The following is a 54987-nucleotide window of genomic DNA, read 5'->3' on the forward strand; positions in this document are numbered from 1 at the left end:
GGTGCAGGGGGCGCCGCAGGGGTGCACCGCACGGACGAGGACGAACGAAGGGGAGGCGGACTCGCGGCCGGGGACACCGGCCGCGGGTCCGCCGCCCGCGTATCAGGCGACACCGCCGCGACCCGCCCCGGGAGCGGCACGACGGACGGGGACAGCACAGTGACCGCGCCGGAGACAGCACCCCACACCCCCCGCACCCCCGCACCGGACGGGGCGCCCGCCGACCACGGCGCCGCCCGGCAGCGGCTCCTCGCCGACCCGGGACTGGCCGGCGTCCGCCGCCGCGCGGCCCTCGCCCGCCTCACCGACCACTGGCTCACCGGCCTGCTCGCCGACGCCGCCGCGGCCGTGCGCAGCCCCTCGGCGGCCGGCGAGCGGCCCGCCCCGGTCGGCGTCGCCCTGGTCGCCGTCGGCGGCTACGGCCGCGGCGAGCTCTCCCCCCGCAGCGACCTCGACGTCCTGCTGCTGCACGACGGCACCACCTGGGGCGGCGGGATCTCCTCCCTCGCCGAGCAGCTCTGGTACCCCGTGTGGGACAGCGGCGTCGCCCTCGACCACTCGGTGCGCGACCTCGCCGCCGCCCGCGAGGTGGCCGCCGACGACCTCAAGGCCCAGCTGGGCCTGCTCGACGCCCGCCACGTCGCGGGCGACCCCTCGCTCACCGCCGCCCTGCGCTCCGCCGTCCTCGCCGACTGGCGCGCCGGGGCCGCCCGGCGGCTGCCCGAGCTGCAGGAGATGTGCCGGGAGCGGGCCGAGCGCCACGGCGAGCTGTCCTTCCTCCTGGAACCGGACCTCAAGGAGGCCCGCGGCGGCCTGCGCGACCTGGTCGCCCTGGACGCCGTCGCCGCCTCCTGGCTCGCCGACGCCCCCCGCGACGGCCTCGGGGAGGCCGCGCAGCGCCTCGCCGACGTCCGCGACGCCCTGCACCTGGTCACCGGACGCGCCACCGAGCGGCTCAGCCTCCAGGAGCAGGACCAGGTGGCGGCGCGGCTCGGCCTGCTCGACGCCGACACGCTGCTGCGCCAGGTCTACCGGTCCGCCCGCACCGTCGCCTACGCCTCCGACGTCACCTGGCGCGAGGTGGGGCGGGTGCTGCGGTCCCGGTCCCGCCGCGGCCGCCGGACCCCGCGCCTCGCCTTCCCGTTCAGCGGCACGGGCCGCACCTCGGGAGCCGTCGCCCGCGGCGCGGTGGAGCGCCGCCCGCTCGCCGAGGGCGTGGTGGAGCAGGACGGCGAGGCCGTGCTCGCCCAGGCGGCCCGCCCGCTCCAGGACCCGGTCCTGCCGCTGCGCGCCGCCGCGGCGGCGGCCCAGGCCGGCATCGCCGTCGCCCACGCCACGGTGCGCCGCCTGGCGGCCGAGTCCCGTCCGCTGCCGGTGCCGTGGCCCGACGAGGCCCGCGACCGGCTGGTGGCGCTGCTGGGCGCGGGCGCCGCCTGCCTGCCGGTGTGGGAGGCGCTGGAGGCCGAGGGCCTGGTGACCCGGCTGATGCCCGACTGGGAGCGGGTGCGCTGCCGTCCGCAGCGCAACGCGGTGCACCGCTGGACCGTGGACCGCCACCTGGTGGAGACCGCCGTCCGCGCCGCCGCCCTCACCCGCCGGGTGGCCCGGCCCGACCTGCTGCTGGTGGCCGCGCTGCTGCACGACATCGGCAAGGGCTGGCCCGGCGACCACTCGGAGGCGGGCGAGGTCATCGCCCGCGACCTCGCCGTGCGGATGGGCTTCGACGCGGACGACGTGGAGGTGCTGGCCCTGCTGGTCCGCCACCACCTGCTGCTCGTCGACACCGCCACCCGCCGCGACCCCGACGACCCGGCGACCGTGGAGGCCGTCACCAAGGTCGTCGGCAGCCCCCAGAACCTGGAGCTGCTGCACGCCCTCACCGAGGCCGACGCGCTCGCCACCGGCCCGGCCGCGTGGAGCGCGTGGCGGGCCTCCCTGGTGAACGACCTGGTCGGGCGGGCCGCGGCCCTGCTGGCCGGCGGGCCGCCCCCGGCGCCGCCCGCCGCCGAGCCCGGCGCGGAGGAGGAGCGCCTCGCGGTCGAGGCCGGCCGTACCGGCGGTCCTGTGCTCTCCGTACGGGCCCAGCTGCACCGCCCCGAGGAGGAGGCGGGCGGTCCCGCGGGGGAGCCCCTGGGGGTGGAGCTGGCCCTGGCCGTCCCCGACCGGCCGGGCCTGCTCGGCACCGTCGCCGGGGTGCTCGCCCTGCACCGCCTCACCGTGCGGGCGGCCTCCGTCCGGGAGCTCGACCCGGTGGGGGCCGGCCCGGTGCTGCTGCTGTCGTGGACGGTGGCGGCCGAGTACGGCGACCTGCCGGAGGCGGCGCGGCTGCGGGCCGACGTCCGCCGGGCGCTGGACGGCGGCCTGGACGTCGCCCGGCGGCTGGCCGAGCGCGACGCGGCGGCCCCCCGCCGCAGGGGCGCCCCCGCGCCGCCGCCGCGGGTCACGGTCGCGCCGGGCGGCTCGTCGGTGTCGGCCACCGTGATCGAGGTCCGCGCCCAGGACGCGCCGGGCCTGCTGCACCGCATCGGCCGGGCCCTGGAGGACACCGGCGTGCGGGTGCGGACGGCGCGGATCAGCACCCTGGGCGCGAACGCGGTGGACGCCTTCTACGTCACCGACGCCGAGGGCCGCCCCCTGGACGGCGCCCGCGCCGCCGGGGTCGCCGCCGCCGTGCAGCGCGCCCTGGCCTGACCCGGACACGGCTGCGCCCCCGCCCGGTGGCTCCGGACGGGGGCGCGGTCGCGCGGGGGCGGGGTCAGCCCAGGATCGCGGACGAGCCGAAGCTGCTGGTGCCCATCTGGACCTTGGCGCCGAAGGAGCCGTCGCCCTTGCCCGGGTACAGGTACAGCGATCCGGTGGTGAAGCGGATCAGCAGGTCGGCGTGGCCGTCGCCGTTCACGTCGCCCACCGCGGCCAGCGCGTTGGCCGAGGCGAAGCCGCTGCTGCTCAGGGTCCTGCGGGCGCCGAACTTGCCGCCGCCCGCGCCCGGCCACAGGTAGAGCGCGCCGGCGGAGGTGCGGCCCACCAGGTCGGGCTTCCCGTCGCCGGTGACGTCGCCGTGGCCGACCAGCTGGCTCAGGCCCTGCAGGCCGGAGCCGACCTGGAAGCGGCCGCCGAAGGAGCCCGTCCCCTTGCCCGGGTACACCCAGACCACGCCGGCACTGTCCACGCTCAGCAGGTCGGGGTTGCCGTCACCGGTCAGGTCGCCGGGCGCCACGATCTGCCGGACCGTGGACCAGCCGGAGGCGAGCTTCGCGTTCGTCCAGCTGCCGCTGCCCGTCCGGTGACGCCAGTAGAGCGCGCCGTCGCTCGACCGACGCATGACGAGGTCGGAGAGGCCGTCCCGGTCGAGGTCGGTCTGCACGGCCTTGTCGTAGTACTGCCAGCCGGTGCCCGCCGACGACCGGGACGTCATGGCCGCGCCGAGGTAGGCGTAGGTCTGGCCGGTCGTCGAGGAGGTGCGGACCAGCAGGTCGGCCCTGCCGTCGCCGCTCCAGTCCGGGTCGGCGCCCACGGCCGGGACCTTGACCGCGGCGGTGGCGGAGGTGCTCACCGTCCTGTTGAGGTGCACGGCCCGGACCGCGACGCTGTGCGTGCCGGGCGTGAGGGTGAGGGCGGCGGAGCGGGCCGTGTCGGTGACGGTGGCCGCGGTCTTCCCGTCCACCAGGATTTCGAAGTGGTCCATGAGGCCGGAGGCCCAGCTCTCCGACCAGGAGACGGTGGCCTTGCCGGAGGTGTACCAGGTGGTGCCGGACGGCACGGCCCCGCTCATCCCCGTGACGACGGGCGCGGGCGCCGGACCGGTGGCGAAGCCGCGGAGCGAGCCGAGCTGGCTGTACAGGGCGTCGCCGGGGCACTGGGTGTTGAAGCCGTCCCGGTGCGCGGAGATCGCCTTGAAGGTGTAGGTCTGCCCGCTGGTGAACGAGGTGCCGAAGTAGTTCTTCTGGGTGGCCGCCGTCTTCAGCTGCACGCTGTCGCCCGGCTTCACGCCGTACATGGCGAGCTTCCAGTCGGCGAGCGTGGCGACGGCGCCGAGCACGGTGTCGGAGACCTTGGTGCTCGTGTAGGTGCCGAGCACCGCGACGCCCATCGTGTCGACGTTCCAGCCGTAGGTGTGGGCGCCGAAGACGGGCAGCCGCCCGCCGTCGTCCGCGCCGTCCCAGCGGCCCTCGAAGACGGTGCCGCACTTGTCGACCAGGTAGTTGTAGCCCAGGTCCCGCCAGCCGTTGGACGTGACGTGGTACGCGTAGTCGGCCTGGACCAGCGCGGCGGAGCCGTTCGGGTTCAGGGGGTCGGTGCTGCAGGTGTAGTCGTTGGCGTCCGTCGTGTGGTGGACGAACACGGTCCGCACGCCGCCCGAGGAGTAGCAGGGCAGCGTCTGGTCGCGCAGCGTCTCGTCTGCGCCCCACTGGGCGCGGCTGACGACGGGGGGCTGGCGGACCGGGGAGGCGACGGGCGTCGGCATCGTCGCCGTCGTCCCCTCCGAGGTGCAGTCGGAGAGGGCGGGACCGGTGCTCGTCGAGCCGGTGGGGGTGCTGCTCGCCGAGCCGCTCGCGGTGTCGGTGGGGGCGCCGGTGCCGGTGGCTGCGGCGCTGTCCGTCGCCGTGGCGGCGCCGGTCGCTGCCGCGGTGTCCGTGGCCGCGGCGGTGTCGGTGGCCGCGGCGGTGTCCGTGGCGGCGGCCGCCGTGTCCGTGGCGGCCGCGGTGTCGGTGGCTGCGGCGGTGTCCGTGGCGGTCGGGTCGGCCGCGAGCACCGCGCCCGCGGGCTCCGCGTCCCGCAGCACGGCCCCCCGGGCCTGCGCCGCGGGGGAGGAGCCCGAGCCGAGGCTGCCCGAGGCTATGGAGTCCAGCCGCAGGCCCGCCGGGAAGCGCCCTGCGCCGCCGGCGGTGACCCGCAGTTCGACGCCGTCGGACGGACCGGTCCACAGCGGCTCGGTGGCGCCGCGGGCCCCGCGGGCGTCGCCGCTGCCCGGGTCGGGCGCGGTGTCGGTGGTCCCCAGCTTCCTCCAGGCGGACCAGGTGCCTGTGCCCAGCGCCCGGGTGCGGACCTCGACGGTGCCCGCGGAGCGGACCTTCGGGTCGTCCCAGCTGACGCCGAGCATGTTGAACGGTTCGGTGGTGCGCCGGGTGAGGCCCCGGACCGGGGCGCCGCCCGCGGACCGGGCCAGCGCGGCCAGCGCGGTGCGGTGGATCTTCGGCGCGACCGGGTGGTGGACGCCCTTCGCGGCCTGCGGGGGCCGCGCGTCGGTGCCGGCGAAGGCCACGGCGGTGACGCCCGCCCCTCCCAGCAGGACGGAGCCCAGCCCCAGCCAGACCCTCCCCTTCATCCCCAGCGGTCTGTGCGCGTGTGTGGTGCGCGATGTCATGCCCGTCCTCGTGTCGGTCTGTGCGACGTACGGCGGTGCTCACTCATCGTGCGGCGGCACGACGGATGACAGATGACGGCGGAGCCTATCGGTCCGTGTACGGAGCGGCGCAAGCGGGTTCCCGCGGCGGACCTCCCGGGGCGCAGTGGGTCCGGCCGGGACGGCGGCCGGATACCCTGGGGGCGACGACCGTACCCGTACCGACGCCACGAGGGACCCGCGACCGACGTGTTCGACACCCTTTCCGACCGCCTCGCAGCGACGTTCAAGAACCTCCGGGGCAAGGGCCGCCTGACCGAGGCGGACATCGACGCCACGGCCCGTGAGATCCGCATCGCCCTGCTCGAGGCGGATGTGGCCCTCCCGGTGGTCCGGGCCTTCATCAAGCAGGTCAAGGACCGGGCGCTGGGCGCCGAGGTCTCCCAGGCGCTCAACCCGGCGCAGCAGATCGTCAAGATCGTCAACGAGGAGCTCATCGCGATCCTCGGCGGCGAGACCCGGCGGGTGCGCTTCGCCAAGCAGCCCCCGACCGTGATCATGCTCGCGGGCCTCCAGGGCGCGGGCAAGACCACCCTGGCGGGCAAGCTCGGCCACTGGCTCAAGCAGCAGAAGCACACCCCGCTGCTGGTGGCCTGCGACCTCCAGCGCCCCAACGCGGTCAACCAGCTCAAGGTCGTCGGCGAGCGCGCGGGCGTGCACGTCTTCGCGCCGGAGCCCGGCAACGGCGTCGGCGACCCGGTGCAGGTGGCCCGCGACTCCGTCGCGTACGCGCGCGGCAAGCAGTACGACGTCGTCATCGTCGACACCGCCGGCCGCCTCGGCATCGACGCCGAGCTGATGCAGCAGGCCGCGGACATCCGCGAGGCCGTCCAGCCCGACGAGGTCCTCTTCGTCGTGGACGCGATGATCGGCCAGGACGCGGTCACCACCGCTCAGGCGTTCCTCGACGGCGTCGACTTCACCGGCGTGGTGCTCTCCAAGCTCGACGGCGACGCCCGCGGCGGCGCGGCCCTGTCGGTGGCCCACGTGACCGGCCGTCAGATCATGTTCGCCTCCAACGGCGAGAAGGTCGACGACTTCGACGCCTTCCACCCCGACCGGATGGCCTCCCGCATCCTCGGCATGGGCGACGTGCTCACCCTGATCGAGCAGGCGGAGCGGACGTTCTCGCAGGCCGAGGCCGAGAAGATGGCCTCCAAGCTGCGCGGCGGCGGCAAGGAGTTCACCCTCGACGACTTCCTCGGCCAGCTCGAGCAGGTCCGCAAGATGGGCTCCATCTCCAAGCTCCTGGGGATGCTGCCGGGCATGGGCCAGATCCGCGAGCAGATCAACAACATCGACGACCGCGACGTCGACCGCGTCGGCGCCATCATCAAGTCGATGACGCCCGCCGAGCGCACCGACCCGAAGATCATCAACGGTTCCCGGCGCGCCCGTATCGCCAAGGGCTCCGGCGTGAGCGTCACCGAGGTCAACAACCTCGTCGAGCGGTTCTTCGAGGCCCGCAAGATGATGGCCCGCATGGCCGGCGGCCAGGGCATCCCCGGCATGCCCGGGATGCCCGGCATGGGCGGCGGTCCCAAGCGCCAGGCCAAGAAGCAGGGCAAGGGCAAGGGCAAGCAGCGCTCCGGCAACCCGCTCAAGCGCGCCGCCGAGGAGAAGGCCGCCGCCGAGCGGCGCGCCGCGGGCGGCGCCGCCGCCCAGCCCGGCGGGGCCTTCGGCCTCGGCGCCGGCCAGGGCCCGGCCGACTTCGAGCTGCCCAAGGAGTTCAGGGACCTGCTGCCCCCGCAGTGACGGCCCCGCGGCGGCCCGGACGGCCCGCCGCACCCCGCCGACGGCCCGCCGCACCCGTGAACCGGGTGCGGCGGGCCGCCGGCGTGTCCGATGATGGACCCGTGCGAGTGACCATCCGAGCCCCCCGGCCCTCCGACGCCGAGGCCTACGCCGCAGCCGTCCTGCGCTCCGCCGAGCACATCGGCCCCTGGAACCCGGTCGAGGCGGACCTCCCCGCCCTGCTCCAGCGGCAGGGCCCCGCGCTGCGGACCTTCCTGATCGTCGACACCGCCGACGGCGGCCTGGCCGGCAAGTGCAACGTCGCCAACATCGCCCTCGGCCGCTTCTGCAACGCCTCGCTGGGCTACGACTCCTACCTGCCCTACGCCGGCACCGGCCGGATGACCGAGGGCCTGCGGCTGGTGGTCGACCGCTGCTTCACCCCCGAGCGCGCCGGCGGCCTCGGCCTCCACCGCCTGGAGATCAACGTCCAGCCCGACAACGAGCGGTCCGCCGCCATGGCCAAGCGCCTCGGCTTCCGCCTGGAGGGCTACTCGCCCCGGATGCTGTACATCAACGGCGACTGGCGCGACCACGAGCGCTACGCCCTCACCGCCGAGGAGTGGCCGGGCCTGTCCGCCTGACGGGCCCCGGCGCCGCCCCGGCGTCCGCCGCCCGGAGCGCGTCCCGCCGTCCGGGCGCCCGCCGCCCGTCCGCCGTCCGTTCCGCCGCGCCGCCGCCCCGGCCCCCGGCCGCACGGCGCGGCCGGGGACGGCGCCGTCAGAGCGCCTGGGCGACCACGTACCGGAAGACGTTGGCCATCCGCACCGCCCCGCCGTCCCGCAGGTACGGGTGGAGCGCCTCCGTGAGCTCCTTGACCACCAGGGCCTCGCCCGAGTACTCCGCGGCCGTGTCGTAGACGCCCGTGGACAGCAGGCCCCGCACCGCGCTCTCCAGGTCAGGGTAGGCGAACGGGCACGACACCCGGCCGCTGCCGTCGGGCCGCAGTCCGGCGCCCACCACCAGCGACTCCAACTTCCCCGGGGCGCTTAGCCCGAACGGGTCGTACCGCCGCCCCCCGCGCCCCGCGGACGGGGGAGGGGCGAGCCGCCGTGCCACGTCCAGCACGCCGGCGCTCTCGCAGCGCTCGGGCGGCCCCCACGTCGCCAGGACCACGTGCCCGCCCCGCAGGGTGAGCCGGGCGGCGCTGCGCACCAGCTCCTGCGGATCGGCCGCGCAGTACAGGTTCTCGAACGCCGTGACCAGGGAGTGCGTGGTGGGCGGGGGGCCCTCCGGGGCCGCGTCGCGGTGCACGTCGGCGAGCACCCTCAGCCGCCGGTCCCGCGCCAGGGAGCGCAGTTCGCCCTCGGGCTCCAGGCCCGCGACCTCGGCCCCCCTGGCGGCGGCCAGCAGCAGCGCCAGCCCCGAGCGGCAGCCCAGGCCGAGCACGCTGGTCGCCGGGCCGACCTCCAGCCGGTGGTACACGGCCTCGTACAGGGGCACCAGCATGCGCTCCTGGATCTCCGCCCAGTCGCGCGCCCGCTGCTGCGCCCGCGTGAGCTCCGGGGCCGTGCTCCTCACCTGAGCTGACGCCATCCTGCGGCCTCCCATCCGGTCCTTCTGCCGCGGCGCACACCGCGGCACCCGTGGACCCCCGTCGTGCTCCCGAGACCCCCCGCGTGCAGACCCCCCGCATACAGACAACCCCCGTCGCGGCCCGGCGTCCAGAGGAGTGGGGGAGGCGCGCGGGCGCGGCGGTGGTGCGCCCCCGCCCGTGCATCGATTCACGGTCGGGCGCGCGGGCCCCGTACCATTCGCCCCATGGCAAAGGCTCCCGTGCTCACCCCCCAGGCGGACGACTTCCCGCGCTGGTACCAGGACCTGATCAACAAGGCCGAACTGGCCGACAACGGCCCGGTGCGCGGCACCATGGTCATCCGACCGTACGGCTACGGCCTGTGGGAGCGGATGCAGCAGGAGATGGACGCGCGCATCAAGCGCGCGGGGGCCCAGAACGCGTACTTCCCGATGTTCATCCCGCAGTCGTACCTGACCCGCGAGGCCGAGCACGTCGAGGGCTTCGCCCCCGAGTTGGCCGTGGTCACCCACGGCGGCGGCAAGGACCTGGAGGAGCCGGTCGTCGTCCGGCCCACCTCCGAGACCATCATCAACGAGTACTTCTCCAAGTGGGTGCAGAGCTACCGCGACCTGCCCCTGCTCATCAACCAGTGGGCCAACGTGGTCCGCTGGGAGCTGCGGCCCCGCGTCTTCCTGCGCACCACCGAGTTCCTCTGGCAGGAGGGCCACACCGCCCACGCCACCTACGAGGACGCGCGCGCCTACGCGTCGATGATCCACACGGACGTCTACGGCGACTTCATGGTCAACGTCCTCGGCATCGACGTGGTCCTGGGCCGCAAGACCGCCCGCGAGCGCTTCGCCGGCGCCATCAACACCCTCACCCTCGAGGGTATGATGGGCGACGGCAAGGCCCTGCAGATGGGCACCAGCCACGAGCTGGGCCAGAACTTCGCCAAGGCCTTCGGCACCCAGTACCTCTCCGGCGAGGGCCACCAGGAGCACGTCTGGCAGACCTCCTGGGGCACCTCGACCCGCATGGTCGGCGGCCTGATCATGTCCCACGGCGACGACAACGGCCTGCGGGTCCCGCCGCGCCTGGCGTCGGTCCAGGCCGTCGTCCTCGCCATCAAGGGCGACGACGCGGTGGTCGCGAAGGTCCGGGAGATCGGCGCCGCCCTGGAGGCCGCCGGTGTCCGCGTCGTCGTCGACGACCGCACGGACGTCCCGTTCGGCCGCCGCGCGGTGGACTGGGAGCTCAAGGGCGTCCCGGTCCGCATCGAGGTCGGCCCGCGCGACCTGGAGGCCGGCACCGCGATGCTGGCCCGCCGCATCCCCGGCGGCAAGGAGCCGGTCGCGGTCGACGCGCTGGCGCAGCTGGTGCCGTCGGTGCTGGAGGAGGACCAGGCGCTGCTGCTGCGCCAGTCGCGGGAGCGCCGCGAGGCCCGTACCGTCGACGTGACGTCGGTCGACGAGGCGGTCGAGGCCGCCGCCACCGGCTGGGGCCGCATCTCCTGGGCCGACCTCGGCCCGGAGGGCGAGGCCAAGCTCGCGGAGCAGGGCGTCAGCGTCCGCTGCCTGGTGGCCGCCGACGGCTCGGTGCCCGAGGCCGACGACCAGCCCGGCAACATCGCGATCGTCGCCCGCGCCTACTGACCGGACGGATATCGTGTACGGCCCGCGGTCCCTCCGTGAGGGGCCGCGGGCCCATCCCTTCACCCTCCGTGTGCGTCCGGCGGGGCGCACAGGACAGGAGTTCGACGTTGTATCAGGTGCTCGGCAGGCGCCTACGCCCAGGTCGGGGCGTACCCGCCGGTAGGCGGGAAGTGCGATCGCCGCTCCGCGGACGGAACATCCGACCCCTCTCCCTCGTTGGCATAGCGTGAGCACGACACAGCCCCTCGTCCTCGCGGCCGAACTTGCCGCCGCCTGGAGCGACATCCAGCGCCACCACCCGGACCTGCCCGACCTCGCGGCCCCCGAGTCGCTGATCGGCGAGTCCTCCTCCGCCTGCGGTACAGAGCTCAGCTTCGAGCGGCTGCTGCACGAGGCGGCGCACGGACTGGCGGCCGCCCGCGGCATCCGCGACACCTCGCGGGCCGGGCGCTACCACAACCGGCGCTTCCTCGCCATCGCCGACGAGCTGGGCCTGGCCCATCCGGTGGAACCCCACCCCAGCAGCGGCTTCTCGCTGGTGACCATGCTCCCGGAGACCCGCTCCCGGTACGCGGACACCATCGAGCGCCTCGACCTCGCCCTCGGCGCGCACTCCGAGGCCGTCAGCGGCGAGGGCCGCGGGCGTGCCTTCCGCGGCCCGGCCACCCGGCACGGCTCCTCCGGCGGCGGCGTCCGGGTCAAGGCCGTCTGCGGCTGCGGGCGGAACGTCCGGGTGGTGCCCTCGGTGCTCGCCCAGGCGTCCATCGTGTGCGGCGCCTGCCAGCAGCCGTTCCGGATCGCGGACCCGGCCCAGGAGTCCTGAGCCGGATGTTCCCGGGGCCCCGGCCCCCGGGAACATCCGGACGTGCGGGCGCCGCGGATGCGCGTTCCGCGCCGGCGCGGGGGCTCCGGGTGCCCGGCGGCACCGCGGCGGACCGGACCGCGGCGCCGCCATGACGCATGGCCCGGGCCGCCGGGTCCCCGTCCGGTCCGGAGGGCGGCCCGCGCTGTGGCACAATGGGCAGCTGAGTACTCGGCAGCCGAGCAGGACCCCTCTCTCCTCCGGCTGGCGTGTCAGTCGGGCAGCCGGCGTCCACAACCCCACGTGGCGCGCGCGGCCGCTCACCCACGTCAAGACCAGGAGACCCCACTCCAGTGGCAGTCAAGATCAAGCTGAAGCGTCTGGGCAAGATCCGTGCCCCGCACTACCGCATCGTCGTCGCCGACTCGCGCACCAAGCGCGACGGCCGCGCCATCGAGGAGATCGGCGTCTACCAGCCGACCTACGACCCCTCGAAGATCGAGGTCGACTCGGAGCGCGCCCAGTACTGGCTGAGCGTCGGCGCGCAGCCGACCGAGCCCGTGCTCGCCATCCTCAAGCTCACCGGCGACTGGCAGAAGTTCAAGGGCGAGCCGGCTCCGGCCCCCCTGAAGGTCGCCGAGCCCAAGGTCGAGGACTACAGCCACCTCTTCGCCAAGGCCGTCCAGGGCTTCGAGGACAGCACCACCGGTGCCGCCATCACCCCGAAGGCCAAGAAGTCGGACAAGAAGGACGAGGCCGCCGAGGCCGAGACCGCGTCCAGCGAGGCCTGAGGATGCTCGAGGAAGCCCTCGAGCACCTGGTGAAGGGCATCGTCGAGAACCCCGAGGACGTCCAGGTGCGCTCGCGCAACCTGCGCCGGGGCGCCACCCTCGAGGTCCGGGTGCACCCCGAGGACCTCGGCAAGGTCATCGGCCGCGGCGGCCGCACCGCGCGTGCGCTCCGCACCGTGGTCGGTGCACTGGGCGGCCGGAACGTCCGCGTCGACCTCGTCGACGTCGACGACATGCGCTGAGCCGCACGGCCTCTCCGCAGGGCCGGCCGGGACGCACCTCGTCCCGGCCGGCCCTGCGGCGTTCGCCCCTCCCTGCGCCGGGAGCCCCGCAGCAGGGCCGCCCGGCGGCCGCCCCGTAGACCCACCAGCGTGCGGACCCGCGCACGCAGACCCACCAGGAGCGCGATCACCGTGCAGCTCGTCGTCGGCAGGATCGGCCGTGCCCACGGCATCAAGGGGGACGTCACCGTCGAGGTGCGCACCGACGAGCCGGAGCTCCGGCTCGCGCCCGGAGCCGTCCTGCTCACCGACCCGCCCTCGGCCGGCCCGCTCACCGTCGAGTCCGGCCGCGTGCACAGCGGACGGCTGCTGCTGCGCTTCGAGGGCGTCGGGGACCGCAACGCCGCCGAGGCGCTGCGCAACACCCTCCTCATCGCCGAGGTCGACCCGGCCGAGCTCCCCGAGGACCCCGACGAGTACTACGACCACCAGCTCGTCGGCCTCGACGTCGTCCTCCGCGACGGCACCCCGGTCGGCGAGGTCACCGAGGTCGTCCACCTGCCCTACCAGGACCTGCTGAACGTCCGGACCGCCGAGGGCCGCGAGGTGCTGGTCCCCTTCGTGGAGCGGATCGTCCCGGAGATCGACCTGGAGGAGCAGCGGGCCGTCATCGACCCGCCGCCCGGCCTGATCGACCCCGACCGGGCCGAGGTCGCCGGCAGCCGCGAGGGCGGCCGGGACGCCGACGGCGGGACGGGTGGCGGCACCGGTACGGACGGGGCCGGCGGCGGCGCCGACGGCACCACCGGGCGGGAGTGACCGGCGCCCATGCGCATCGACGTCGTCACCATCTTCCCCGAGTACCTCGAACCGCTGAACGTGTCGCTGGTCGGCAAGGCCCGCGCCCGCGGGCAGCTCGACGTCCACCTGCACCACCTGCGGGACTGGACCACCGACGTGCACCGCACCGTCGACGACACCCCCTACGGCGGCGGCCCCGGCATGGTCATGAAGCCGGAGCCGTGGGGGGCCGCGCTCGACTCGGTCGTCGAGCAGGGTGCGAAGCAGGTCGGCGAGGGGGCCGTGCCCACCCTGGTGGTGCCCACCCCCAGCGGCCGCCCCTTCACCCAGGCGCTCGCCCAGGACCTGGCCGCCGAGCCGTGGCTCGCCTTCGCCCCCGCCCGCTACGAGGGCATCGACCGCCGCGTCATCGACGAGGCCGCCGACCGGATGCCGGTCGTCGAGGCGTCCATCGGCGACTACGTGCTGGCCGGCGGCGAGGTCGCGGTCCTCGTCATGGTCGAGGCCGTGGCCAGGCTGCTGCCCGGCGTCCTCGGCAACGCCGAGTCGCACCGCGACGACTCCTTCGCCGCCGGCGCCATGGCCGACCTGCTGGAGGGCCCCGTCTACACCAAGCCCGCCGAGTGGCGCGGCCGGACCGTCCCCGAGGTGCTGCTGAGCGGCAACCACGGCCTGATCGCCCGCTGGCGCCGCGAGCAGGCCTTCCGCCGGACCCTGCGCATGCGCCCGGACCTCGTGGGCCGCTGGGACAAGGCCGCCTTCGACAAGCACGACCGCCGGGCGCTCGACGCCCTCGGCGTGGCCTGGGACGACGCGGCCGGCCGATTTCGGCCCGGACCGGACGGTGTGGAACAATAGGCCGCTGCTGCGTGCCGTTGCCCCTGCCACGGGGGGAACACCGTCCACCGGGACCCGGTCCCGGCGAGCAGCACCCTCCCGATCCTTCCGAATTCCGTGGGTGACCCGTGGCGCCCATGATGGAGAGTCCCGATGAGCAACCTGCTCGACGTCATCGACTCCGCGTCGCTGCGCGACGACGTCCCCGCCTTCCGCCCCGGTGACACCCTCAAGGTGCACGTCCGGGTCATCGAGGGCAACCGCTCCCGTGTCCAGGTCTTCCAGGGCGTCGTCATCCGCCGCCAGGGCGCGGGCGTCCGCGAGACCTTCACCGTCCGCAAGGTCTCCTTCGGCGTCGGCGTCGAGCGCACCTTCCCGGTCCACACCCCGATCGTCGAGAAGATCGAGGTCGTGACCCGCGGTGCCGTCCGCCGCGCCAAGCTGTACTACCTGCGCGACCTGCGCGGCAAGGCCGCCAAGATCAAGGAGAAGCGCGACCGCTGAGCCGGACCGCGCACGCCCCGGCTTCGCCCGGGAGTGGGGACCACCCGTTCGAGGCCGGATAGGCTTCGCCCGATGAGCACCCACGAACCCCTCGCGGACCGCGACGGCACGCCCTCCCCCGACCGGGGCGACGGGCGGCCGCCGCGGTCCGCGGCCGTTCCCGGGGCCTCCGACGGGGACCGGACCGCGACCCGCGCCCGACGCGGCCAGGGCCGGCCGAACCGCTGGAACCGGTGGATGGCGGTCCTGGTCTGCCTGCTGCTGCTGGGCCTGGTCAACGCCTCCGTGGCCCAGCCCTACGCCATCCCCTCCCACTCGATGGAGGGCACCCTGCAGGTGGGCGACCGGGTCCTCGTCGACAAGCTCGCCTACGACTTCGGCGGACGCGTCCGCCGCGGCGACGTCGTCGTCTTCGACGGCCGCGGCTCCTTCCTCCAGGACGACGCCGCCCCCGGCGGCCTCGGTGCCGCCCTGCGCCAGCTCGGCTCCTACCTCGGCCTCACCTCCCCGTCCGAGACCGACTACGTCAAGCGCGTCGTCGGAGTGGGCGGCGACCGCGTCGTCTGCTGCGACCGGCAGGGCCGGATCACCGTCGACGGCGTGCCGCTGGACGAGTCCGGGTACCTGTTCCCGGGCGACACCGCCTCCTCGGTGCCCTTCGACGTCGAGGTCCCGGCCGGGAAGCTCTGGGTGATGGGCGACCACCGCAGCGACTCCCGGGACTCCCGGGACCACCTCGGCGAACCGGGCGGCGGATTCGTCCCCGAGGACAAGGTGATCGGTCGGGCCGACTGGGTCGTATATCCCTTCGGGCACTGGCGGCACCTCCGGCGCCCCGGGGCGTACGACGCGGTGGACGCGGCAGGGAGGAGCGGTCGGCATGGGGACCAGGGGTAGGCCGCGGGTCGCCGACCCGCCGCCCGGCGGGGGGTCCGCGCCCGACCGGACGGCCGCCGCCGCCGTCGGCTCCGGCTCCGGGGCCGACGGTCCCGGGCGCGACGGCAGGCGCCGCCGCAGCTCCGGCCTCAGCCGGGCCGAGCGCCGCCGCATCGCCCGCCGGGCGGCCCGCCGCCGCAAGCGCTCCTTCCTGCGGGAGCTCCCGGTGGTCGCGGGCGTCGCCCTCGTGATCGCCCTGCTGCTGAAGACGTTCCTGCTCCAGGTCTTCGTGATCCCGTCCGGATCCATGGAGGACACGATCAAGATCGGCGACCGGGTGCTGGTGGACAAGCTCACCCCCTGGTTCGGCAAGGAGTACCGGCGCGGCGACGTGGTGGTCTTCCGCGACCCCGGCAACTGGCTGCCGCCCGACGAGCGCAGGGCCTCCGAGGACGGGCCGGTGGTCCGCGGCGTGAAGCAGGCGTTCACGGCCGTCGGCCTGCTGCCCTCCGACAACGAGGGCGACCTGATCAAGCGGGTCATCGGCGTCGGCGGCGACACCGTGGCCTGCTGCGACCGCAGCGGCAGGCTCACCGTCAACGGCACGGCCGTGGACGAGCCGTACGTGGCGCCGGGCAACCCGGCCTCCCGCATCACCTTCAAGGTGGCCGTCCCCCACGGCAGGCTCTGGGTGATGGGCGACCACCGCGACCTGTCGGCCGACTCGCGCTTCCACATGACCGACTTCGGCAACGGCACCATCCCGCTCTCGAACGTCATCGGCCGCGCCGTCGTGGTGGCCTGGCCCGTCCCGCGCTTCCACCGGCTGCCCGAACCCGCCTCGCTCTCCGCCCTCCCCCCGCCGCCCGGCAGCGTGATCGGTGCGGCGGGACCGCTCCCGGCCGCCGTCCCGGACCCCGGCGGCCGCGCCGGCGGGTCCGCGCAGCCGGACGCCGCGAGGCCGGATCCCGGGGAACCCCCGCTCGTTATGGGTGTGGCGGGGGCGCTGCCCTTCGCCGTCCGCCGGTGGCGCAGGGGCGCCACCCCGCCCGGCTGAACGGCGGTCCCCGCCGTGCGTGGCTGACGGCGGGCCACCTCTGCGGGTGGTAGAGAGGGTGGGGTGCGCGGTGCGTGGTCGTGCCGGGTGCCTTGGAGGTTGCCGGTGTGCGGTGTGCCGTGCAGGACCGGGAGCAGGCGGTGCCGCGGGGCGGTGCCGTATTCGGCGTGGGCGCGGGTGCGCCTGCAGTGCAGGGAGGAGATGTCGTGGGGGATCCGGTGACCGGCGCCCGTTCGGGGGCCGGTGGGCCCGAGGACCCCGGCAGCCGTACCGCGGGCTCCGTGGACGACCCGGGCGGACCGCCGAGCACGGAGGACGGTACGACCATGTCCGAGCATCCGCAGCCGGACCGCGCGCCGGAGCCGGAGAAGCCGGAGCGGGCGCGGCCCGGGACGAAGCAGCGGTCCTTCTGGAAGGAGCTGCCGATCCTGGTCGGCATCGCGCTGGTGCTGGCGCTGGTGATCAAGACCTTCTTCGTGCAGGCGTTCTCGATCCCGTCGGAGTCCATGCAGAACACCCTGCAGAAGGGCGACCGGGTGCTGGTGGACAAGCTGACGCCCTGGTTCGGCGCCCAGCCGGAGCGCGGCGAGGTCGTCGTCTTCAAGGACCCCGGCAACTGGCTCGGCGACGAGCCCGTGGAGACCTCCGGCGGTCTCGCCGGCGGCCTTCAGAAGGTCCTCGGGTGGGTCGGTCTGATGCCGTCGGCGGACGAGAAGGACCTGATCAAGCGGGTCATCGGGGTCGGCGGCGACACCGTCGAGTGCCACGGCAGCGGGCCGGTGAAGGTCAACGGCAAGGCGCTGGACGAGCCGTACGTCTTCCCCGGCGCCCCTGCCTGCGACCCGGACAAGCAGTTCACCGTGAAGGTCCCGGACGGGCGGATCTGGGTGATGGGCGACCACCGCAACGACTCGTCGGACTCGCGCTTCCACATGGACGAGCCCGGGGGCGGCACGGTGCCGGTGAAGAACGTCGTCGGCCGGGCCTTCGTCGTCGCGTGGCCGCTCGCCCGCTGGGCGACGCTGCCGGTCCCCGGCACCTTCCACCAGCCCGGCCTGTCCGCCGCGGGCTCCCTCGTCCCGCCCGCCGCCGGGCTCGCCGGTGCGGTGCCGCTGACCCTGCTCCTGCGCCGCCGACGGGCCGCCGTGCCCGGGAGCGCCCCGGAGGGGGCCGGTCCGGAGGCGTAGCCGCGAGGCTCCCCGGCAGAACGGCAGAACGGCAGAACGGCAGAACGGCTTAACGGCACGGCGGCGCGGGCCGCGGTGCCGCCCGGACACCCCCGGGCGGTACCGCGGCCCGTTCCGTGCCCGGGGCCGGCCCGGCGGGCATCCGCTCCGTCCTGCCGTTCCGGGTCACCGCGCCACCGCCCCCCGGCGCCTCCTCGGAACCGGTTCCCCCGTCCCGCCCACGCCGCGGTCAAAATCTCGGTCAACCCCTCCGGCCCGGCGCCGTGAGGCCGGATCCAGCGGGACCTCCGCTCGTTGGGTGTGGCGGGGCCCCGCCGTCCGCCGCGGGCGGAGCAGCGCCCGTCCCTGCGGCCGGACGGCGGCCGCGCACGCGCGCGGGCCGGGCGGACGGTTCCCGCGGGTGGTAGAGAGGGTGGGGTGCGCGGTGCGTGGTCGTGCCGGGTGCCTTGGAGGTTGCCGGTGTGCGGTGTGCCGTGCAGGACCGGGAGCAGGCGGTGCCGCGGGGCGGTGCCGTATTCGGCGTGGGCGCGGGTGCGCCTGCAGTGCAGGGAGGAGATGTCGTGGGGGATCCGGTGACCGGCGCCCGTTCGGGGGCCGGTGGGCCCGAGGACCCCGGCAGCCGTACCGCGGGCTCCGCGGACGACCCGGGAGCCGGCGGACTCGCGGTCGAGCGGACCTCCGGTGCCGCAGCGGGAGCCGCCGCCGGGACGGACACCGCCGACCACGGAGGGCCGGACGGCCGGTCCGGTCCGGGGGAGGCCGGGCGTCCCGGGAAGGGCGCCCGGAAGCCGGGGCAGCAGCGGTCCTTCTGGAAGGAGCTGCCGATCCTGGTCGGCATCGCGCTGGTGCTGGCGCTGGTGATCAAGACCTTCTTCGTGCAGGCGTTCTCGATCCCGTCGGGGTCCATGCAGAACACCCTGCAGAAGGGCGACCGGGTGCTGGTGGACAAGCTGACGCCGTGGTTCGGCGCGGGGCCCGAGCGCGGCGAGGCCGTCGTCTTCCACGACCCGGGCGGCTGGCTGCCCGAGGAGCCCGTGCAGCGCGGCAGCGGCGCGGTGCGGGGGCTGCAGACGTTCCTCGGGTGGGTCGGTCTGATGCCGTCGGCGGACGAGAAGGACCTGATCAAGCGGGTCATCGGGGTCGGCGGCGACACCGTGGAGTGCCACGGCAGCGGGCCGGTGGAGGTCAACGGCAAGGCGCTGGACGAGCCGTACGTCTTCCCCGGGGCCACGCCGTGCGACCCGGACAAGCCGTTCACGGTGAAGGTCCCGGACGGGCGGATCTGGGTGATGGGCGACCACCGCAACGACTCGTGGGACTCGCGCTTCCACATGGACGAGCCCGGGGGCGGCACGGTGCCGGTGAAGAACGTCGTCGGCCGGGCCTTCGTCGTCGCGTGGCCGCTCGCCCGCTGGGCGACGCTGCCGGTCCCCGGCACCTTCCACCAGCCCGGCCTGTCCGCCTCCGCGGCCTACGGCCCGCCGGCCCTCGCCGCGGCCGGCGCCCTGCCGCTGACCCTGCTGGTCCGCCGCAGCCGCCGCACGCGGGCCGCGGCCTGACACCGTCCCGGGTGACCGTCCGTGACCGGAATGCTCCGCCCCGGCCCTTGCGCGGGCCGCGGTACCGGCGAGTAGTCTGCTCGGACGTGCCGCGGCCCGCCCGTCCGTGCGCCCGCCGGCCCCGGTACGGCTGTCGAGGCGGCCGCCCCGGGCGTCCGTGGGAGGACGCCGGACCCCGGGGCCCGGCCGAGCTGGGACGGTGCCCATGAGCAGGACCGCCGGTGAGACCGCGGGCGAGGCCCCCGGGACGGCCGGGCCGCAGCCCGCGACGACCCCCGGGACGGCCGGTCCGCAGCCCGGGACGGCCGGTCCGCAGCCCGCGCCCGCCCCGGCAGGGGCGCCCGGCCGCCGGCTGTCCGCCGTGCTGCAGGGCGTCGTCATCGCGCTCGGGCTGGTGCTCATGGTCGGCGGCTTCGGCGTGGTCGCCGTCGGCTACCGCCCCTACAGCGTGCCCACCGACTCCATGGAGCCCACGGTCCGTCCGGGCGACACCGTGCTGGCCCGCACGAGCGACGGCAAGGACATCGGCCGCGGTGACGTCGTGGTCTTCCGCGACTCCGGCTGGGGCGGCGCCCTGATGGTCAAGCGCGTGGTGGCCGTCGGCGGCGACACCATCGTCTGCTGCGACGCCCGGCAGCGGATCGCCGTCGACGGCACCGCGATCGACGAGCCGTACCTCGCGCACGGCTACAACGCCGGCAAGTTCTCCGTGAGGATCCCGCAGGGGCGCCTCTTCCTCATGGGCGACAACCGGCTGGGATCGCTCGACTCCCGCGTCCACCTCGACCAGGCGTCGGGCACGGTGCCCGCGAGCGACGTGGTCGGGCGGGTCGAGGGCACCGCCTGGCCGATGGCGCGGATGGGCGGCATCGACCGCACGGCCGCCTTCGACGCGGTCCGCGGGCCGGGCGCGGCCTCCGCCCACGGCCCGCTGGTCCCGGCCGCCCTCGTCTCGGCGGCCGGCGCCCTGCTCGTCCTGGTGACCGCGGCGGTCGGCCCGGCCGCGGAGCTGCTCCGCAGACTGCGCCGCCGGGCCCGGTAGGGCAGGTGGCGGCCCCGCCGCGGCCTCCGCGGACCCGCCGGTGGTCCACAATGGGAGGACGCACGACAACTAAGGGGACGTGGGGATGAGTGCCGAGGACCTCGAGAAGTACGAGACCGAGATGGAGCTCAAGCTCTACCGGGAGTACCGCGACGTCGTCGGCCTCTTCAAATTCGTCATCGAGACCGAGCGCCGCTTCTACCTCACCAACGACTACGAGCTGCAGGTCCACTCCGTGCAGGGCGAGGTCTTCTTCGAGGTCTCGATGGCCGACGCCTGGGTCTGGGACATGTACCGGCCGGCCCGGTTCGTCCGCAAGGTGAGGGTCCTGACCTTCAAGGACGTCAACGTCGAGGAGCTCGCCAAGACCGATCTGGAGCTGCCCTCCGACGAGGCCGGCTTCGGCCGCTGAGCCCCCGGGCCGGCCCCGGCCCGACCCCGTCGCGTCAACCCGGTCCCGCCGGATTCACCCCTGAGGGTGGGCGCCGTTCTCCACACCCCCGGGTTCTCCACAGGAATCCGCCCCCTCGCCCGCGTCCGCCCCGCCTCCGGCACGCTCCGTGCCGGAGGTGACCGCCGTGACCCATCCACGCACCGCCCTCGGCCGCTACGGCGAGGAGGTGGCCGCCCGCCGTCTGGCGGAGGCAGGCCTGACCGTCCTGGAGCGCAACTGGCGCTGCCGGGAGGGGGAGCTCGACATCGTCGCCCTGGAGGGCGACACCCTCGCCGTCTGCGAGGTCAAGACCCGCCGCGAGAACGGCTTCCAGCAGCCCGCGGAGGCCCTCACCGAGGCCAAGGCCGAGCGGCTGCGCAGGCTCGCCGCCCGCTGGCTCGACGAGCGGTGGCCGGTCCACCTCTCCCGCCTCGCCGCGGCACCGCCCGGACCGCCCCGCCCCGCCGCCCCGCCGCCCGGCGGCGTCCGCATCGACCTCATCGCCGTCACCGGCCGCCGCCGCGGCGCCGCCCTGGTCGAGCACCTGCGCGGGGTGGTGTGACGTGGCCTTCGCCCGCACCTGCTCGGTCGCGCTGCTCGGCGTCGACGGCGTGGTGGTCGAGGTCCAGGCCGACCTCGAACCCGGGGTCGCCGCCTTCACCCTGGTCGGCCTCCCCGACAAGGCCCTCACCGAGGCCCGCGACCGGGTGCGCGCCGCCGTCGCCAACAGCGGCGAGAGCTGGCCGCAGCGCAAGCTCACCGTCGGCCTCAGCCCCGCCTCCGTGCCCAAGAGCGGCAGCGGCTTCGACCTCGCGGTGGCGTGCGCCGTCCTCGCCGCGGCGGAGCGGCTCGACCCCGACCGCATCGCCGACCTGCTCATCGTGGGCGAGCTCGGCCTCGACGGCCGCGTCCGGCCGGTGCGGGGCGTGCTGCCCGCCGTCCTCGCCGCCGCCGACGCGGGGTACCGCGAGGTCGTCGTCCCCGAGCAGACCGCCTCCGAGGCGGCCCTCGTCCCCGGGGTCTCGGTCCTCGGGGTGCGCAGCCTGCGCCAGCTGGTCGCCGTCCTCACCGGCGAGGCCGTCCCCGACGAGCCGCCCGACCGGGACGCCCCCGGGCGCCCCGACCCCCTCCTGGCGGGGCTCGCCCTCCCAGGCACCGGCGTCCGCGGCCTCGCCGGGACACCCGCCCACCGCCGCGACATGGCGGACGTCGCAGGCCAGTACGAGGCCCGCCGCGCCCTGGAGATCGCCGCCGCCGGCGGCCACCACCTCTACCTCAAGGGGCCGCCGGGCGCGGGCAAGACCATGCTCGCCGAACGGCTCCCCGGGCTGCTGCCGCCGCTGCGGCCCGAGGAGGCGCTGGAGGTCACCGCCGTGCACTCGGTCGCCGGGCTCCTCCCGCCCGGGCGCCCGCTGATCGACACCGCCCCCTACTGCGCGCCCCACCACTCCACCACCATGCCCGCCGTCATCGGCGGCGGCAGCGGGCTGCCCCGGCCGGGTGCGGTCTCCCTCGCCCACCGGGGCGTGCTGTTCCTGGACGAGGCCCCCGAGTTCCCCGTCCGCGTGCTGGACGCCCTGCGGCAGCCGCTGGAGTCCGGCGAGGTCGTCGTGGCCCGCGCGGCCGGGTCGCTGCGGCTGCCCGCCCGCTTCCTGCTGCTCCTCGCCGCCAACCCCTGCCCCTGCGGCCGCTGGTCGCGACGGGGGGAGGGCTGCCAGTGCACCCCGGCCATGGTCGGCCGGTACCAGTCGCGCCTCTCCGGACCGCTGCTGGACCGGGTGGACCTCCAGGTCGAGGTCGAACCGGTCACCCGGGCCCAGCTCCTGGAGCGCGACACCGCGGCCGAGTCCACCGCCGCCGTCGCCGCCCGGGTCGCGGAGGCCCGGCTGCGCGCCGCGGCGCGCTTCGACGGCACCCCCTGGCGCGGCAACGCGGAGGTGCCCGGCCACGAGCTGCGCACCCGGTGGCGGACGACGCCGGGCGCGCTGGACGACGCCGAGCGCGAGATGCAGCGCGGCCTGCTCACCGCCCGCGGCCTGGACCGGGTGCTCCGGGTCGCCTGGACCGTCGCCGACCTCGCCGACCTCGCCGGCCACGGCCGGCCCGACCGCGCCGACGTGCGCACCGCACTGGTGCTCCGGACCGGCGTCCAGCGCGGCGCACCCCTCGGCGGCCCGTTCCGGTGACCGGCGGCGGGCGGTGGGAGGCGTCGGCCGCCACCTGTGCGTACGGGTTCCGCGGCCCGCCCGCGGATCCCGGTCCCAGCGGACCCGGCCCTCCCGACGAGCCGGGCCGCCCCCTCCAGGGAAGGAGTGAAACGGTGACCTCGTCCGACCAGGGCCCTTCCGACCAGGGCCCTTCCGACCAGGGCCCTTCCGACCAGGGCCCTTCCGAGCAGCGTCTTTTCGACCAGCGCCCCTCCGGCCGGCGCCCCTCCGAGCAGGGCTTGTTCGGCCCGCTCCCGTGCGGGTACGCCCCGCCCGGGCGGACCGCCGCCGGCGCCGACGCCCCCCGGCACGCCGACGCCCCCCAGCACGCCGACGCCCCCCGGCACGCCGCCGGTCCCGGGCACCCCGCCGGCCCTGGCCCGGCCGTGCCGTCCGGTGCCGCGGACGACGGCGAGCGGCTGGCCAGAGCCGCCATCACCCGCCTCGCGGAGCCCGGGGACCCCGCAGTGGGGCAGTGGATCGACGACCTCGGCGCGGCCGGGCTGCTCCGCCTCCTCCGGACGGGCGGCACACCTCCCGGCGCCGCCCCCGCCCGCATGGCCCGCTACCGGGCGCGCGCGGCCGGGATCGACCCGGCAGCGGACCTGGAGCGGATCCGTGCGGGAGGTGGCCGCTTCGTCGTCCCCGGCGACGCCGAGTGGCCGACCCAGCTGGACGACCTCGGCGCCGCCCGTCCGGTCGGCCTCTGGACGGCGGGCGCCGCCTCCCTCCGGCTGCTGGCCCTGCGGTCCGTCGCCGTCGTGGGCGCCCGCTCCTGCACCGCCTACGGCGCCCACGTCGCCGGGGAGCTCGCGGCGGGCCTGGCCGAACGCGGCTGGGTGGTGGTCTCGGGCGCCGCCTACGGCATCGACGCGGCGGCCCACCGGGGCGCCCTGGCGGCGGGAGGCCCCACCGTCTCCGTCCTCGCCTGCGGGGTCGACGTCGCCTACCCCCGGGGGCACGCCGAGCTGATCCGCCGCATCTCCCGACAGGGGCTCCTGGTCAGCGAACTGCCTCCGGGGGAACACCCCAACCGCTTCCGCTTCGTGCTGCGCAACCGGGTGATCGCCGCCCTCACCCGGGGCACCGTGGTCGTCGAGGCCGCCCTGCGGAGCGGAGCGCTGAGCACCGCCCGGCGCGCCCGGGACCTCAACCGGCTCACCTGCGGCGTCCCCGGCCCGGTGACGTCGGAGCTGTCGTCGGGCGTGCACGCCCTGCTGCGCAGCGGGGCCGCGGCGCTGGTCACCGACGCGGCCGAGGTGGCGGAGCTGGTCGGGGGCATCGGCGCCGACCTGGCCGACCCCCGGTGCGGGCCGGTGCTGCCGCACGACCTGCTGCCGCCGCAGGCGCGCCTGGTCTTCGACGCCCTGCCGGCCCGCGTCGACGGCGCGCCGGTCGAGGCCGTCGTCCGCGCCACGGGCCTGCCGCCGGACGACGTGCTGCAGCGGCTCTACGAGCTGGCGTCCCTGGGTTTCGCGGAGCGGTCGGGAGCACGCTGGCGGGCGCGCACGACCCGCGGGGACGACACGGCCGGGTGACACGGGATCCCCCGATCGGTATCGAACGCAACACCGTACGGCGTCCGGGCGGGGGTAATCCTCACGGTGCCGCCGCACCCGCGCCACAGGCCCCGTTCCACCCGTCCCACCTGCGGATACCCCGCCACCGGATCGGAGGACGCATCGGACTCGGTAGCTCTCGGCACTGGTCCGATCACGCTACGCTCACCACGACTTCCATACCGGCACACGACTCGGCAGAACGGCGCACAGGGACGCATGCCCACACACATTCCCCGGCGGAGAGCCACCGGCGGCGACAGGACCCTCACGGCCCCGGCCGCGGGGACGGGGCCCGCCTCCGAGATCCACTCGGCGGCCGGGACCGCTGCCGGCATGCGCCGCCCCGGGACCGCACGCAGCGGGCAGGGGGTCTCCGCGCCGACGCCGGCACCGGCGCCGACACCGGCATCCGCGGCCGCCGACGGGGGCGCCGGCGCCGGGCAGGCGGAACCGCCCAGACCGCCGGTGGCCCGGCGCGGGGGGAGCGAGAAGAGCGGTGAGCGTCCGGCCCTGGAGCAGCTGTGGCGCTCCTACAAGTCGACCGGTGACGGCCGGCTGCGCGAGCAGCTGATCCTGCACTACTCGCCGCTGGTGAAGTACGTGGCCGGGCGCGTGGGGGTGGGGCTCCCGGCCAACGTCGAGCAGGCGGACTTCGTCTCCTCCGGTGTCTTCGGGCTCATCGACGCCATCGAGAAGTTCGACCTGGACCGCGCGATCAAGTTCGAGACCTACGCGATCAGCCGGATCCGCGGGGCCATCATCGACGAGCTGCGGGCGCTGGACTGGATCCCCCGGTCGGTCCGCCAGAAGGCGCGGGCAGTGGAGCGCGCCTACGCCACGCTGGAGACCCGGCTGCGCCGCACGCCCCACGAGCCCGAGGTCGCGGCGGAGATGGGCATCCCCGTGGAGGACCTGCACGCCATCTTCAGCCAGCTCTCCCTGGCCAACGTCGCCGCACTGGACGAGCTCCTGCACCCGGTGGGCGGGGGCGGCGACGGGCTGAGCCTGCTGGACACCCTCGTGGACACCGCCGCCGACGACCCGGAGGAGGTCGCCGAGGGCCGTGAGCTGCGCCGTCTGCTGGCCGGGGCGGTCAACACCCTCCCCGAGCGGGAGAAGACGGTGGTCACGCTCTACTACTACGAGGGGCTCACCCTCGCCGAGATCGGACAGGTCCTCGGCGTCACCGAGAGCCGGGTCAGCCAGATCCACACGAAGGCCGTCCTGCAGCTGCGCGCCAAGCTCTCCGACGCGCGGTGACCCGCCCCGAGCCCCGGGGGACCCGGGGGGCCTGGCCGGGGTGACCCCGAGCCCGGGTCCGGATGACCGCGGGCTCCCGATGCCGCCGGGCGGAGATCCGGCTGTCCGGGGAGCCCGCAGATCCGGGAGCCGGAGGCCGCCGTCCCCCACGTCCGAACGGTCGGAGGGTGCCTGAGGCCCGGACGGCCGCCCGGCCCGTGCTGCGGGAAGCGCCGCAAGCCGCGCGCCCCGCACCACCCGGCGCTCCGCCCTCCGCCCCCGGGACGCTCGTCCAGGACCGCACGGGTGCACCCGCCCTCCGCAGTCCGGCGTCCCCGGGCGGCTCGCCACCACCGGCTCCCTCGAACCCCGTACCGCGGCCGCGGCCGCGGTGCACCGTCTCCGGTGCGGCCCGCGGACCGGTGGCGGCCGGCTCGGACGGGAGCAGCCGCACCGTGCCCAGTCCCAGCAGCGCCAGCGGGTCCAGGTAGCGCCGTCCCCGCAGCAGCCCCCAGTGCAGGCACGCCGCCGTGCAGTGGCCGTCCCCCACCTGCGGCGGTCCTCCCGACTCCAGCGGTCCTCCCGGTCTCGGCGGTCCTCCTGCCCGCGGCGGCCCTACCGGTTCGGGCCGCGGGTCCCCGGCCCGGGGACCTCCCGACCACCGGTCCGCCGCCGGACGGGCGGCCTCGAGCCGCCCGACGACCTCCCCCGCCTCGACCCGGGCGCCCACCGGCAGGACGGGCTCCACCGGGAGGTACGTCGTCCGCAGGGGCGGTTCGCCGGTGCCCGGGTGGACCACGGTGACCGCGCTCCGTCCGCCGACCCGTCCCGCGAAGGCGACCGTCCCCGCAGCGGCCGCCCGCACCTCCGAGCCCTCCGGCGCCGCCAGGTCGGCCCCGCGGTGCCCCGCCGCCCAGGGCAGCGGGGGCGGACGGAAGCCGCGCAGCACCCTGACCGGGCCCGCAACCGGCCAGGCCCGTGCGGCGTCCGCCGGGAAGCCGCCGGCCGCCGGGGAGGCAGCCCGCCCGCGACCGGCCGCCGCCCCGGCCGCGGCGTGCGGGAGCGCCGAGCAGAGGGCCAGGACCGCCAGCACGCCCAGGAGCGCCAGCAGTGCGCGGTCCGGCGCGGGAGGCCGCGGCGGCCCGCCGCAGCCGGCGAGGGCGCTCCGGCGCGGCAGGACTCCGCGTCCCGCTGCGGTCCCGCGCCGGGGCGCCGCGGTGCCGAGGGGCGGTACGGCCCTGCGGGGCGGGCCCGCACCCCGGCAGGCACCGTCACCGGGACGCACCCCCGCACCGTGGTGCGGGCGGGCGTGGTGGTGCGGGCGGGCATCGGGCCGCGGCGGGCCGCCGTTGCGGGGGAGCGGACTGCGGGGTGCGACGGTGTGCCGGACAGCGGTCATGGCGGCACGCTGCCCGCACCGGCGCGGTTCCGCCACCGCCCGCCCCGGACCTGTGGACAGGCCCCGGCCTGTGGAGAACCCCGTCCCCGCACGGATGACCCGCGCCCGCCCCCGTACGCGCCCGTCCCCGTACGCGCCCGCCCCCGTACGCGCCCGTCCCCGTACGCGCCCGTCGCTGTACGGACCGTCCCCCCCGCGGCCCCCCGGAGCCCCCACCCCGCCCCGCCTTCCGGGCCGTACACGGCTCCGGCCGTCGCCCGCCCGCCCGGCCCGCCGCGCCCGGTTCCCCGCCCGTGGCTGCCTGCGGCCGCCCGCACACCCGGCCACCGCGCCGCGCTGAGTCGCCCGGGGTGCCGCGGGTCCCGTACACTTCTGTCGCGACCCGGCGTGCCGGGTCGACTTCGCACGCCCCGCCACCGATGCGCCAGCACGCGGCTCGCAGTCCGCGTCAGCACGGTGCGAGTGCCGCTCGGTCCGATGAGCCGGGGTGCGGCATACGCCGCACCCGGTCCCCACGGCACGGCACGGCCGGGGCGTCAGGCGCGGCGGCCGTCCCGGCCGCCGCGGACAACCGAGCCCGACCCCGGCCGCCACGGCGCGCCGGGGGAGCGATCCGAGGAGTACGGCACATGGCCGTCGTCACGATGCGGGAGCTGCTGGAGAGCGGCGTCCACTTCGGTCACCAGACCCGCCGTTGGAACCCGAAGATGAAGCGCTTCATCTTCACCGAGCGCAACGGCATCTACATCATCGACCTCCTGCAGTCGCTGAACTACATCGACCGCGCCTACGAGTTCGTCAAGGAGACGGTCGCCCACGGCGGCAGCGTCCTCTTCGTCGGCACGAAGAAGCAGGCCCAGGAGGCCATCGCCGAGCAGGCCACCCGCGTGGGCATGCCCTACGTCAACCAGCGCTGGCTGGGCGGCATGCTGACCAACTTCTCGACCGTCTACAAGCGCCTGCAGCGCCTGAAGGAGCTCGAGGAGATCGACTTCACCGACGTCGCGGGCTCCGGCCTCACCAAGAAGGAGCTGCTCGTCCTGCAGCGCGAGCACGAGAAGCTCGAGCGCACCCTGGGCGGCATCCGCGACATGCAGCGCGTCCCGAGCGCGGTGTGGATCGTGGACACCAAGAAGGAGCACATCGCGGTCGGTGAGGCCCGGAAGCTCAACATCCCGGTCGTCGCCATCCTCGACACCAACTGCGACCCCGACGAGGTCGACTACAAGATCCCGGGCAACGACGACGCCATCCGCTCCGTCACCCTGCTGACCCGCGTGATCGCCGACGCCGTGGCCGAGGGCCTCATGGCCCGCTCCGGTGCCGCCGGCGGCGCCAAGGCCGAGCCGGGCGCCGACCAGCCGCTGGCCGACTGGGAGCGCGAGCTCCTCGAGGGCGAGAAGAAGGCCGACGAGGCCCCCGCCGCCGAGGCTGCCACCGAGGCCCCCGCCGAGGCCGCGACCGAGGAGGCCGCCCCCGCCGAGGCCGCCACCGAGGCCCCCGCCGAGGAGAAGCCGGCCGCCGAGGGCGAGCAGGCCTGACGTTCCGCGGTCGAGGGGTACGGCGGTCGCCGCAGCACGCTGCGGCCCGCCTGCCCCTCGCACCCGTGCCGGGGCCGGCGGCGACCCCGCCGGCGCCCGGCGCCACCCCAGCAGACACGCGAGACGCGAGAAGAGATTCACAACCATGGCGAACTTCACCGCCGCGGACGTCAAGAAGCTCCGTGAGCTCACCGGCGCCGGCATGATGGACTGCAAGAAGGCGCTGGACGAGGCCGAGGGCAACGTCGAGAAGGCCGTCGAGCTCCTCCGCATCAAGGGCCAGAAGGGCGTGGCCAAGCGCGAGGGCCGCGACGCCTCCAACGGCGCCGTCGTCTCCCTCCTCGAGGGCGGCAACGCCGGCGTGCTGGTCGAGCTGAACTGCGAGACCGACTTCGTCGCCAAGGGCGACAAGTTCGTCGAGGTCGCGAACACCATCGCCGCCCACCTCGCCAAGGCCGCCCCGGCCGACGTCGAGGCCGCCCTCGCCAGCGAGATCGAGTCCGGCAAGACCGTCCAGCAGTTCGTGGACGAGGCCAACGCGACCCTCGGCGAGAAGATCGTCTTCCGCCGTTTCGCGCAGTTCGACGGTGACGGCTACGTCGCCGCCTACATGCACCGCACCTCCCCGGACCTGCCCCCGCAGGTCGGCGTCCTCGTCGAGCTCGACAAGGAGAACGCCGAGGTCGCCAAGGACGTCGCGCAGCACATCGCCGCCTTCGCGCCGAAGTTCCTCTCCCGCGAGGACATCCCGGCCGAGGTGCTGGAGAGCGAGCGCCGCGTCGCCGAGGCCACCGCCCGCGAGGAGGGCAAGCCCGAGGCCGCCCTGCCGAAGATCATCGAGGGCCGCGTCACCGGTTTCGTCAAGGAGAACGCCGTGCTGGAGCAGGCGTTCGCCAAGGACAACAAGAAGACCGTCCAGAAGGTCCTGGACGAGGCCGGCGTCACCCTCAAGCGCTTCGCCCGCTTCCGCGTCGGTGCCTGAGGTCGTTCCGGCGGCCTGCCCCTAGGGTAGAGAGCGGAACACGTCGAACAGCCCCTCCGCGTGTCCGGAGGGGCCGGTTCGGCACCATAGAACGACGAGGAGGCCATTGCCGTGCAGGTGTGCATACCTGTCCCCGCGGCGGTGGCCTCCTCATCTGTACGTGCTCGAGGAGGAGTCGCACCATGCAGATGACCGGACAGGAGACGACCGGGGACGGCGTACGCCGCCGCGTGCTGCTCAAGCTGTCCGGCGAGGCGCTCGCCGGGGGAGGCGGCCTCGGCGTCGACCCCGACGTGGTGCACGCCATCGCCCGTGAGATCGCGGCCGTGGTCCGCGCCGGCACCCAGGTCGCCGTCGTGGTCGGCGGCGGCAACTTCTTCCGCGGCGCGGAGCTCCAGGTCCGCGGCATGGACCGGGCCCGCTCGGACTACATGGGCATGCTCGGCACGGTGATGAACTGCCTCGCCCTGCAGGACTTCCTGATCAAGGAGGGCGTGGAGACGCGGGTGCAGACCGCCATCACCATGGGCCAGGTCGCCGAGCCCTACCTCCCGCTGCGCGCCGTGCGCCACCTGGAGAAGGGCCGCGTGGTGATCTTCGGTGCCGGTATGGGCATGCCCTACTTCTCCACCGACACCACCGCTGCCCAGCGGGCCCTGGAGATCCACGCCGAGGCCCTGCTCATGGGCAAGAACGGCGTGGACGGGGTGTACGACTCCGACCCCAAGGCCAACCCGGACGCGGTCAAGTTCGACGCGCTGGAGTACTCCGAGGTGATCGCCCGCGACCTCAAGGTCGCCGACGCGACCGCGATCACCCTCTGCAGGGACAACGACCTGCCGATCCTGGTCTTCGAACTCCTCACCGAGGGCAACATCGCCCGCGCGGTGCGGGGTGAGAAGATCGGCACGCTGATCAGCCGCGGGGCGGACAGGGCCTGACCGCCCCGGGCGGCACGGCGCAAGACGACGTTACGGACCCCTGGCCCCGCCATCCGGGCGCGGGAGGGGGCGAGCAGGGAACCGGACAGGAGCAGACTGTGATCGAAGAGACCCTCCTCGAGGCCGAGGAGAAGATGGAGAAGGCGGTCCAGGTCGCCAAGGACGACTTCGCCGCCATCCGCACCGGCCGTGCGCACCCGGCGATGTTCGCCAAGATCACCGCCGACTACTACGGCGCCCCGACGCCGATCAACCAGCTCGCCTCCTTCTCGGTGCCCGAGCCCCGGATGGCCGTCGTCACCCCGTTCGACAAGAGCGCGCTGCGGGCCATCGAGACCGCCATCCGCGACTCCGACCTCGGCGTCAACCCGACCAACGACGGCTCCCTCATCCGCGTGGTGTTCCCGCAGCTGACCGAGGAGCGCCGCCGGGAGTACATCAAGGTCGCCCGCCACAAGGGCGAGGACGCCAAGATCTCCATCCGCAGCGTCCGCCGCAAGGCCAAGGAGGCCCTGGACAAGCTGGTCAAGGACGGCGAGGTCGGCGAGGACGAGGTCCGCCGCGCCGAGAAGGAGCTCGAGGACGTCACCGGCCGCTACGTCGGCCAGGTGGACGAGCTGCTCAAGCACAAGGAAGCCGAGCTGCTCGAGGTCTGATGAACCACGCCACGACTCCTCCCGGCGGGGCGGCCCCCGGCTCCGGGACCTCCCCGCAGGGCCCCGACGGGCCCGACCAGCCCGGCCGCCCCGCCGCAGGGGTCGCGGCGTACGCACCGTGGGCCGGCCCGCAGCCGCCGGCCCCCTCCGCCCTGCCCAACGACCTCGCCGAGCACCGTCCCGGGCAGGAGAACGCCGTGGCGCCGACCGACCACCACCCGTCCAGCGACGACCCCTCGGACGGGAACCCGCCCGGTGCCGCGGCGCAGCCCGCCAAGCCCCGCGGCGGACGGAACCTGCCCGCCGCGATAGGGGTCGGCGTCGGCCTGGGCGCCGTCATCGTCGCCTCGCTCTTCTTCGTCAAGGCGCTCTTCCTCGTCGTGGTGATGGCGGCGGTCGGCATCGGCGTCCGGGAGCTCACCAGCCGCCTGGCGGAGCGCAAGGACATCCGCACGCCGCAGGCCGGACTGGCCGTGGCGGGCGTCGCGATGCTCGCTGCCGCCTACGCCCTCGGCACGGAGGGCTCGGCGGCGGTGCTGGCGCTGACCGCGCTGGGGGTGCTGGTCTGGCGCATGAAGGAGCCGCCGCCGGACTACCTGCGGGACGTCACCGCCGGCATCTTCACCGCCTTCTACGTGCCCTTCCTCGCGACCTTCGTCGCCCTGATGCTGGACGCCGACGACGGCCCGTGGCGGGTGCTCCTCTTCCTGATGGTCACCGTCTGCAGCGACACCGGCGCCTACGCGGTGGGCTTCCGGTTCGGCAGGACCAAGCTGGCGCCGCGGATCAGCCCCGGCAAGACCCGCGAGGGGCTGGCGGGCGGCATCGCCCTGTCCATGCTGGCCGGGGCGCTCGGCATGCAGTTCCTCATCGAGGGAGGCGCATGGTGGCAGGGGCTCGTCCTGGGCGCCTGCGCGGCGGTCACGGCGACCCTCGGCGACCTCGTCGAGTCGATGATCAAGCGCGACCTCGGCATCAAGGACATGGGCACCCTCCTCCCGGGCCACGGCGGCATCATGGACCGCCTGGACTCCCTGCTGCCCACCGCGCCGGTCACCTGGCTCCTCTTCACCGCCTTCGTCGGGGCCTGACCCCGCCGCCCGGCACCCCGCACCCCGCACCGCGCTGCTCCACGGCGGCCCCGGCCCTCCCGGCCGGGGCCGCCGCCGCGTCCGGGGCCCGACTCCCGGGGCAGTCCGGAGACGGTGCCACGGGCGGCGGCAGCGGTCCGACGGCGGCAGCGGACCGCCGGCGGTGACCGCATCCCCACCACGCCCACCTGGGCCGGTCGAGTTGATCTGCGACACTGGACGGACCATGCCTGCACCCGGAGAACTCACCTTCGTCGCGCCGCGCGGCGCCAAGCCGCCCCGCCACCTCGCCGACCTCAGCCCCGCCGAACGCAAGGAGGCCGTGGCCGAGCTGGGCGAGAAGCCGTTCCGCGCGAACCAGCTGTCCCGCCACTACTTCGGCCGGCTCTCCGCCGACCCCGCCGAGTGGACCGACATCCCCGCCGCGTCGCGCGAGAAGCTGGCCGGGGCGCTGCTGCCGGACCTGATGTCCGTGGTGCGGCACGTCTCGTGCGACGACGACACCACCCGCAAGACCCTGTGGAAGCTCTTCGACGGCACCCTGGTCGAGTCGGTGCTGATGCGCTACCCGGACCGGGTCACCATGTGCATCAGCTCGCAGGCCGGCTGCGGCATGAACTGCCCGTTCTGCGCCACCGGCCAGGCCGGCCTCACCCGCAACCTCTCCACGGCCGAGATCGTGGAGCAGATCGCCGCGGGCATGCGCGCGCTCCAGGCGGGGGAGATCCCCGGCGGCCCGGCGCGGCTGAGCAACGTGGTCTTCATGGGCATGGGCGAGCCGCTGGCCAACTACAACCGGGTGGTCGCGGCGATCCGCCGGCTCACCGACCCCTCGCCCGACGGCCTGGGCCTGTCGCAGCGCGGCATCACCGTCTCCACGGTGGGCCTGGTCCCGGCCATGAACCGGCTGGCCGACGAGGGCATGAGCGTCCGTCTCGCGCTCTCCCTGCACGCGCCCGACGACGAGCTGCGCGACACCCTCGTCCCGGTGAACACCCGGTGGAAGGTGGCCGAGGTGCTGGACGCCGCGTGGCACTACGCGGACCGCTCCAACCGGCGGGTCTCCGTCGAGTACGCACTGATCAAGGACATCAACGACCAGGCGTGGCGGGCCGACCTGCTCGGCCGCAAGCTGAAGAACCGCCGGGTCCACGTGAACCTGATCCCGCTCAACCCCACGCCCGGCTCCAAGTGGACCGCCTCGCGCCCCGAGGACGAGCGGGAGTTCGTCCGCCGCCTGGAGGCGCACGGCGTGCCCGTGACCGTCCGCGACACCCGCGGCCAGGAGATCGACGGCGCCTGCGGCCAGCTCGCCGCGGCGGGCTGACCCCGGAGCCCGGTCCCGTCCCGTACGCAGACGTCCGGCCCGGCCCGCACCGACCGGTGCGGGCCGGGCCGGACCCGTCTCAGCGCAGGGCCGCCGCCGTCAGCGCGGCGGCCCCGACGGCGGCGAGCAGCAGCACGGACCCGGCCGCGCCGGCCCGTACCAGTGCGGCGCGCCGTACCAGCCCGGTGCCCGCGCCCATCCGCCGCACGAGGTCCAGCCGGGGGACCCGGGCGGAACGGGCGCCGACGAGCCGTACCCCGGCCACCGCGACGGCGCACAGTCCCACCAGGGCGGCGTCCGCCACGGGCAGCACGCCGCCCGGTCCGTGCCCGGCCGCCCAGCGCTGCGCGGCGGCCACGGCGGCCCCTGCCAGGACGGCGGGCAGCCCCAGCGGGACGCCGAGCCGCACGGCCTCGGCCTGCAGCCCGCGGCCCGCCAGCAGGCGCACGGCGTACGGGCGGCCCGCGACGAGCAGCCGCCCCGCCGCCGCCAGCAGCAGCGGAGCGGTGAGGACGAGGCCCAGCAGGGCCAGGACCCCGCCGGCCGCCCCGGCCGTGGTGGCGGCCCCCAGCCCGGCGGGGAGGTGGAGGCGGCCGCCGCCCCCGTGCCGCCCGTAGAGCTCCAGTGCGGTGCCGACCGCGACGGCGGCGGGTGCGGCCGCGGCGCGCAGCGGCCCGAGGGGCTGCACCCCGCTCTCGGGCCGCTGCCCGGGCAGGGTGTCGCGGAGGGGCCCGGCCGCGACGGCGGCGGCCGCGGCGACCAGGGGGACGACCAGCAGCAGGGTGAGCGGCGCCGCGGCGGGCAGCCGCGCGCCCATGCCCACCTCGGGGGCCAGCTCGGCCCCGGCGATGTCGTTGCGCAGGACCAGGAAGCCGACCAGCGCCAGCAGACTGCCCGCGGCGCAGGCGAGCGCGGTCTCGCCCGCGACGAGGAGGCGGATCCGCAGGGGGCCCGCCCCGGCGGCCGCCAGGCCGGCGATGCGCCCGGGTCGCCGGTCCGGGAGGGCGCGGGCGCACGAGGCGGCGAGCCAGCCGGTCGCGGCGAGGGCGGGCAGGCACCAGCCGAGGCGGGCGGCCGAGACCGCGACGGCGGTTCCGGGCGGGTCGACCAGGGCGCGGCCGAGCGCCCGCAGCAGCAGGGCCGCGGTGGCGGCGGCTGCCGCCGCGGTGAGGATCCAGCGACCGAGGTCGAGGACCCGGTAGCCCCGGGCCAGGCGGAGGTAGAACACCGGTGGGCGGCTTCCTTCCGGGTCCGGACGCCCCGACGGGCGGCCGTGCGAACGCTGCGTCAGGCAGGAGTGGCGGTTCGGGCGTTGGGGTCGGGCGTTGGGGTTGTGTGGTGGGTCGGGCGGAACTGCGGGCGGTACGGGTGCGGCGGGTCAGGCGGGTGCGGCCGCCGCCGCGGCTGCGGCCTCCGCGAGGGGGGCCGCCGGCTCGGAGAGGGCCCCGTCCAGCAGGGCCACGGACCGGTCGGCGTGCCGGGCCTGCCCGGGGTCGTTCAGGGCCAGCACCAGGGTGAGCCCGTGGGAGCGGGCGGCGGTGCCGAGCACGCGCAGCACCTGCTCCCCGGCGTCGCGGTGCAGCGGTGCGGTGGGGTCGTCGGCGAGGACGAGGCGGGGCAGCGGCGCGAGGGCGCGGGCGACCGCGACCCGCTGCCGCTGCTCCTGGGTCAGTTCGGCGGGCCGCAGGCGGGCGCAGCCGGCGACGTCGAGCCGCTCCAGCCACTCGGCCGCCGCGGTGTACGCGGCGCGGCGCCCGGCACCGGCCAGGAGCAGCGGCAGGGCGGCGTTCTCCCGGACGGTCAGCTCCGGGACGAGCTGCGGCTCGGAGCCGACCCAGCCGACGTGCTCGCGGCGGAGCCGCTCCCGTTCGGTCCGGGGGAGGGAGTGGAGCGGCCGTCCGGCGAACCAGACCTCGCCGTCGTCCACGGGCAGCAGTCCGCCGAGGCATCCGAGGAGGGTCGTCTTGCCGGACCCGCGGGGGCCGGTGACCGCCAGCACCTCCCCCTGCCGCACGGTGAGGGAGACGCCGCGCAGCGCCGCCGTCCCGTCCAGGGACTTCAGCACGCCGGACGCCCGGACCAGGTCGGCCTCCGCGGGCGGTCCGGCCTCCGCGGACGCGCCGGCGACGCCGGCTTCCCCGGGCGCGCCCTCCGAGGGTGCCCCGGCCTCTCCGCGGGCCCCGGCCTCCGCCGGTCCCGCCGGCGCCTCGGCCTCCGCGGCTGCGTCCGCGTCCTCGGCGGGTGCGCCAGCCCCGTCGGCCGGTGCGTCCGCCCCGCCGACCGCTGCGTCCGCGTCCTCGGCGGGTGCGCCGGCCCCGTCCCCGGGCGCGTCGCCCCTGCCGGGCCGGGACGCCCCGCGCTTCGTGCCCTTCGGGCGCCTCCCGCGCCTCCCGCTCCCCGCGGGCGTGCCGTCGCCCGCGGGGGTGGCGGCACCCTCGGGCGGGCCGCCGTCCGCGGGTGCGTCGCTGTCCCCGGGCACGTCGCTCTCCGGCGGGGCCGCTGTCAAGAGAACCTCCGGCTCTAGGTGTGGGATGCCAGGTTAGAGGGCCCAGGACACGGGAAGGTCGCGGCACACGATCCCCATGGCATCCAATCGGATATATCAGACCGTCGAATGCCCCTGCCCGCATCCCGGTGCGCCCGGATGCAGCAGGGGGCGCCGGGAGGCCGCGGGCCGGCCGCGGGTCCGCCGGGAGGTGCCCCGGACGCACCGGGGGCGGTCCCCGGCGTACCGGGAACCGCCCCTGGCGGAGGGTGGGACAGAGAGTCCGCGTGCGATCGTCAGATCTTGGTCCACGCCTCGGTGAGGGTGGCCCGCAGGATCTGCTCGATCTCGTCGAAGGTCGACTGGTCGGAGATCAGCGGCGGGGCCAGCTGGATCACCGGGTCGCCGCGGTCGTCGGCGCGGCAGTACAGGCCGTTCTCGAAGAGCTTCTTGGAGACGTGCCCGTACAGGACGCGCTCGACCTCGTCGTCGTTGAAGGTCTCCTTGGTGGCCTTGTCCTTCACCAGCTCGATGCCGTAGAAGTACCCGTTGCCGCGCACGTCGCCGACGATCGGCAGGTCGTGCAGCCGCTGCAGGGTCGACAGGAACTTGTGCTCGTTGTCGAGCACGTGCTGGTTGAGGCCCTCGCGCTCGAAGATGTCGAGGTTGGCCAGCGCCACCGCCGCGGAGACCGGGTGGCCGCCGAAGGTGTAGCCGTGCAGGAAGGTGTTGTCGCCCTTGTAGAACGGCTCGGCGAGGCGGTCGGAGATGATCGTCGCGCCGATCGGGGAGTAGCCCGAGGTCATGCCCTTGGCGCAGGTGATCATGTCCGGCTGGTAGCCGAACTTGTCGGCGCCGAACATGGTGCCCAGGCGGCCGAAGGCGCAGATGACCTCGTCCGAGACGAGCAGCACGTCGTGGCGGTCGCAGATCTCGCGCACCCGCTGGAAGTACCCGGGCGGCGGCGGGAAGCAGCCGCCGGCGTTCTGCACCGGCTCCAGGAAGACGGCGGCGACGGTGTCCGGGCCCTCGAAGAGGATCTGCTGCTCGATCTGGTCGGCGGCCCAGCGGCCGAAGGCCTCCGGGTCGTCGCCGTAGAACGGCGCGCGGTAGATGTTGGTGTTCGGCGCCTTGTGGGTGCCCGGCACCAGCGGCTCGAACGGGGCCTTCAGGCCCGGCAGGCCGGTGATGGACAGGGCGCCCTGCGGGGTGCCGTGGTAGGCGACGGCACGCGAGATGACCTTGTACTTGGTCGGCTTGCCGGTCAGCTTGAAGTACTGCTTGGCCAGCTTCCAGGCGGTCTCGACCGCCTCGCCGCCGCCGGTGGAGAAGAAGACCTTGTTGAGGTCGCCGGGCGCGTAGTGGGCGAGGCGCTCGGCCAGCTCGATCGCCTTGGGGTGGGCGTAGCTCCACACCGGGAAGAAGGCGAGCTCGGCGGCCTGCTTGGCGGCGACCTCGGCCAGCTCGCGGCGGCCGTGGCCGGCCTGCACGACGAAGAGGCCGGCGAGGCCGTCGAGGTACTTGCGGCCCTCGGAGTCGTAGACGTAGGTGCCCTCGCCCCTGACGATGGTGGGGACGGGGGCGTTCTCGTACGACGACATCCGGGTGAAGTGCATCCACAGATGGTCGTAGGCGGACTTCGAGAGGTCCTTCTGGTCCGGGTTCGCGGTCATCTGGTGCCCCAGGTGTAGGTCTGTTTCCGGAGCTTCAGGTAGACGAAGCTCTCGGTGCTCCGCACGCCGGGTAGGGCGCGGATGCGCTTGTTGATCAGGTCGAGGAGGTGCTCGTCGTCCTCGCAGACCAGCTCGGCCAGCAGGTCGAACGAGCCTGCGGTGGCGACGACGTAGTCCACCTCGTCCAGTGCGGCCAGTGCGTCGGCGACGGGGTCGATGTCCCCCTCGACGTTGATGCCGACCATCGCCTGCCGCGCGAACCCGACCGTGAGGGGGTCGGTGACGGCGACGATCTGCATCACGCCCTGGTCGAGCAGCTTCTGCACGCGCTGCCGCACGGCCGCCTCCGACAGGCCGACGGCCTTGCCGATGGCGGCGTACGGGCGGCGGCCGTCCTCCTGCAACTGCTCGATGATCGCCTTCGATACGGAGTCGAGGGGAACGCTGCCGTTCCGGTCGCGGTTGGCCACGGCCACCACTCTGCCCGATCGACCGCCTGTTCGCAAGGGAATCCGTCGCCGATCTTCGATTCGGGCACTGATTCCATCGTTCTTGCCGTTCGGGTATGTCGATACCGTCGGCCCCGCCGCTAGGGTGGGTCGCGTGTGCGGCGGCCGTGTGCGCGAGCGGCGGTACCGTCCGTCCGCAATCCGTACATACTTCAGTGCACCGTGCACCGCCCGGTGCGGCCACCCGGCGGCCCGGGCACGACTCGAGGAGAGGTCCGTGAGCGATCTTCGCGCGCTGCGCAACTACATCAACGGCGAGTTCGTCGACGCGGCGGACGGCCGCACCCTCGACGTGGTCGACCCCGCCACCGGCGAGGTCTACGCGACCTCCCCGCTCTCCGGCCAGGCCGACGTCGACGCCGCCATGGCCGCCGCCGCCGAGGCCTTCCCGGCCTGGCGCGACAGCACCCCGGCCGCCCGCCAGCTCGCCCTGCTGAGGATCGCCGACGCGGTCGAGGCGCGGGCCGAGGAGCTGATCGACGCCGAGTGCCGCAACACCGGCAAGCCCCGCGAGCTGACCCGCTCCGAGGAGATCCCGCCGATGGTGGACCAGATCCGGTTCTTCGCCGGCGCCGCCCGCCTGCTGGAGGGCAAGTCCGCGGGCGAGTACATGGAGGGCCTGACCTCCTTCGTCCGCCGCGAGCCGGTCGGCGTCTGCGCCCAGGTGGCGCCGTGGAACTACCCGATGATGATGGCGGTCTGGAAGTTCGCCCCCGCCATCGCGGCCGGCAACACCGTCGTCCTCAAGCCGTCCGACACCACCCCGGCCTCCACCGTGCTGCTGGCCGAGATCATGGGGGAGATCCTCCCCAAGGGCGTCTTCAACGTCATCTGCGGCGACCGCGACACCGGCCGCCTGATGGTCGAGCACCCGACCCCCGCCATGGCCTCCATCACCGGCTCGGTCCGCGCCGGCATGCAGGTCGCCGGCAGCGCCGCCAAGGACCTCAAGCGGGTCCACCTGGAGCTCGGCGGCAAGGCCCCCGTCGTGGTCTTCGAGGACGCCGACATCCCCGCCGCCGTCGAGGGCATCTCCGTCGCCGGCTTCTTCAACGCCGGCCAGGACTGCACCGCCGCCACCCGCGTGCTCGTGCACGAGGACGTCCACGACGAGTTCGTCGCCGCCCTCGCCAAGGCCGCCGCCGAGACGAAGACCGGCGGCGTCGACGAGGAGGACGTCCTCTACGGCCCGCTCAACAACGCCAACCAGCTCGCGCAGGTCTCCGGCTTCATCGAGCGCCTCCCCGCCCACGCCAAGGTCGAGGCCGGCGGCAGGCGCGTCGGCGACCGCGGCTACTTCTACGCCCCCACCGTCGTCTCCGGTCTGCAGCAGGACGACGAGATCATCCAGAACGAGGTCTTCGGCCCGGTCATCACCGTGCAGAAGTTCTCCGACGAGGAGCAGGCCGTCGCCTACGCCAACGGCGTCGACTACGCGCTCGCCTCCTCGGTGTGGACCAAGGACCACGCCCGCGCCATGCGGATGTCCAAGGCCCTCGACTTCGGCTGCGTGTGGATCAACACCCACATCCCGCTGGTCGCCGAGATGCCGCACGGCGGCTTCAAGAAGTCCGGCTACGGCAAGGACCTCTCCTCCTACGGCTTCGAGGACTACACCCGCATCAAGCACGTCATGACGGCGATCTGACCCGCGCCCCGACGCCGGACGGCCCCGGGAGGCAGCTGCCTCCCGGGGCCGTTCCCGTTCCCATTCCCGTTCCCGTTCCCGTTCCCGTTCCCGTTCCCGTTCCCGGTCGCGGGCGCGGGCGCGGGCGCCCGCGCCTCAGCCCACGTCCCACAGGAACCGGTGGGTGTGGATGCCGAAGTACGGGAACGTCTCGACGCCGGTCACGCCCTCGATCGGCCGCACCACGTCGTTCACCAGGTCCAGCAGGTCGCCCGGCTGCCCGCACACCACCTCGGCGAACAGGGCGTAGGGACCGGCCGTCAGGACCATGTAGACGACCTCCTCGCGCTGCGCCAGCGCGTCCGCGACCGCCCGCGGGTCGCCGTCCACGGCGATGCCGAGCAGCGCCATCGACTGGCGGCCCATCGCCATCGGGTCGGTGACCCCGACGACCTGCACCACCTTGGAGTCCAGCAGCCGCTGCAGCCGCTGGCGGGCCGCGGAGGCCGACAGGCCCACCTTCGGCCCGAGGTCGGCGTAGGCGATCCGGCCGTCGGCCTGCAACTCCTTGAGGATCGCCCGGTCGATGTCGTCCACGTGTCCCCGTCCCCGTTCGTCTCGGTGGTCCTGCGCGGCTCCCCGCCGCGGCACCGGCGCCCGCCTGCCGGGCGCCGGTGTGCTGCCGAACTGTACCCACGGCCCTCCGGCCGGGTCAGCCCGCCAGCTCCTCCAGGGCCGCGTGGAAGACCTCGGTGTGGGTGTCCACGTCGGCCTCGGTGGTGTCCGGGCACATCAGCGCCATGTTGTGGAACGGCGTCATGAGGATGGACCGGTTGGACAGGTAGACGTGGAGGAAGTCCTCCAGCTCCGCGTCGGCGCAGGCCGCCGACTCCGTGCCGGTCCGCGGCGCCGGGGAGGCGAAGCGGTACTCGGTGCGGGCGCCGAGCCGGCTGACCGACCAGGGCAGCCCGTACGCCTCGATGCCCTTGCGCACGCCGGCCTCGAACCGCTCCGACAGCGCGCACATGCGGGCGAACGCGTCGTCGGTCAGCACGTGCTCCAGGGTGGCGCGCATCGCCGCCACCGACAGCGCGTTGCCCGCGAGGGTGCCGCCGACGCCGCCCATGTCCACCAGGTCCAGGTCGTCGCGGCCCAGCAGCCGGTCGGCCAGCTCCGCCGACAGGCCGTACGCGCCCGCCGGGATGCCGCCGCCGATGGCCTTGCCCACGGTCAGCACGTCCGGCTCCAGCCCCCAGGCCGCGGTGCAGCCGCCGGGGCCGGCCGACAGGGTGTGCGTCTCGTCGTTGATCAGCAGCGTGCCGTACCGGCGGGTGAGCTCCCGCACGCCCTCCAGGTAGCCGGGCTCGGGCAGCACGATGCCGATGTTGGTGAGCGCCGGCTCCATGAGGACCGCCGCGACGTCGCCGTGGGCCAGCTCCCGCTCCAGGCCCTCCAGGTCGTTGAACTCCGCGACCCGGCTGGTGAGCGTCACGTCGCAGGGCGCGCCGACGTTGCCGGGGCGGGAGGCGCCGCGGCCGTCCTCGCCGACGACGATCAGCGACTCGTCGACGCTGCCGTGGTAGCTGTAGCTGTTCACCAGGATCTTCGAGCGCCCGGTGACGGCGCGGGCCAGCCGGATCGCCCAGCGGTTGGCGTCGGTGGCGGTCAGCGAGAAGGACCAGCGCTCCAGGCCGAAGCGGCGGCTGAGCTCCGCGCCCACCCACTCCGCGTCCTCGGTGGGCAGCATCGCTGTCGCGCCGCCCTGCGCGCGGTAGCGGCGCTCGACCGCGTCGGCGACCGGTGCGGGGGAGTGGCCCGCCATGGCGCCGGTGTCGCCCAGGCAGAAGTCGACGTACTCGTGGCCGTCGATGTCGCGGACCCGCGCGCCGCGGGCCCCTTCCAGGTAGAGCGGGAAGGCGGTGGCGCTCTTGTTCATCCACGTCATCGGCACCCGGCCGAAGAGGTGCTCGGCGCGCTGGTACGCGGCCTGCGAGCGGGGGTTGCGGCGGGCGCTCTCGGCGGTCTCCCGGGCGAGCAGGGTCTGCAGGTGTGCACGGTCCATGGGCGGCACGGTACGCCCGAAAGAGTTGCGCGGACAAGACAGGGCGATCGATTCGGTTGCCACGACGCATGTTTCGATCGTTCTGGAGGTGTCGGGCCGTCGGGTCGTCGGATCGTCGGCCCCCGAACCGCCGGACCCCGCCGTGCCCCCGGACCCCTGCGCCCCCGGGCCCCCGGGCCGCCGTGCCCGGGTCAGCGGCGCACCGCGTCGAGCGCCAGCAGCGCCACGTGCAGCGACAGGCACGACTCCACCTGGTCGAGGTCCACACCCAGCACCCGCTCCACCCGGTGCAGCCGGTCGTAGAACGACGGCCGCGACAGGTGCGCCGCGTCCGCCGCCGCCGACTTGTTGCGGCCCTGCTCCAGGTAGGTCCGCAGCATCGCCGTCAGCTGCGTGCCGTGCTCCGCGTCGTACGCCAGCAGCGGCCCCAGCTCCCGCTCCACGTACGTCTGCAGCCGGGCGTCGTCCCGCAGCAGGTGCAGCAGGCCGCGCAGCCGCACGTCCGGCAGCCGGTAGTACGACGCGGCGCGCCCCCCGGGCAGCGGGGCGTCGTGCAGGGCGGCGTCCGCCACCTGCGTCGCCTCGACGAGGGTGCGCCGGGCGTCCCGCACCGACCCCACCGACGACCCCACCGCGACCACCGGCGCCCCCTCCGGCGCCGCGCCCCCCGACCCCGCCCGGCCGGGCCGGCCCCCCTCGCCCAGCAGCCGCTCCAGCGCCGCCGCGAACCCGTCCAGGGAGGCGTGCTCGTCGTCGTGCGGCCCCAGCGCCACCAGCAGCCCCACCCCGTCGTCGTCCAGCGGTCCCACCAGCGCCGACATCCGCCGCTCGCGCACCGCCGCCGCCGCGGTCTCGGTCAGGTCCCGCAGCCGGGCCTGCGCCTCCAGCGCGGCCGCGGCCGGCCGGCCCCGCTGCCGCAGCACCACGCCCACCAGCCGCCGCCCCTCCAGCGGCACCCCGAGCGCCTGGGCGCGCAGCGCCACCTCGGAGACGGTCAGCGCGTGGGTGAGGATGCCCGACAGCAGCGTGCGGTGCGTCTGCCGCTCCAGGCTCTCGCGGTCCCGCACCAGCAGCCGGCCCAGCGCCAGCGTCGCCGCGCCCCGCTCCAGCAGCACGGTGTGCCGGTGCGGCAGCTCCTCGGGCAGCGGGCCGGGCTCGCCGACCAGGACCAGTCGTCCCCAGTCGTGCCCGCGCGCCCCCACGGCGGTGACCAGCCAGCCGGTCCGCGGGTCGTACCCGGTGCGGCCCTCCGGGCGGACCCCGCGCGAGCGCCGCTCCCAGTCCTCCAGCAGCGCCTCCGCGTCCCGGCCCGCCGCGTCGTACGCCAGCACCTGGTGGGCGAGGTTCTCCAGCACCGCCGGAGCGCCCGCCATCCGCGCCACCTGCCGCACCACCTCCGCCGGTTCGGCGCCCTCCACCGCCAGCTCGTTGAAGGTCTGGTGGACCGCCTCCGAGCTGCGCAGCTCCTCCAGCTGCGCGTTGACCACCAGGGCGTGCACCGCCTCGGTCACCGCCACGAACCGCAGCTCCCGGCGGAGCGCCACCAGCGGCAGGCCGTACTGCTCGGCGGCCTGCACCAGCGCCCGGGGCAGCGTGTCGAAGTACCGGCGGCCGAACTCCACCACCAGGCCCGCCGCGCCGACCTCCGACAGCTCGCGGACGTACCGGGCCAGGCCCTCGCGGTCCTCGGGCAGCGCGATGCCGGTCGTCAGCACCAGCTCGCCGCCCTGGAGCATGCCCGCGATGTCCGGCAGCTCGCTGACGTGCACCCAGCGCACCGGGCGCTGCAGCCGGTCCGCCCCGGCGACGACCTGGGGCATGCCCCGGCGCACGGCGTCCAGGTCGAGCACGCGGGCGACGGTGGGGAACACGGCTGCCTCCTGTCGACGGCGGGCGCCGCCGGGGTCCAAGGTGTCAGCAGCATCATGCAACGCGGCGGCCCTCCCCCCGCCCGCCGGACGCCTTGCACTCTGTAAGGCCTCCGCCGCCCGGGCTGCCGCCCTGTCCCTTGCCGCCGTGCGCCGCGCCGGGCAGGGTCGGCGGGGTCGGACGTGGCGGGAGTCACGACCGGGCGCCCGATTCCGTCGCGTAACCAAAAGGCAACAACGGAATCCCTTGTCGGTGGCGACGGTGTCTTGCGATGATCGCGCAATCCCCGCCACCGGCCGGCGCACGGTTCCGGTGCCGGCAGGCGGCGAGGAGGCCGCGCCCACCGGACCCGCGCGGCCGGACCCGCGCCCCGGGCCGGACCCGGGCCGGAACCGGGACCGGCCCGAGGCCGGGACGCGCCCGCAGCCCGCCCGGGCCGACCGGTCCCCGCCCCCCGGGGACGCGACCACCCGGCAGCCCACCCGGCGCAGCCCAGCGCATGGAGGAACCATGGACCCGACGACCGCGGACCCCCGCTTCGAGGACGGAGCCCAGTTCATCGCCGGCCGCCTCACCGAAGGCACCGGCGACCGCCCCTTCGACGTGGTCAACCCGGCCGACGGCAGCACGGTCCGCCAGGTCCGCCTCGCGTCCACCCGCGACGTCGACGAGGCCGTCGCCGCCGCCCGCGCCGCGTTCCCCGACTGGTCTCGGGCCACCCCCGGCGCCCGCGCCGAGGCACTCACCCGCCTCGCCGCCGTCCTCGCCGACCGCTCGGACGACCTCGCCCGCACCGAGACCGCCCAGACCGGCAAGCCGATCAAGCTCTCCACCGAGTTCGACGTCCCCGGCACCGTCGACAACACCGGCTTCTTCGCCGGGGCCGCCCGCAACCTGGAGGGGAAGGCCGCCGGCGAGTACTCCGGCGACCACACCTCCTACGTGCGGCGCGAGGCGATCGGCGTCGTCGGCTCCATCGCCCCCTGGAACTACCCGCTCCAGATGGCCGCCTGGAAGATCCTCCCGGCGGTCGCGGCCGGCAACACGGTCGTCCTCAAGCCCGCCGAGCTCACCCCCCTCACCGCGCTGATGTTCGCGCAGGCCTGCACCGAGGCGGGCCTGCCCGACGGCGTCGTCAACGTCGTCACCGGCGACGGCCGCACCGCCGGCGAGCACCTGGTCTCCCACCCCGACGTCGCGATGGTCTCCTTCACCGGCTCCACCGCCGTCGGGCGCCGTGTCGCCGAGCTCGCCACCCGCACCGTCAAGCGCACCCACCTCGAACTCGGCGGCAAGGCCCCCTTCCTCGTCCTCGACGACGCCGACCTGGAGGCCGCCGTCCACGGCGCGGTCGCCGCCTCCCTCATCAACACCGGCCAGGACTGCACCGCGGCCACCCGCGCCTACGTCCAGCGGCCGCTGTACGACGCCTTCGTCGAGGGCGTCGCCGAGCTCTACGGCCGGGTCCGCCTCGGCGACCCGATGAACCCGCACACCGACCTCGGCCCCCTCGTCTCCTTCGCCCAGCGCGACCGCGTCGCCGCCTTCGTCGAGCGCGCCCGCGGGTACGGCGCCGTCATCGCCGCAGGCGGCGAGGCGCCCGCCAAGGGCCACGACGGCACCGACCTCACCCTCGGCGCCTACTACCGCCCCACCCTCGTCACCGGTGTCCCCCAGGACGCCGAGATCGTGCAGAGCGAGGTCTTCGGCCCCGTCCTCGCGGTCCTCCCCTTCGACTCCGACGACGAGGGCCTGCGCCTCGCGAACGACACCCCCTACGGCCTCGCCGCCTCCGTCTGGACCCGCGACGTGCACCGCTCCCTGCGCGCCACCCGCGAGATCGCGGCCGGCTGCGTCTGGGTCAACGACCACATCCCGATCATCAGCGAGATGCCGCACGGCGGCTACAAGGCCTCCGGCTACGGCAAGGACATGTCGCAGTACTCGCTCGACGAGTACACCCAGGTCAAGCACGTCATGTACGACACGACCGCCGCCGCCCGCAAGGACTGGCACCGCACCGTCTTCGGCGACAGATGACCGAGCCGGCCGGCCGCCCCGCACGCCCCCGTACCGGGGCGGCCGGCCCCCTTCCGCTCCTCACCCCCACAGGAGGGCTGCACCCCATGGATCCGTTCGACGGACTGCCGGACCCCGTGCTCAAGGCCTGGCGGCGCAGTGCGACATCCGGTCGCGCGGCCCTCACCCGCCGGTCGCTGCTGCGCACCGCCGGGCTGGGCGCCGTCGCGACCGCCGCCCTCACCGGCTGCGGCATCCCGGCCGCCTCCCAGGCCTCGTCCGGCACCGCCGCCACCGAGGACCACTCCGCCGAGGAGAAGGTGCTCAACTTCTCCAACTGGCCCCTCTACATCGACGTCGACGACAAGGACAAGAACCGCCGTCCCACCCTCGACGCCTTCACGAAGGCCACCGGCATCAAGGTCGCCTACACCGAGGACATCGAGGACAACGACGACTTCTTCGGCAAGATCCAGGCCCAGCTCCGCGCGGGCCAGGACACCGGCCGCGACCTGATGGTCCTCACCGACTGGATGGCCGCCCGCGTCATCCGCCTGGGCTGGGCCGAGACCCTCGACGCCTCGAAGCTCCCGCACGCCTACGCCAACCTGTCCGCGCAGTACCGCAACCCCGACTGGGACCCCGGCCGCACCCACTCGTACCCCTGGGCCGGCATCGCGACGCTCATCGCCTACAACAAGAAGGCCACCGGCGGGAAGGCCGTGACCAGCGTCGACCAGCTCCTCACCGACCCCGCGCTCAAGGGCCGCGTCACCCTCCTCACCGAGATGCGCGACACCATGGGCCTCACCCTGCTCGACATGGGCAAGGACCCCGGGAACTTCACCGACGACGACTTCTCCGCCGCCGTCGCCAAGGTGCAGAAGGCCGTCGACAGCCACCAGGTCCGCGCCTTCACCGGCAACGAGTACGCCAAGGACCTCGCCAGCGGCAACATCCACGCCTGCATCGCGTGGGCCGGCGACCTCGTCCAGCTCAAGGCCGACAACCCGGACATCGAGTACGTCATCCCGGAGGCCGGCTACCTCGCCTCCACCGACAACATGCTCATCCCGCGCCGCGCCCGCCACAAGGCCAACGCCGAGCGGCTCATCGACTGGTACTACCGGCCCGACGTCGCCGCCGAGCTCGCCGACTACGTCAACTACTTCACGCCCGTCGACGGCGTGGCCGAGGCCCTGCAGAGGATCGACCCCGAGGCGGCGAAGAACCCGCTGATCATCGCCGACAAGGCGATGGCACGGAGGAGCCACGCCTTCCGCGCGCTCAGCGAGGCCGAGGAGAAGAAGTACCAGGGCGCGTTCGCCAAGCTCATCGGCGCCTGACGGCCACCGGCACACGAGGGACAGCGAGAGAACTGATGACAGAGCAGCACACCGCCGAGCAGGCCGGCGACGGACGGACGCCGGACGTCCCCGCTTCGGAGACGCCCGCGACGGAGGCCCCCGCGAAGGCCGCCCCCGCGACGGAGGCGCCCGTGAAGGACGGCGCCGCCGAGGCCCCTGCCACCGAGGCCGCCCCCACCGAGGCCGCCCCCGCCGAGGCCACCGCCGCCGAGGCCCCCGCGAAGGCCGCCCCCGCGCCCGGCGCACCGGCCGGGACCGCACCGGAGGCCGCCGGGCAGGACGTCCACCTCACCGGCATCTCCAAGACCTTCGGCGACTTCACCGCCGTCCGCCCCCTGGACCTCACCATCCCGGCCGGTTCCTTCTTCGCCCTGCTGGGCGCCTCCGGCTGCGGCAAGACCACCACCCTGCGGATGATCGCCGGCCTGGAGGACCCCACCACCGGTGCCATCGTCATCGGCGGCCGCGACGTCACCGCCCTGCCGCCCTACAAGCGGCCGGTCAACACCGTCTTCCAGAACTACGCCCTCTTCCCCCACCTCGACATCTTCGAGAACGTCGCCTTCGGCCTGCGGCGCCGCGGCAGGAAGGACGTGAAGAAGCAGGTCGACGAGATGCTGGAGCTCGTCGAGCTGGGCCCGCTGGCCCGCCGCAAGCCCCACCAGCTCTCCGGCGGCCAGCAGCAGCGCGTCGCCGTCGCACGCGCCCTGATCAACCACCCCCAGGTCCTGCTCCTGGACGAGCCGCTCGGCGCCCTCGACCTCAAGCTGCGCCGCCAGATGCAGCTGGAGCTCAAGCGCATCCAGACCGAGGTCGGCATCACCTTCGTCCACGTCACCCACGACCAGGAGGAGGCCATGACCATGGCCGACACCATCGCGGTGATGAACGCGGGCCGCATCGAGCAGCTGGGCGCCCCCGCCGACCTGTACGAGAACCCGGCCACCACCTTCGTGGCCAACTTCCTCGGCCAGTCCAACCTCCTCGCCGCCGCCGTCATCGGCCGCCAGGGCGGCGACCTGCTGCTCGACGTCTCCGGCACCCGGCTGACCCTCCCCGCCGGGCGCGCCGCGGGCGACCGCGACCGCCTGCTCGTCGGTGTCCGCCCCGAGAAGCTCACCCTCACCCACGCCGACGACGCCGCGACCGTCGCCGAGGGCCGCAACCGCATCACCGGCACGGTCCTGGACGCGAGCTTCATCGGCGTCTCCACCCAGTACGTGGTGCGCGCCGCCTGGGGCCAGGAGATCGCGGTCTTCGAGCAGAACATGGAGCGCGACACCCGCATCGCCCCCGGCGCCGAGGTCGTCCTGCACTGGAACCCCGCCCACGCCTTCGCCGTCGACGCCGACCAGGACGTCCACGCCGGCCAGGAGGAGGCCGTATGACCTCCCACGCCACCGCCGTCCTCCCCGGCGCGGGCGCGCCGCCGGAGGCCGGCGGCCAGGGGCCCGTCCCCGCGGCCGTCGGCAGGGCGGCCCGCCGCCGGCGCCGCATCCCCTACCTGCTGCTGCTCCCGGGCCTCGCCTGGCTGCTGGTCTTCTTCGCGCTGCCCACCGTCTACCAGGCCTCCACCTCCGTGCAGACCGGCTCCCTGGAGACGGGCTTCCGGGTCACCTGGCACGTCGCCACCTACTGGGACGCCCTGCGTGAGTACGGGAGCCTCTACGGCTGGTCCTTCGTGTGGGCCGCCATCGCCACCGCCCTGTGCCTGGCCCTCGGCTACCCGCTGGCGTACACCATCGCCTTCAAGGCCGGCCGCTGGCGCAACGTCGTCCTGGTGCTGGTCATCGCACCGTTCTTCACCAGCTTCCTCATCCGCACGCTGGCCTGGCAGACCATCCTCGCCGACGGCGGCTGGGTGGTCCGCACCCTCAACGCGGTCCACCTGCTCGACGTCACCGACGCCCTGCACTGGACCCGCGACCACCGGCTGATGCAGACCCCCTTCGCGGTGGTCTGCGGCCTGACCTACAACTTCCTGCCGTTCATGGTGCTGCCGCTCTACACCTCGCTGGAGCGGATCGACCCCCGCCTCCACGAGGCCGCCGGCGACCTGTACGCCCGGCCCTTCACCACCTTCCGCAAGGTGACGTTCCCGATCTCGCTCCCCGGCGTGGTCGCGGGCACCCTGCTCACCTTCATCCCGGCCTCCGGCGACTACATCAACGCCCAGCTGCTCGGCGGCGTGCAGGACAAGATGATCGGCAACGTCATCCAGAACCAGTTCCTCACCCAGGTGAACTACCCGCTGGCCGCGGCGCTCTCCTTCATTCTCATGGCCTTCATCCTGGTCATGATCAGCCTCTACATCCGCAAGGCCGGGACGGAGGACCTCGTCTGATGGCCGCCCCCCTCCGGTGGCTCCGCCGCCACCTCGTCGTCATCGCCGCAGCCCTCGTCCTGGCCTACATGATCATCCCCAACCTGGTGGTGATCGTGTACTCCTTCAACAAGCCCACCGGGCGCTTCAACTACACCCTCAGCCACTTCTCCACCGACGCCTGGCAGCACCCCTGCGACGTCGCCGGCATGTGCGACGCCCTCGGGCTCAGCCTCCAGATCGGCGTCTACGCCACCGTCGGCGCCACCGTCCTCGGCACGATGATCGCCTTCGCCCTGGCCCGCTACCGCTTCCGCGGCCGGCCCTTCGTCAACGCGCTCATCTTCATGCCGATGGCCATGCCCGAGATCGTCATGGCCGCCTCCCTCGGCACGCTCTTCCTCAACACGCGGGTCGAGTTCGGCTTCTGGACGATCCTCATCGCCCACATCATGTTCTGCCTCAGCTTCGTGGTGACCGCCGTGAAGGCCCGCGTGGCCTCCATGGACCCGCGCCTGGAGCAGGCCGCCCAGGACCTCTACGCCACCCCGACGCAGACCTTCCTGCGCATCACCCTGCCGCTGGCCGCCCCCGGCATCGCCGCCGGAGCGCTGCTCAGCTTCGCCCTCTCCTTCGACGACTTCGTGATCACCCAGTTCAACTCGGGCTCCACGGTCACCTTCCCGATGTTCGTCTGGGGTTCGGCGCAGCGCGGCACGCCCGTCCAGGTCAACGTCATCGGCACCGCCATGTTCCTCACCGCCGTCGTCCTCACCGCCGGCGGCCAGTGGATCGCCAACCGGCGCCGCGCCCGCGCCTGACCGGAGCGGGGCCGGCCGCTCCCGGCCGGCCCCGCTCCCGCACGTCCCGACCCGCCAGAGAGCAGTTGATAATGCATGGATCCCGCCTCCTCGCTTAAGGACGCCCGGCCCACCCCCTTCTGGCTGGAGGACCCCGGCCGCCCCGAGCCGCTGGCGGCCCTCGTCGGCGACACCCACTGCGACCTGCTGGTCGTCGGCGGCGGCTACGCCGGGCTCTGGACCGCACTGGTCGCCAAGGAGCGGGACCCCTCCCTCGACGTCGTCCTCGTCGAGGGCCACGAGACGGGCTGGGCCGCCTCCGGCAGGAACGGCGGCTTCTGCGCCGCAAGCCTCACCCACGGCTTCGGCAACGGGCTCCAGCGCTGGCCCGGCGAGCTCACGCAGCTCGAGAAGCTCGGCGCCGCCAACCTCCAGGCGATCGAGGACACCCTCGGCCGGTACGGCATCGACTGCGACTGGGAGCGCACCGGCGAACTCGACGTCGCCACCGAGCCCTACCAGCTGGACTGGCTCCACGAGGTCGCCGAGCAGGTCGCCCCCTACGGCGTCGGCCTCACCGTGCTCGACGCCGCCCAGGTCCGCGCCGAGGTCGACTCGCCCACCTTCCTCGGCGGCGTCTGGGACAAGGACGGGGTCGCCATGGTCCACCCGGCCAAGCTCGCCTGGGGCCTGCGGCAGGCCTGCCTCGGCCAGGGCGTCCGGATCTTCGAGCACACCCGCGCCACCGCCCTGGAGGAGAACGGCAGCGGCATGGCCGTGCGCACCTCCTACGGACGCGTCTTCGCCCGCCGGGTCGCCCTCGCCACCAACGCCTTCCCCTCCCTCCTCCGCCGCGTCCGCCCCTACGTCGTCCCCGTCTACGACTACGCCCTGATGACCGAGCCGCTCGACGACGCGCGGCTCGCCTCGATCGGCTGGCGCAACCGGCAGGGGCTGGGGGACTCCGCCAACCAGTTCCACTACTTCCGGCTCTCCGGCGACAACCGGATCCTGTGGGGCGGCTACGACGCCGTCTACCACTACCGCGGCCGGGTGCGCAGCGAGCACGACCAGCGCCCCGAGACCTTCCGCAGGCTCGCCGGCCACTTCTTCCGCACCTTCCCCCAGCTCGAAGGCGTCCGGTTCACCCACGCCTGGGGCGGCGCCATCGACACCTGCACCCGCTTCGCCGCGTTCTACGGCACCGCCCACCGCGGCCGCGTCGCGTACGCCACCGGCTACACCGGCCTGGGCGTCGGGGCCACCCGCTTCGGCGCCGAGACCGTCCTCGACCTGCTCGCCGGGGAGCGCACCGAGCGCACCGAGCTGCGGATGGTGCGGGAGAGGCCGCTGCCCTTCCCGCCCGAGCCCTTCCGCTGGGCCGGGATCGAGCTCACCAAGTGGTCGCTCGACCGCGCCGACCGGCACGCCGGGCGCCGCAACCTCTGGCTCAAGGCGATGGACCGGCTCGGGTTCGGCTTCGACAGCTGAGCCGTTCCGCGCCGTCCTCCCGGCCCGTTCAGCGCCGCGCCGCGCCGCGCCGCGCCGCGCCGCGCCGCGCCGCGCCGCGCCGCCCCGCCCCGCCCGGGCGGGACGGCGTGTGCCGTCCGCCCCCGCCCGTTCCGTCCTGTCCCGCCCGTCTCCGCCCGCCCCGCCTGTCTCGGCCTGTCCCGCCCGTCGCCTTCCGCGCGGGAGACTGACCCCATGACAGCAGGGGACGCATCCGGACACCCGGACACCGCCGAGCAGCCGTACGCCACCGCGCAGCCGGAGGCGGCGCCGCCCGGAGAGGCCCTCACGCCGGACCAGGCACGGCTGCTGGAAGCAGCCCTCCCCGTCTGCGCGCTCCACCGCCTCGCACTCGCCGGCCCCAGGGCCCTCCGTGCCCAGGGCCTGCGCCCCGCCGTCCTGCGCCCGGCGGAACTCGACCTGGCCACCGGCGAGTCCACGCCCCTCGGCACGATCACCGCGGACCTCGCCCGCGCCTGGCACGACGCGGGGTACGTCGTGCGCCCGCAGCACCCGGACACCGCCCTGTTCGCCGGCCTGGTGGTCACGCCGCCGGTCCCGGGCGACGCCGGCCCCCCGCTCGCGGTGTCCGGCGGCGACGTCGCGGGCCCGCCCGCCGTCACCGTGTCCGTCGCCAAGAGACCGCTGGCCCACCCGCCGGTCCCGGTCGAGGTGGAGCCCGGTCTCACCGTCCCGGTCGTCTCCCGGGACGACGCGGCCTGCCTCGTCCTCACCGCGGCGGCCGAGCGCACCCTGCCCGACGACCTCCTCGCGGTGCACGCCCTGACCGCCTGGGTCGGCGACGCCGCGATGCCCGCCATGGCCCGGGCCTTCGACGACGACTTCCACCCCGCGGCCCTGGCCGAACGCCTCGGCCGGCTCGCCGCCCTCGACGACGAGGTCTACCTCGCTCTCGGTGCCGGCCCCGAGGAGGTCGACGCCGCCAAGCGCTGGGCGCTCGCCTGGGTGCAGGACACCACCCTTGACCTCCTGGAGGGCCGGGAGGACCCCGACTCCTACTACGACCACCCCGACACACCCGGCGCCGGAGCACCGGAGGGGGCGGACGGGGCTGCGGACTCCTACGGCCTGTAAGGCGCACGGCCGATTCGCCGCCACGCTGCTCGTTGAGCGCCGCCGCCGTCCGCCGGACACTGGACACAGCGAGGCACCCGACTCCGGAGGCAGACGACCTTGAGCAAGCACATCACCCACTGGATCGGGGGCGCCCCGGTCGCGACCGCCGGCACCGCACCGCGCCGCGGCGACATCTTCGACCCGGCGACCGGCAAGGTCTCCGGACAGGTGGACTTCGCCGGGATCGCCGAGGTCGACCAGGCCGTCTCCGCGGCCGTCGAGGCCTTCGCCACCTGGCGGCACACCTCGGTCGCCCGGCGCGCCCAGGTGCTCTTCGCCTTCCGCGAGCTGCTCAACACCCGCAAGGACGAACTCGCCGCGATCATCGTCTCCGAGCACGGCAAGGTCCACTCCGACGCCCTCGGCGAGATCGCCCGCGGCCTAGAGGTCGTCGAGTACGCCTGCGGCATCCCGCAGCTCCTCAAGGGCGGCTTCACCGAGCAGGCGTCGACGGGCGTCGACGTCTACTCGATCCGCCAGCCGCTCGGCGTCGTCTCGGTCATCTCGCCGTTCAACTTCCCCGCCATGGTGCCGATGTGGTTCTTCCCCATCGCGATCGCCGCCGGCAACACCGTGGTCGTCAAGCCCTCGGAGAAGGACCCCTCCGCCGCCAACTTCCTCGCGGAGCTGTGGAAGGAGGCCGGGCTCCCCGACGGCGTCTTCAACGTCGTCCACGGCGACAAGACCGCCGTCGACCGCCTCCTGGAGCACCCCGACGTCAAGTCCGTCAGCTTCGTCGGCTCCACCCCCATCGCCCGCTACGTCTACGAGACCGGCACCCGCTACGGCAAGCGCGTCCAGGCCCTCGGCGGCGCGAAGAACCACATGCTGGTCCTCCCCGACGCCGACCTGGACCTCGCCGCCGACGCCGCCGTCAACGCCGGCTTCGGCGCGGCCGGCGAGCGCTGCATGGCCGTGTCCGTCCTGGTGGCCGTCGACCCGATCGGCGACGAGCTGGTCGAGAAGATCAAGCAGCGGATGGCCACCCTCAAGGTCGGCCCCGGCTGCAACGGCGACTCCGACATGGGCCCCCTGGTCACCGGGCAGCACCGCGACAAGGTCGCCTCGTACCTGGAGTCCGGCCTCGCGGACGGTGCGGAGCTCGCCGTCGACGGCCGTACCCACCCGGTCGCCGAGGCCGACGCCCACGGCGGCTCCACCGCCGACGGCTTCTGGCTCGGCCCGACCCTCTTCGACCACGTCAAGCCCGGCATGTCCGTCTACAGCGACGAGATCTTCGGCCCGGTGCTGTCGGTGGTGCGGGTGACCTCCTACGAGGAGGGCCTGGAGCTCATCAACGCCAACCCCTACGGCAACGGCACCGCGATCTTCACCAACGACGGCGGCGCCGCCCGGAAGTTCCAGAACGAGGTCGAGGTCGGCATGATCGGCATCAACGTTCCGATCCCGGTTCCCGTCGCCTACTACTCCTTCGGCGGCTGGAAGGCGTCCCTCTTCGGCGACACCCACGCCTACGGCGCCGACGGCGTCCACTTCTTCACCCGGGGCAAGGCCGTCACCCAGCGGTGGCTCGACCCGTCCCACGGCGGGATCAACCTCGGCTTCCCCACCAACAGCTGAGCTGGTCCCGGTCCCGGTCCCGGTTCCCCGTCCGACTCCGGCCCGGCAGGCCGCCGCACGCGCCCTCGCGCATGCGGCGGCCTGCCGGTTTGCATGCGGGGGCCCGATGCCCGTAGAGTTCCACGGTCGCTCGGCAGGGAGCACCGGACACGCGTCTGCGCGGACGGTCCCGGAGCGGCCATCTCCCCGATCCACCCCCTCCACGTGCGCGAGTGCGGCGACGGCGTGTGCCGTCCGCTCCGGACTCGCGTCGGTATCCGTATTCGCGTGCGAATGCGGTACGTGCGGCGGGTGCGGAAAAGGGAAATGCGGCGGGTTTGGACCTCCGGTCCGGATTCGCTAGAGTCTGATCTCGCCGACGGGGCCCGAAAAGGCCAGGTCGGCAGGCTTTCCGGAGTCGGAGGGCGCGGAACGGCGAGGCAGGGATCTGCTAGAGTCGGAAAGCGCCGGAAGGCGAAGGAAAGAACGCAGGAACCCCGCCGGCGGGGGTCAGCGAAGCGGAGAGAACACTCCGCGGGTCTGATAAGCTGGAGACACGGAAGAACGAAGCGCCCGGAGGGGCCCGCAGGGGCCGCGAAGGAAGCGTCCGTTCCTTGAGA

At 74.8% G+C, this 54987-nt stretch carries 45 protein-coding genes; 35 read left to right on the forward strand and 10 right to left on the reverse strand.

Features of this window, described 5'->3' with window-relative positions:
- Nucleotides 1-159: 159 nt before the first annotated feature.
- Nucleotides 160-2691 carry a [protein-PII] uridylyltransferase gene (locus LO771_RS21840; protein WP_230655050.1) on the forward strand — a complete coding sequence of 844 codons (2532 nt, stop codon included), beginning with the start codon at nt 160-162 and terminating at the stop codon, nt 2689-2691.
- 64 nt (nt 2692-2755) lie between these two features.
- Here the strand turns inward: LO771_RS21840 and LO771_RS30840 are convergent, their stop codons facing one another.
- A complete protein-coding gene (locus LO771_RS30840) occupies nt 2756-5326 on the reverse strand; it encodes an FG-GAP-like repeat-containing protein (protein ID WP_255744682.1) in 2571 nt (856 codons plus the stop codon).
- 267 nt (nt 5327-5593) lie between these two features.
- Here LO771_RS30840 and ffh point away from each other — a divergent pair, with 267 nt between their 5' ends.
- Both ffh and LO771_RS21860 read left to right on the forward strand, forming a co-directional pair.
- The gene (gene ffh / locus LO771_RS21855; RefSeq protein ID WP_230655052.1) at nt 5594-7159 is read left to right on the forward strand and encodes a signal recognition particle protein; all 1566 of its coding nucleotides are present in this window, start codon (nt 5594-5596) and stop codon (nt 7157-7159) included.
- Between the two features lie 101 nt (nt 7160-7260).
- Nucleotides 7261-7782: a GNAT family N-acetyltransferase gene (locus LO771_RS21860; RefSeq protein ID WP_230655054.1), complete on the forward strand. Its 522-nt coding sequence runs from the start codon at nt 7261-7263 to the stop codon at nt 7780-7782.
- 136 nt (nt 7783-7918) lie between these two features.
- On the opposite strand, the gene LO771_RS21865 is transcribed toward LO771_RS21860, so the two are convergent.
- Nucleotides 7919-8734: a class I SAM-dependent methyltransferase gene (locus LO771_RS21865; protein WP_230655056.1), complete on the reverse strand. Its 816-nt coding sequence runs from the start codon at nt 8732-8734 to the stop codon at nt 7919-7921.
- A 225-nt stretch (nt 8735-8959) separates the two neighbouring features.
- Here LO771_RS21865 and proS point away from each other — a divergent pair, with 225 nt between their 5' ends.
- The 17 genes from proS to whiG all read left to right on the forward strand — a co-directional run bounded on the left by proS (nt 8960) and on the right by whiG (nt 25511).
- Nucleotides 8960-10372: a proline--tRNA ligase gene (gene proS, locus LO771_RS21870; RefSeq protein WP_230655057.1), complete on the forward strand. Its 1413-nt coding sequence runs from the start codon at nt 8960-8962 to the stop codon at nt 10370-10372.
- A 226-nt stretch (nt 10373-10598) separates the two neighbouring features.
- Nucleotides 10599-11195 (forward strand): hypothetical protein, encoded by a 597-nt coding sequence (locus LO771_RS21875; protein ID WP_230655059.1) that lies wholly within the window; start codon nt 10599-10601, stop codon nt 11193-11195.
- A 332-nt stretch (nt 11196-11527) separates the two neighbouring features.
- Nucleotides 11528-11965, forward strand: a complete 438-nt coding sequence (gene rpsP / locus LO771_RS21880; RefSeq protein WP_230655061.1) for a 30S ribosomal protein S16 — start codon at nt 11528-11530, stop codon at nt 11963-11965.
- Between the two features lie 2 nt (nt 11966-11967).
- The gene (locus LO771_RS21885) at nt 11968-12207 is read left to right on the forward strand and encodes an RNA-binding protein (RefSeq protein ID WP_230655063.1); all 240 of its coding nucleotides are present in this window, start codon (nt 11968-11970) and stop codon (nt 12205-12207) included.
- A 171-nt stretch (nt 12208-12378) separates the two neighbouring features.
- A complete protein-coding gene (gene rimM, locus LO771_RS21890; RefSeq protein ID WP_230745268.1) occupies nt 12379-13005 on the forward strand; it encodes a ribosome maturation factor RimM in 627 nt (208 codons plus the stop codon).
- A gap of 9 nt (nt 13006-13014) precedes the next feature.
- Nucleotides 13015-13845 (forward strand): tRNA (guanosine(37)-N1)-methyltransferase TrmD, encoded by an 831-nt coding sequence (gene trmD / locus LO771_RS21895; RefSeq protein ID WP_230655066.1) that lies wholly within the window; start codon nt 13015-13017, stop codon nt 13843-13845.
- Nucleotides 13846-13977: 132 nt separating this feature from the next.
- The gene (gene rplS / locus LO771_RS21900) at nt 13978-14328 is read left to right on the forward strand and encodes a 50S ribosomal protein L19 (RefSeq protein WP_230655068.1); all 351 of its coding nucleotides are present in this window, start codon (nt 13978-13980) and stop codon (nt 14326-14328) included.
- Between the two features lie 72 nt (nt 14329-14400).
- Nucleotides 14401-15225: a signal peptidase I gene (gene lepB, locus LO771_RS21905; protein ID WP_230655071.1), complete on the forward strand. Its 825-nt coding sequence runs from the start codon at nt 14401-14403 to the stop codon at nt 15223-15225.
- Nucleotides 15209-16261, forward strand: a complete 1053-nt coding sequence (gene lepB, locus LO771_RS21910; RefSeq protein WP_230655073.1) for a signal peptidase I — start codon at nt 15209-15211, stop codon at nt 16259-16261. The genes lepB (LO771_RS21905) and lepB (LO771_RS21910) overlap by 17 nt, the downstream gene beginning before the upstream one ends.
- Nucleotides 16262-16467: 206 nt before the next feature.
- Nucleotides 16468-17448 (forward strand): signal peptidase I, encoded by a 981-nt coding sequence (gene lepB, locus LO771_RS21915; RefSeq protein WP_230655076.1) that lies wholly within the window; start codon nt 16468-16470, stop codon nt 17446-17448.
- Nucleotides 17449-18008: 560 nt separating this feature from the next.
- A complete protein-coding gene (gene lepB, locus LO771_RS21920) occupies nt 18009-19007 on the forward strand; it encodes a signal peptidase I (RefSeq protein WP_230655079.1) in 999 nt (332 codons plus the stop codon).
- A gap of 205 nt (nt 19008-19212) precedes the next feature.
- Nucleotides 19213-20049: a signal peptidase I gene (lepB, locus tag LO771_RS21925; RefSeq protein WP_230655082.1), complete on the forward strand. Its 837-nt coding sequence runs from the start codon at nt 19213-19215 to the stop codon at nt 20047-20049.
- 85 nt (nt 20050-20134) lie between these two features.
- The gene (locus LO771_RS21930) at nt 20135-20461 is read left to right on the forward strand and encodes a DUF2469 domain-containing protein (RefSeq protein WP_055586940.1); all 327 of its coding nucleotides are present in this window, start codon (nt 20135-20137) and stop codon (nt 20459-20461) included.
- A gap of 166 nt (nt 20462-20627) precedes the next feature.
- The gene (locus LO771_RS21935) at nt 20628-21044 is read left to right on the forward strand and encodes a YraN family protein (RefSeq protein ID WP_230655085.1); all 417 of its coding nucleotides are present in this window, start codon (nt 20628-20630) and stop codon (nt 21042-21044) included.
- Nucleotide 21045: 1 nt separating this feature from the next.
- Complete coding sequence (locus LO771_RS21940; RefSeq protein ID WP_230655088.1) at nt 21046-22668, forward strand: YifB family Mg chelatase-like AAA ATPase; 1623 nt, start codon at nt 21046-21048, stop codon at nt 22666-22668.
- A 407-nt stretch (nt 22669-23075) separates the two neighbouring features.
- Complete coding sequence (dprA, locus tag LO771_RS21945) at nt 23076-24227, forward strand: DNA-processing protein DprA (protein ID WP_230745270.1); 1152 nt, start codon at nt 23076-23078, stop codon at nt 24225-24227.
- 489 nt (nt 24228-24716) lie between these two features.
- Nucleotides 24717-25511, forward strand: coding sequence for an RNA polymerase sigma factor WhiG (whiG, locus tag LO771_RS21950; protein ID WP_230655089.1), 795 nt, complete (start codon nt 24717-24719; stop codon nt 25509-25511).
- Here the strand turns inward: whiG and LO771_RS31135 are convergent.
- Nucleotides 25450-26889 (reverse strand): peptidoglycan DD-metalloendopeptidase family protein, encoded by a 1440-nt coding sequence (locus LO771_RS31135; protein ID WP_304944852.1) that lies wholly within the window; start codon nt 26887-26889, stop codon nt 25450-25452. The two genes, whiG and LO771_RS31135, sit on opposite strands and share 62 nt — an antisense overlap.
- 629 nt (nt 26890-27518) lie before the next feature.
- On the opposite strand from LO771_RS31135, the gene rpsB reads away from it, so the two are divergent.
- The 6 genes from rpsB (at nt 27519) to rlmN (ending at nt 33427) form a co-directional block, all read left to right on the forward strand.
- Complete coding sequence (gene rpsB / locus LO771_RS21965) at nt 27519-28430, forward strand: 30S ribosomal protein S2 (RefSeq protein WP_230655093.1); 912 nt, start codon at nt 27519-27521, stop codon at nt 28428-28430.
- 145 nt (nt 28431-28575) lie between these two features.
- Nucleotides 28576-29412 (forward strand): translation elongation factor Ts, encoded by an 837-nt coding sequence (tsf, locus tag LO771_RS21970; protein WP_230655095.1) that lies wholly within the window; start codon nt 28576-28578, stop codon nt 29410-29412.
- 182 nt (nt 29413-29594) lie between these two features.
- The gene (gene pyrH / locus LO771_RS21975) at nt 29595-30353 is read left to right on the forward strand and encodes a UMP kinase (protein WP_374228214.1); all 759 of its coding nucleotides are present in this window, start codon (nt 29595-29597) and stop codon (nt 30351-30353) included.
- Between the two features lie 98 nt (nt 30354-30451).
- The gene (gene frr, locus LO771_RS21980) at nt 30452-31009 is read left to right on the forward strand and encodes a ribosome recycling factor (RefSeq protein ID WP_230655097.1); all 558 of its coding nucleotides are present in this window, start codon (nt 30452-30454) and stop codon (nt 31007-31009) included.
- Nucleotides 31009-32100 (forward strand): phosphatidate cytidylyltransferase, encoded by a 1092-nt coding sequence (locus LO771_RS21985; protein ID WP_230655099.1) that lies wholly within the window; start codon nt 31009-31011, stop codon nt 32098-32100. Before frr ends, LO771_RS21985 begins: the two co-directional genes overlap by 1 nt.
- Before the next feature lie 226 nt (nt 32101-32326).
- Nucleotides 32327-33427: a 23S rRNA (adenine(2503)-C(2))-methyltransferase RlmN gene (gene rlmN / locus LO771_RS21990; RefSeq protein ID WP_230655102.1), complete on the forward strand. Its 1101-nt coding sequence runs from the start codon at nt 32327-32329 to the stop codon at nt 33425-33427.
- A 79-nt stretch (nt 33428-33506) separates the two neighbouring features.
- On the opposite strand, the gene LO771_RS21995 is transcribed toward rlmN, so the two are convergent.
- The 4 genes from LO771_RS21995 to LO771_RS22010 form a co-directional block, all read right to left on the reverse strand.
- Nucleotides 33507-34655 carry a hypothetical protein gene (locus LO771_RS21995; RefSeq protein WP_230655104.1) on the reverse strand — a complete coding sequence of 383 codons (1149 nt, stop codon included), beginning with the start codon at nt 34653-34655 and terminating at the stop codon, nt 33507-33509.
- 150 nt (nt 34656-34805) lie between these two features.
- Nucleotides 34806-35510 carry an ABC transporter ATP-binding protein gene (locus LO771_RS22000; RefSeq protein ID WP_230745275.1) on the reverse strand — a complete coding sequence of 235 codons (705 nt, stop codon included), beginning with the start codon at nt 35508-35510 and terminating at the stop codon, nt 34806-34808.
- A gap of 698 nt (nt 35511-36208) precedes the next feature.
- A complete protein-coding gene (locus LO771_RS22005; RefSeq protein ID WP_230655105.1) occupies nt 36209-37585 on the reverse strand; it encodes an aspartate aminotransferase family protein in 1377 nt (458 codons plus the stop codon).
- On the reverse strand, nt 37582-38055 hold the full coding sequence (locus tag LO771_RS22010; protein WP_374228215.1) for an Lrp/AsnC family transcriptional regulator: 474 nt from the start codon (nt 38053-38055) through the stop codon (nt 37582-37584). Before LO771_RS22010 ends, LO771_RS22005 begins: the two co-directional genes overlap by 4 nt.
- A 256-nt stretch (nt 38056-38311) precedes the next feature.
- Between LO771_RS22010 and LO771_RS22015 the strand changes: the two genes are divergently transcribed.
- The gene (locus LO771_RS22015) at nt 38312-39742 is read left to right on the forward strand and encodes a gamma-aminobutyraldehyde dehydrogenase (protein ID WP_230655112.1); all 1431 of its coding nucleotides are present in this window, start codon (nt 38312-38314) and stop codon (nt 39740-39742) included.
- A 135-nt stretch (nt 39743-39877) separates the two neighbouring features.
- On the opposite strand, the gene LO771_RS22020 is transcribed toward LO771_RS22015, so the two are convergent.
- The 3 genes from LO771_RS22020 to LO771_RS22030 all read right to left on the reverse strand — a co-directional run bounded on the left by LO771_RS22020 (nt 39878) and on the right by LO771_RS22030 (nt 43654).
- Nucleotides 39878-40318, reverse strand: a complete 441-nt coding sequence (locus LO771_RS22020) for an Lrp/AsnC family transcriptional regulator (RefSeq protein WP_230655115.1) — start codon at nt 40316-40318, stop codon at nt 39878-39880.
- 115 nt (nt 40319-40433) lie between these two features.
- Nucleotides 40434-41783, reverse strand: a complete 1350-nt coding sequence (locus tag LO771_RS22025; RefSeq protein ID WP_230655120.1) for a transaminase — start codon at nt 41781-41783, stop codon at nt 40434-40436.
- A 191-nt stretch (nt 41784-41974) separates the two neighbouring features.
- The gene (locus tag LO771_RS22030; protein ID WP_230655123.1) at nt 41975-43654 is read right to left on the reverse strand and encodes a PucR family transcriptional regulator; all 1680 of its coding nucleotides are present in this window, start codon (nt 43652-43654) and stop codon (nt 41975-41977) included.
- 508 nt (nt 43655-44162) lie between these two features.
- Here LO771_RS22030 and LO771_RS22035 point away from each other — a divergent pair.
- From LO771_RS22035 to LO771_RS22070, 8 genes are all read left to right on the forward strand, one after another.
- Nucleotides 44163-45692 (forward strand): gamma-aminobutyraldehyde dehydrogenase, encoded by a 1530-nt coding sequence (locus tag LO771_RS22035; RefSeq protein ID WP_230655126.1) that lies wholly within the window; start codon nt 44163-44165, stop codon nt 45690-45692.
- A gap of 86 nt (nt 45693-45778) precedes the next feature.
- Complete coding sequence (locus tag LO771_RS22040; RefSeq protein WP_230655128.1) at nt 45779-47017, forward strand: PotD/PotF family extracellular solute-binding protein; 1239 nt, start codon at nt 45779-45781, stop codon at nt 47015-47017.
- Between the two features lie 35 nt (nt 47018-47052).
- The gene (locus LO771_RS22045; RefSeq protein ID WP_230655130.1) at nt 47053-48426 is read left to right on the forward strand and encodes an ABC transporter ATP-binding protein; all 1374 of its coding nucleotides are present in this window, start codon (nt 47053-47055) and stop codon (nt 48424-48426) included.
- Nucleotides 48423-49382 carry an ABC transporter permease gene (locus LO771_RS22050; RefSeq protein ID WP_230655133.1) on the forward strand — a complete coding sequence of 320 codons (960 nt, stop codon included), beginning with the start codon at nt 48423-48425 and terminating at the stop codon, nt 49380-49382. The genes LO771_RS22045 and LO771_RS22050 overlap by 4 nt, the downstream gene beginning before the upstream one ends.
- Complete coding sequence (locus tag LO771_RS22055) at nt 49382-50182, forward strand: ABC transporter permease (protein ID WP_230655137.1); 801 nt, start codon at nt 49382-49384, stop codon at nt 50180-50182. The genes LO771_RS22050 and LO771_RS22055 overlap by 1 nt, the downstream gene beginning before the upstream one ends.
- Before the next feature lie 75 nt (nt 50183-50257).
- Nucleotides 50258-51652: an FAD-binding oxidoreductase gene (locus LO771_RS22060; RefSeq protein WP_230655139.1), complete on the forward strand. Its 1395-nt coding sequence runs from the start codon at nt 50258-50260 to the stop codon at nt 51650-51652.
- 213 nt (nt 51653-51865) lie between these two features.
- A complete protein-coding gene (locus LO771_RS22065) occupies nt 51866-52765 on the forward strand; it encodes a hypothetical protein (protein WP_230745238.1) in 900 nt (299 codons plus the stop codon).
- Nucleotides 52766-52864: 99 nt separating this feature from the next.
- On the forward strand, nt 52865-54388 hold the full coding sequence (locus tag LO771_RS22070) for a CoA-acylating methylmalonate-semialdehyde dehydrogenase (RefSeq protein WP_230745248.1): 1524 nt from the start codon (nt 52865-52867) through the stop codon (nt 54386-54388).
- Nucleotides 54389-54987 lie beyond the last annotated feature (599 nt).

This window comes from Streptacidiphilus sp. ASG 303 (genome assembly GCF_020991365.1).
Taxonomy (GTDB): Bacteria; Actinomycetota; Actinomycetes; order Streptomycetales; family Streptomycetaceae; genus Peterkaempfera.

Coding starts and splice junctions, on each gene's coding strand:
- LO771_RS22005 (WP_230655105.1), bottom strand. CDS start 37,585: ATGACCGCGAACCCGGACCAGAAGGACCTCTCGAAGTCCGCCTACGAC.
- rlmN (WP_230655102.1), top strand. CDS start 32,327: ATGCCTGCACCCGGAGAACTCACCTTCGTCGCGCCGCGCGGCGCCAAG.
- LO771_RS22025 (WP_230655120.1), bottom strand. CDS start 41,783: ATGGACCGTGCACACCTGCAGACCCTGCTCGCCCGGGAGACCGCCGAG.
- LO771_RS30840 (WP_255744682.1), bottom strand. CDS start 5,326: ATGAAGGGGAGGGTCTGGCTGGGGCTGGGCTCCGTCCTGCTGGGAGGG.
- LO771_RS22040 (WP_230655128.1), top strand. CDS start 45,779: ATGGATCCGTTCGACGGACTGCCGGACCCCGTGCTCAAGGCCTGGCGG.
- LO771_RS22045 (WP_230655130.1), top strand. CDS start 47,053: ATGACAGAGCAGCACACCGCCGAGCAGGCCGGCGACGGACGGACGCCG.
- lepB (WP_230655082.1), top strand. CDS start 19,213: ATGAGCAGGACCGCCGGTGAGACCGCGGGCGAGGCCCCCGGGACGGCC.
- LO771_RS31135 (WP_304944852.1), bottom strand. CDS start 26,889: ATGACCGCTGTCCGGCACACCGTCGCACCCCGCAGTCCGCTCCCCCGC.
- LO771_RS22055 (WP_230655137.1), top strand. CDS start 49,382: ATGGCCGCCCCCCTCCGGTGGCTCCGCCGCCACCTCGTCGTCATCGCC.
- LO771_RS22065 (WP_230745238.1), top strand. CDS start 51,866: ATGACAGCAGGGGACGCATCCGGACACCCGGACACCGCCGAGCAGCCG.
- lepB (WP_230655071.1), top strand. CDS start 14,401: ATGAGCACCCACGAACCCCTCGCGGACCGCGACGGCACGCCCTCCCCC.
- rplS (WP_230655068.1), top strand. CDS start 13,978: ATGAGCAACCTGCTCGACGTCATCGACTCCGCGTCGCTGCGCGACGAC.
- trmD (WP_230655066.1), top strand. CDS start 13,015: ATGCGCATCGACGTCGTCACCATCTTCCCCGAGTACCTCGAACCGCTG.
- pyrH (WP_374228214.1), top strand. CDS start 29,595: ATGCAGATGACCGGACAGGAGACGACCGGGGACGGCGTACGCCGCCGC.
- proS (WP_230655057.1), top strand. CDS start 8,960: ATGGCAAAGGCTCCCGTGCTCACCCCCCAGGCGGACGACTTCCCGCGC.
- LO771_RS22050 (WP_230655133.1), top strand. CDS start 48,423: ATGACCTCCCACGCCACCGCCGTCCTCCCCGGCGCGGGCGCGCCGCCG.
- LO771_RS21865 (WP_230655056.1), bottom strand. CDS start 8,734: ATGGCGTCAGCTCAGGTGAGGAGCACGGCCCCGGAGCTCACGCGGGCG.
- LO771_RS22060 (WP_230655139.1), top strand. CDS start 50,258: ATGGATCCCGCCTCCTCGCTTAAGGACGCCCGGCCCACCCCCTTCTGG.
- LO771_RS21985 (WP_230655099.1), top strand. CDS start 31,009: ATGAACCACGCCACGACTCCTCCCGGCGGGGCGGCCCCCGGCTCCGGG.
- rpsB (WP_230655093.1), top strand. CDS start 27,519: ATGGCCGTCGTCACGATGCGGGAGCTGCTGGAGAGCGGCGTCCACTTC.
- LO771_RS21885 (WP_230655063.1), top strand. CDS start 11,968: ATGCTCGAGGAAGCCCTCGAGCACCTGGTGAAGGGCATCGTCGAGAAC.
- lepB (WP_230655073.1), top strand. CDS start 15,209: ATGGGGACCAGGGGTAGGCCGCGGGTCGCCGACCCGCCGCCCGGCGGG.
- LO771_RS22035 (WP_230655126.1), top strand. CDS start 44,163: ATGGACCCGACGACCGCGGACCCCCGCTTCGAGGACGGAGCCCAGTTC.
- tsf (WP_230655095.1), top strand. CDS start 28,576: ATGGCGAACTTCACCGCCGCGGACGTCAAGAAGCTCCGTGAGCTCACC.
- LO771_RS21930 (WP_055586940.1), top strand. CDS start 20,135: ATGAGTGCCGAGGACCTCGAGAAGTACGAGACCGAGATGGAGCTCAAG.